General features: G+C 37.3%; 43 protein-coding genes, 1 tRNA gene and 1 rRNA gene. 26 read left to right on the plus strand and 19 right to left on the minus strand.

What is annotated here, in order from left to right:
• Positions 1-170: 170 nt before the first annotated feature.
• Positions 171-764 (minus strand): DUF1802 family protein, encoded by a 594-nt coding sequence (locus tag H6F47_RS11335; RefSeq protein ID WP_096567621.1) that lies wholly within the window; start codon positions 762-764, stop codon positions 171-173.
• 144 nt (positions 765-908) lie between these two features.
• On the opposite strand from H6F47_RS11335, the gene H6F47_RS11340 reads away from it, so the two are divergent.
• Both H6F47_RS11340 and H6F47_RS11345 read left to right on the plus strand, forming a co-directional pair.
• Positions 909-1,868 (plus strand): aldo/keto reductase, encoded by a 960-nt coding sequence (locus tag H6F47_RS11340; protein ID WP_190649246.1) that lies wholly within the window; start codon positions 909-911, stop codon positions 1,866-1,868.
• A gap of 43 nt (positions 1,869-1,911) precedes the next feature.
• On the plus strand, positions 1,912-2,049 hold the full coding sequence (locus H6F47_RS11345; protein WP_190649265.1) for a hypothetical protein: 138 nt from the start codon (positions 1,912-1,914) through the stop codon (positions 2,047-2,049).
• A 641-nt stretch (positions 2,050-2,690) separates the two neighbouring features.
• Here H6F47_RS11345 and H6F47_RS11350 read toward each other — a convergent pair.
• Both H6F47_RS11350 and H6F47_RS11355 read right to left on the minus strand, forming a co-directional pair.
• Complete coding sequence (locus tag H6F47_RS11350) at positions 2,691-3,605, minus strand: alpha/beta fold hydrolase (protein ID WP_190649248.1); 915 nt, start codon at positions 3,603-3,605, stop codon at positions 2,691-2,693.
• A 98-nt stretch (positions 3,606-3,703) separates the two neighbouring features.
• Positions 3,704-4,441: a sterol desaturase family protein gene (locus H6F47_RS11355; RefSeq protein ID WP_137668673.1), complete on the minus strand. Its 738-nt coding sequence runs from the start codon at positions 4,439-4,441 to the stop codon at positions 3,704-3,706.
• Between the two features lie 571 nt (positions 4,442-5,012).
• Between H6F47_RS11355 and H6F47_RS11360 the strand changes: the two genes are divergently transcribed.
• The gene (locus H6F47_RS11360) at positions 5,013-5,459 is read left to right on the plus strand and encodes an Hsp20/alpha crystallin family protein (RefSeq protein ID WP_190347247.1); all 447 of its coding nucleotides are present in this window, start codon (positions 5,013-5,015) and stop codon (positions 5,457-5,459) included.
• Positions 5,460-5,795: 336 nt separating this feature from the next.
• The gene (locus H6F47_RS11365; protein WP_137668675.1) at positions 5,796-6,692 is read left to right on the plus strand and encodes a shikimate dehydrogenase; all 897 of its coding nucleotides are present in this window, start codon (positions 5,796-5,798) and stop codon (positions 6,690-6,692) included.
• 176 nt (positions 6,693-6,868) lie between these two features.
• On the opposite strand, the gene H6F47_RS11370 is transcribed toward H6F47_RS11365, so the two are convergent.
• Positions 6,869-8,863 (minus strand): hypothetical protein, encoded by a 1,995-nt coding sequence (locus tag H6F47_RS11370; RefSeq protein WP_190649250.1) that lies wholly within the window; start codon positions 8,861-8,863, stop codon positions 6,869-6,871.
• Positions 8,864-9,452: 589 nt separating this feature from the next.
• On the opposite strand from H6F47_RS11370, the gene H6F47_RS11375 reads away from it, so the two are divergent.
• The 3 genes from H6F47_RS11375 (at position 9,453) to H6F47_RS11385 (ending at position 12,151) form a co-directional block, all read left to right on the plus strand.
• Positions 9,453-10,670 (plus strand): succinate--CoA ligase subunit beta, encoded by a 1,218-nt coding sequence (locus tag H6F47_RS11375; RefSeq protein ID WP_096567635.1) that lies wholly within the window; start codon positions 9,453-9,455, stop codon positions 10,668-10,670.
• A 107-nt stretch (positions 10,671-10,777) separates the two neighbouring features.
• Positions 10,778-11,662, plus strand: coding sequence for a CoA-binding protein (locus H6F47_RS11380; RefSeq protein WP_096567637.1), 885 nt, complete (start codon positions 10,778-10,780; stop codon positions 11,660-11,662).
• A gap of 33 nt (positions 11,663-11,695) precedes the next feature.
• The gene (locus tag H6F47_RS11385; RefSeq protein WP_137668678.1) at positions 11,696-12,151 is read left to right on the plus strand and encodes a DUF29 domain-containing protein; all 456 of its coding nucleotides are present in this window, start codon (positions 11,696-11,698) and stop codon (positions 12,149-12,151) included.
• A gap of 493 nt (positions 12,152-12,644) precedes the next feature.
• On the opposite strand, the gene H6F47_RS11390 is transcribed toward H6F47_RS11385, so the two are convergent.
• The gene (locus H6F47_RS11390; protein ID WP_190649252.1) at positions 12,645-14,477 is read right to left on the minus strand and encodes a tetratricopeptide repeat protein; all 1,833 of its coding nucleotides are present in this window, start codon (positions 14,475-14,477) and stop codon (positions 12,645-12,647) included.
• Between the two features lie 256 nt (positions 14,478-14,733).
• On the opposite strand from H6F47_RS11390, the gene H6F47_RS11395 reads away from it, so the two are divergent.
• The 7 genes from H6F47_RS11395 (at position 14,734) to H6F47_RS11425 (ending at position 21,929) form a co-directional block, all read left to right on the plus strand.
• Entirely contained in the window at positions 14,734-15,759 is a 1,026-nt protein-coding gene (locus H6F47_RS11395) for an ABC transporter ATP-binding protein (protein ID WP_096567643.1), read from the plus strand.
• 1 nt (position 15,760) lies between these two features.
• Positions 15,761-16,573 carry an ABC transporter permease gene (locus tag H6F47_RS11400; RefSeq protein WP_096567646.1) on the plus strand — a complete coding sequence of 271 codons (813 nt, stop codon included), beginning with the start codon at positions 15,761-15,763 and terminating at the stop codon, positions 16,571-16,573.
• A gap of 139 nt (positions 16,574-16,712) precedes the next feature.
• Entirely contained in the window at positions 16,713-18,416 is a 1,704-nt protein-coding gene (locus H6F47_RS11405) for a Gldg family protein (RefSeq protein ID WP_190649262.1), read from the plus strand.
• Positions 18,417-18,528: 112 nt separating this feature from the next.
• Complete coding sequence (locus H6F47_RS11410) at positions 18,529-19,293, plus strand: DUF4340 domain-containing protein (RefSeq protein WP_096567650.1); 765 nt, start codon at positions 18,529-18,531, stop codon at positions 19,291-19,293.
• Positions 19,294-19,459: 166 nt separating this feature from the next.
• Positions 19,460-20,311, plus strand: coding sequence for a formyltetrahydrofolate deformylase (gene purU, locus H6F47_RS11415; protein WP_190347244.1), 852 nt, complete (start codon positions 19,460-19,462; stop codon positions 20,309-20,311).
• Positions 20,312-20,433: 122 nt separating this feature from the next.
• Entirely contained in the window at positions 20,434-21,246 is an 813-nt protein-coding gene (locus tag H6F47_RS11420) for a hypothetical protein (RefSeq protein WP_096567654.1), read from the plus strand.
• Positions 21,247-21,332: 86 nt separating this feature from the next.
• The gene (locus tag H6F47_RS11425; protein ID WP_096567655.1) at positions 21,333-21,929 is read left to right on the plus strand and encodes a hypothetical protein; all 597 of its coding nucleotides are present in this window, start codon (positions 21,333-21,335) and stop codon (positions 21,927-21,929) included.
• Between the two features lie 172 nt (positions 21,930-22,101).
• Here H6F47_RS11425 and H6F47_RS11430 read toward each other — a convergent pair whose 3' ends face one another.
• Together H6F47_RS11430 and mnmG are read right to left on the minus strand one after the other, a co-directional pair.
• Complete coding sequence (locus tag H6F47_RS11430; protein ID WP_236104051.1) at positions 22,102-23,352, minus strand: hypothetical protein; 1,251 nt, start codon at positions 23,350-23,352, stop codon at positions 22,102-22,104.
• A gap of 214 nt (positions 23,353-23,566) precedes the next feature.
• Complete coding sequence (gene mnmG / locus H6F47_RS11435) at positions 23,567-25,504, minus strand: tRNA uridine-5-carboxymethylaminomethyl(34) synthesis enzyme MnmG (RefSeq protein WP_137667394.1); 1,938 nt, start codon at positions 25,502-25,504, stop codon at positions 23,567-23,569.
• 190 nt (positions 25,505-25,694) lie between these two features.
• On the opposite strand from mnmG, the gene H6F47_RS11440 reads away from it, so the two are divergent.
• The 3 genes from H6F47_RS11440 (at position 25,695) to H6F47_RS11450 (ending at position 28,442) form a co-directional block, all read left to right on the plus strand.
• A complete protein-coding gene (locus tag H6F47_RS11440; RefSeq protein WP_190347243.1) occupies positions 25,695-26,825 on the plus strand; it encodes an AAA family ATPase in 1,131 nt (376 codons plus the stop codon).
• Positions 26,825-27,514: a hypothetical protein gene (locus tag H6F47_RS11445; protein WP_190649254.1), complete on the plus strand. Its 690-nt coding sequence runs from the start codon at positions 26,825-26,827 to the stop codon at positions 27,512-27,514. The genes H6F47_RS11440 and H6F47_RS11445 overlap by 1 nt, the downstream gene beginning before the upstream one ends.
• Positions 27,515-27,731: 217 nt before the next feature.
• Positions 27,732-28,442, plus strand: a complete 711-nt coding sequence (locus tag H6F47_RS11450; protein WP_347239080.1) for a D-alanyl-D-alanine carboxypeptidase family protein — start codon at positions 27,732-27,734, stop codon at positions 28,440-28,442.
• Positions 28,443-28,518: 76 nt separating this feature from the next.
• Here H6F47_RS11450 and H6F47_RS11455 read toward each other — a convergent pair whose 3' ends face one another.
• Positions 28,519-28,713, minus strand: a complete 195-nt coding sequence (locus H6F47_RS11455) for a type II toxin-antitoxin system HicB family antitoxin (RefSeq protein ID WP_096567665.1) — start codon at positions 28,711-28,713, stop codon at positions 28,519-28,521.
• Positions 28,714-29,064: 351 nt separating this feature from the next.
• On the opposite strand from H6F47_RS11455, the gene H6F47_RS11460 reads away from it, so the two are divergent.
• Entirely contained in the window at positions 29,065-29,640 is a 576-nt protein-coding gene (locus tag H6F47_RS11460; RefSeq protein ID WP_096567667.1) for a TIGR04376 family protein, read from the plus strand.
• 351 nt (positions 29,641-29,991) lie between these two features.
• The gene (locus tag H6F47_RS11465) at positions 29,992-30,573 is read left to right on the plus strand and encodes a nitrate transporter (protein ID WP_096567669.1); all 582 of its coding nucleotides are present in this window, start codon (positions 29,992-29,994) and stop codon (positions 30,571-30,573) included.
• A 26-nt stretch (positions 30,574-30,599) separates the two neighbouring features.
• On the opposite strand, the gene H6F47_RS11470 is transcribed toward H6F47_RS11465, so the two are convergent.
• The 3 genes from H6F47_RS11470 to ftsH form a co-directional block, all read right to left on the minus strand.
• Entirely contained in the window at positions 30,600-32,039 is a 1,440-nt protein-coding gene (locus tag H6F47_RS11470) for a collagen-like protein (protein ID WP_137667397.1), read from the minus strand.
• A 146-nt stretch (positions 32,040-32,185) separates the two neighbouring features.
• Positions 32,186-33,262: a magnesium-protoporphyrin IX monomethyl ester (oxidative) cyclase gene (gene acsF / locus H6F47_RS11475; protein WP_096567673.1), complete on the minus strand. Its 1,077-nt coding sequence runs from the start codon at positions 33,260-33,262 to the stop codon at positions 32,186-32,188.
• A 595-nt stretch (positions 33,263-33,857) separates the two neighbouring features.
• Entirely contained in the window at positions 33,858-35,801 is a 1,944-nt protein-coding gene (gene ftsH, locus H6F47_RS11480) for an ATP-dependent zinc metalloprotease FtsH (RefSeq protein WP_096567677.1), read from the minus strand.
• Between the two features lie 465 nt (positions 35,802-36,266).
• Here ftsH and H6F47_RS27895 point away from each other — a divergent pair, with 465 nt between their 5' ends.
• From H6F47_RS27895 to H6F47_RS11490, 3 genes are all read left to right on the plus strand, one after another.
• Positions 36,267-36,479: a hypothetical protein gene (locus H6F47_RS27895; RefSeq protein ID WP_137667398.1), complete on the plus strand. Its 213-nt coding sequence runs from the start codon at positions 36,267-36,269 to the stop codon at positions 36,477-36,479.
• 198 nt (positions 36,480-36,677) lie between these two features.
• A complete protein-coding gene (locus H6F47_RS11485) occupies positions 36,678-37,802 on the plus strand; it encodes an AI-2E family transporter (RefSeq protein WP_137667399.1) in 1,125 nt (374 codons plus the stop codon).
• Between the two features lie 91 nt (positions 37,803-37,893).
• Complete coding sequence (locus tag H6F47_RS11490; protein WP_190347239.1) at positions 37,894-38,466, plus strand: Uma2 family endonuclease; 573 nt, start codon at positions 37,894-37,896, stop codon at positions 38,464-38,466.
• A gap of 22 nt (positions 38,467-38,488) precedes the next feature.
• Here the strand turns inward: H6F47_RS11490 and H6F47_RS11495 are convergent, their stop codons facing one another.
• Entirely contained in the window at positions 38,489-39,412 is a 924-nt protein-coding gene (locus H6F47_RS11495; protein ID WP_190649258.1) for a LysR substrate-binding domain-containing protein, read from the minus strand.
• Between the two features lie 133 nt (positions 39,413-39,545).
• Between H6F47_RS11495 and H6F47_RS11500 the strand changes: the two genes are divergently transcribed.
• Positions 39,546-40,436 carry an aspartoacylase gene (locus H6F47_RS11500; protein WP_190347237.1) on the plus strand — a complete coding sequence of 297 codons (891 nt, stop codon included), beginning with the start codon at positions 39,546-39,548 and terminating at the stop codon, positions 40,434-40,436.
• Positions 40,437-41,040: 604 nt separating this feature from the next.
• Here the strand turns inward: H6F47_RS11500 and H6F47_RS11505 are convergent.
• Entirely contained in the window at positions 41,041-42,147 is a 1,107-nt protein-coding gene (locus H6F47_RS11505) for a peptidylprolyl isomerase (RefSeq protein ID WP_190649260.1), read from the minus strand.
• A 205-nt stretch (positions 42,148-42,352) separates the two neighbouring features.
• Between H6F47_RS11505 and efp the strand changes: the two genes are divergently transcribed.
• Complete coding sequence (gene efp / locus H6F47_RS11510; protein WP_096567692.1) at positions 42,353-42,910, plus strand: elongation factor P; 558 nt, start codon at positions 42,353-42,355, stop codon at positions 42,908-42,910.
• Positions 42,911-43,081: 171 nt separating this feature from the next.
• The gene (gene accB, locus H6F47_RS11515; RefSeq protein ID WP_096567693.1) at positions 43,082-43,609 is read left to right on the plus strand and encodes an acetyl-CoA carboxylase biotin carboxyl carrier protein; all 528 of its coding nucleotides are present in this window, start codon (positions 43,082-43,084) and stop codon (positions 43,607-43,609) included.
• A gap of 496 nt (positions 43,610-44,105) precedes the next feature.
• Here the strand turns inward: accB and H6F47_RS11520 are convergent, their stop codons facing one another.
• The 6 genes from H6F47_RS11520 to glyQ form a co-directional block, all read right to left on the minus strand.
• The gene (locus tag H6F47_RS11520) at positions 44,106-44,720 is read right to left on the minus strand and encodes a GerMN domain-containing protein (RefSeq protein ID WP_096567695.1); all 615 of its coding nucleotides are present in this window, start codon (positions 44,718-44,720) and stop codon (positions 44,106-44,108) included.
• A 692-nt stretch (positions 44,721-45,412) separates the two neighbouring features.
• The gene (proS, locus tag H6F47_RS11525) at positions 45,413-47,227 is read right to left on the minus strand and encodes a proline--tRNA ligase (RefSeq protein WP_137669072.1); all 1,815 of its coding nucleotides are present in this window, start codon (positions 47,225-47,227) and stop codon (positions 45,413-45,415) included.
• A gap of 263 nt (positions 47,228-47,490) precedes the next feature.
• Positions 47,491-47,575: transfer RNA gene (locus tag H6F47_RS11530), tRNA-Ser, on the minus strand.
• 83 nt (positions 47,576-47,658) lie between these two features.
• Entirely contained in the window at positions 47,659-50,013 is a 2,355-nt protein-coding gene (locus H6F47_RS11535) for a ComEC/Rec2 family competence protein (RefSeq protein ID WP_137669071.1), read from the minus strand.
• 150 nt (positions 50,014-50,163) lie between these two features.
• Positions 50,164-50,649, minus strand: coding sequence for a DUF4079 domain-containing protein (locus H6F47_RS11540; RefSeq protein ID WP_137669070.1), 486 nt, complete (start codon positions 50,647-50,649; stop codon positions 50,164-50,166).
• Between the two features lie 275 nt (positions 50,650-50,924).
• Entirely contained in the window at positions 50,925-51,809 is an 885-nt protein-coding gene (gene glyQ, locus H6F47_RS11545; protein ID WP_137669069.1) for a glycine--tRNA ligase subunit alpha, read from the minus strand.
• A gap of 312 nt (positions 51,810-52,121) precedes the next feature.
• Here glyQ and H6F47_RS11550 point away from each other — a divergent pair.
• A 16S ribosomal RNA gene (locus H6F47_RS11550) occupies positions 52,122-52,200 on the plus strand; the annotation flags it as partial.

Raw genomic sequence — 52,200 nt, forward strand, 5'->3', positions numbered from 1 at the left:
AAATCAAAACTCCCACCAAAAAACCCACATCCTGTAAATCCTTAAATCCTGGATATCCTGATTCAGACAAAATCCAAAATCCTCAAAATCACCACATCCTGTAAATCCTTAAATCCTGAAAATCCTGATTCAGACAAAATCACCACATCCTGTAAATCATTAACTCCTACCTATAAAGATGTAGCATACAAATGATCGCCAATAATCCCACGAATAGTCTTAACTAACTTACCATAAACATCATCTGATAAAACCGCTTTTGAACCTTCTAACCGCACTTGTTGATTTAAATCAATCCAAGATTTACAACCACCATATTCAGGCAAATAAGGAATATACTGCACTTGGGGTAGTTTATAAGTTCGTAATAACAGAATATATAAAGGTTGACGTGCTTTCCATTTCAGGCGATCGCTAATAAAATACTCGTTCCAAATATGAAAAGGCAATAATTTACTCACAATAGACTCATCCGCTACAGGTAAAATATCCGTAATTTCCGCCCAACTACCAATGCGAGTTGTTTCTGGATGCCATCCTGATGTAACGGGATAAACCAAATCAGCATATTCAGCTTTGAGCATAAAAGATTGTTGATGTTCGTAAGTAGGATGCAGTAAAACCTGTGGATATGCAACAGTAAAGCGTCCTCCCCGTTCATGAATACCACCTTTACGTAGTAACATAATTGTTTGTCCACTTTCTAAAGCATTTACAGCTACAGACCATTCTTTGAGAGCGTGAAAAGTGGTAGTCAGTTCCATGAGCGTCTTTTATTAGGTGATAGGTGATAGATGACAGGTTACAGGTAATAGGTTAAAAGTTTAATGGTTTCCTCATCAATATCACCTTTTGTCAGAAATTAGAGCAAAATTACAGCAAAATTACAGCAAAATTACAGCAAAACTATGGAAAAACGCACACTGGGTACATCCACCGTTAAAATCACACCCATTTTAATGGGAACTTGGCAAGCAGGGAAAAGAATGTGGGTGGGAATAGAAGATGCAGATTCAATTAAAACCATTCGCGCTGCTTATGAAGCGGGAATAACAACTATAGATACTGCTGAAATTTATGGTGATGGACATTCTGAACAGATTGTAGCCCAAGCTTTGTCCGATGTACGCGATCGCGTGGAATATGCTACTAAAGTTTTTTCCAATCATCTCAAATATCAACAAGTGATAGAAGCTTGTGAACGTTCCCTGAAAAATCTCCAAACTGATTATATCGACCTTTATCAAATTCATTGGCCATCTGGTTCTTTTAAAAGTGAAATCGTTTCCATAGAGGAAACCATGAGTGCCTTAAATCACTTAAAAGAAAAAGGTAAAATTCGCGCCATCGGTGTTTCTAATTTTTCCCGTGAACAACTAGCAGAAGCTGCCCAATATGGCAGAATTGATAGTTTACAACCAGCTTACTCCCTTTTTTGGCGCAATGTAGAAACCGATGCCATGCCTTATTGTGTAGAAAATAATATTTCAATTTTGGCTTATTCACCCTTAGCACAAGGATTGTTAACTGGTAAATTTGCCCCAGGACATAAATTTGATCCAGAAGATAACCGATCGCAAAATAAGTTATTTCAAGGAGAGAATTTTGAACGCGCTCAACAAGCATTAGAGCAACTTAGACCAGTAGCCGAAAAACATAATTGTAGTTTAGCGCAGTTAGCATTAGCCTGGTTAATAGCCCAACCCCAAAGTAATGCGATCGCTGGTGCAAGATATCCCCAACAAGCACAAGATAACGCCAAAGCCGCAGAAGTCAAACTTTCTGCTGAAGAAATAGCCCAAATAGACAATATTGGCCGCATTGTCACCAGCCATTTCGACAATACCGGAATTATGTGGGAATGGTGATAGTTGATAGTTGATAGTTGATAGTTGATTGGGAAACATCAAATTGATTACCCAGTCACCAGTCACCAGTCACCAGTCACCAGTCACCAGTCACCAGTCACCAGTCACCAGTCACCAGTCACCAGTCACCTGTCACCTACTCCCAATATTGCTAAATGAAACAAAACATCAACTTTCGTAAACAAGTCATTGCATCAGAAAAAAAGAATGCTAGATTATATTCATAAGTTCAGAAGGACACAGAACAAGAACAACCAACCCCATCGGGCAATGACATAAGTGTCCCCCGTCAAAAGCCCAAACAAGTTTTAGGATTTACAACTTAAAGTGGCATTCCGACTATTATCTATAGTTGCGCCAAATCCCTAAGCGGAAAAACAGGAAAATGCTAAACTTGTGAGATTGTCCACCCCTAGTTATTGAATTTCAATCACTTACTTAATCCCAAAAATTTGAAACTAATCAATTCGCTAGAACCTGGTCAACCCTGATCAGGTTTTTAGGTTTTTATCAATTGACAATTGACAATGGACAATTGACAATTAACTTTCCCTAGAACGTCGATTCAGTAATGCTAGGTAATCTGTTTTTACCTTGTAGGGGCGAAGCATTCGGGTCATAACCTATCGCTGAAACCAGTTCATATTCTGTCCGAATCCTTCGCCCTTACGATTAATGAATCGGTGTTCTAGAAGGAAGAGGATTGAATGGAAAAATGGCAAGCTTTTATCTTTTTCCCCATAAAAAAGGGGAAGCTTTAAACCCTGAATGAATCAATTATCAATTATCAATTATCAATTATCAATTGTCAATTATCAATTATCAATTAGTAATAGATAAAACCCAATCGCGGAAAAGAGGGTTTATTTGATCAGGTGCTTCATCATGGGGACAATGACCAGCATTGATAAAATATTCTGTTAATTGGGGATAATATTCATGGAACTTTTGGGAACGTTCCCGCGCTTTCATCCAAGGATCAGCTTCACCCCATAACAATAATAAAGGACAAGTTAATTGCTTGAGTAAAACATCAACTTTTTCCCCTTGGGGAGTGCTAAAAACAGACACAAAAACATCTAAAGCACCTGGATCATAAGCTGGACGTTGAATTTCTGTAACTAATTGATTAGTAATTGCAGTTTTATCTAAATAAACCTTTTCTAAAGTACGACGAATTACCCAACGTTGACGCACATATTGAAATAATAAAGCCTGAAATAAACGTTGTTTAAAAGTCCATTTGACAGTGTTACCAATTAATTTCTGTAAGAGATTTTGTGCAGGTTGCATTTGCACTTGTTCCCCTTCCGTTTGCGAAAATGGACCTGCACTATTAAGTAATACTACCCCCGCAACCAAATCAGGATATTTTGCACCCACACATAAACAAGCATAACCACCAAGAGAGTTACCCGCTACAACTGTTTTTTCACCAATGACTTCACTAATAAAATCTCGCAGTTGTTCACGCCATAAATCCCCACTATACTGTAATTTCGGTTTTGCTGAACGTCCAAACCCTAAAAGATCAATAGCAAATACTTGAAAATCTGCACAAAGTCCAGTAATATTTTTACGCCAGTGATCAGTAGAAGCACCAAAGCCATGTACTAAAAGCAAAGAGGGGCGCTGGGGTTGTTTTTCTCCCGCTTGTACATAGTATACATTGTGTCCTCGCCATTGCCAGTATTTTCCGGAAATTGGATTTGTAGAGGGTGCTATATTTGTCTGCATTATCTAAATTAAAGTTAAGTGTTTTTTGATGTATTTATTTTCATTTTACTGTATAAAATAAAAATTTCTACAGCTTTTACGTATTATATTATATAATACTAATTATTCATCACATCTGTTTTCATCAACTTATCCCAAAAGCGAAAATAAAGACCATAATTGCAATTGAACTTGTGATGATGCAAAGTGTGATGGGTAGGTGTAATCCAATATTGATTCCAAAAACCGCGCATCCAGGAACTTGGGTAAACCTCATAACCTGTGTGATTAATCACGCCAAATAAAGTCATCAAGATCAATAACAAAACTAACATACTAATGTGAATGGGAATGATCAAAAGCAAAATCGGAATAATAATTGCTTGAATTATGCTCTCAAATGGATCAAAGCAAAAGGAAGTCCAGGGTGTTGGGTTAATAGATTCATGATGGACCTTATGAAACCGCCGATACATTTTAGGGTTATGTAGCCAGAAATGTGTCCAATAAAAATAAGTGTCGTGCAAAAACAAATATATAAACAGGCTTAAAGGTAAATATAACCACCCATATCCTAGAGGATCAAAATAAACTTTGGTATGTCCAGTTTCTATGATTTTCATCGTCAAAGCAACTAAGGGTGAAAAAATAAGACAGGATAAAATTGACCATTTAATTTCAGTGGAGATTTTGTTTTTGCGTCTATTGATATCTTGAAGACGACGATTTTCCCAAGACTCTGGTCTGCGAATCCACAGCAACCAATATAACAAGAAAGATACAATCAGGTATCGCAGGGAAAGAGAAAAAAATATGACTAAAGTCAAAATGCTAAATTCCGTAATTATAGGTAGCATGGTGTTAAAACGTATAAATTTATGTGTTTTAATTTTTGATTTATTTCGTAATCATTCAATAAAATTGTATGCACCTGTATAATATATCATGTATGATAATTAACAGTCAATTTATTTATTTATTTACTTACTTATTTAAACAATTAATAAACTAATTAAGCTCACAGCAATACGGTTCGGTTAACGAGACTGACGTATTGTAAATATTGGATATCCCCCATTATCCCCCTGAAAAAAGGGGAAACAAACGGATTTTTAGGCATTCTTTGAATGGGAGGTTGGGGGGATTAAAACCTTAACTGACAATTAATGGAAAAGTATTGAGGTGAATTTTTGATCAAAGCCACCCATCTGGTTAATTTTCAATTGATATTTGTCGTGTAAACCGAACCAGAAATATTCGCGTAAACCGAAAATATTTATAATCGAAAATATCGGTTCGGTAATCATCATTTAATAAGTGATAAAAACCGGATTTACATTATTTTTGAACCTCACTAAGATAATAATCAAAGAGTTGATAAAAACAACTCAAACAAACAAACAACCAACAATATAGAGGTAAAAGTATATGACAGTTATTCGTTACAACCCCTGGAAAGAAATCGACACCTTAGAACGTCGCGTTAATCTTTTAGTAGAAGGATTTATACCTAATACTTTGAAAGAGTTAACTAATGTCCCGAAAATTCCTGCTGCGGAAATAATTGAAACTGATGATGCAGTAATTCTCAAGTTAGAAGTTCCTGGTATGGAAGCTAAAGACTTAGATATTCAAGTTACAGAAGATGCAGTTTCTATTAGCGGTGAACGGAAGTTTCAACACAAAGAAGAAGATAAAGCTAAAACCAAAAGTGAATTTTATTATGGTCAATTTCAGCGTGTAATTCCTCTACCTGTACCTATTCAAAATACCAAAGTTACCGCCGATTATAAAGATGGTATTTTGCATCTGAATTTACCCAAATTGGTGGAAGAAAAGAACAAAGTTGTGAAAATAAACTTGGGTGAAAATTAAGATTTAGGTAAGGATTCAGTAGGAGTTTAGCAGTGCTAAACCCGTACAGGAGTCAACATATTTTAGGACTTGACTTACGCAAGATTGAACTCAAAACCTGATTTTTGCGTAGGGGTAATTCATGAATTACCCTTACTTTTGTATTGACTATTTCATCATCGGTGATGAAGTGGAAGTGTCAAGTGTTGTTTGGGTTGATGTATTAATTTAATCTCATTTAATCTCATTTAATATCTGGCATTTAGCCTGGTTGTTTAATGCAACCGGGTTATTTTTTTGGGGAAGTTACCAAAAATAAGTATAATTGCAATACGTTTTTTAAAAAACATGATGTTTATGAATCAGCAAGAGAATAATTATCTTCAGAAAATCACTGGAAAAACTAAACTTTTGGGAGTTATTGGCCATCCTGTAGAACATTCCCTGTCACCAATGATGCACAATGCAGCTTTGAGTAAATTAGGGTTAGATTATGTTTATTTACCTTTTCCTATTGCACCAGAAAATTTAGAAATTGCGATCGCCGGTTTTGCAGCTATTGGTGTTGTCGGTTTTAGTGTAACAATTCCCCATAAACAGGCAATAATACCTTTATTATCAGAAATTTACCCCATTGCTCAAGCTATAGGTGCAGTTAATACCGTCACTCGTCAAGGTGACATTTGGGTAGGAACAAATACCGATGTAGAAGGGTTTATCGCTCCTTTACAAACCACCTATCATCAAGATTGGAGTCAGAAAACCGCAGTAATTTTAGGAAATGGTGGCGCTGCGAGGGCGGTTGTTGCTGGTTGTATTCAACTAGGTTTCTCAGCAATTCATATAGTAGGAAGGAACATATATAAGTTAAAAGCATTTAATGAAAGTTGGCAAAATTCACCCTTTGCAGATAAATTTCAAGTTCATACTTGGGAAGAATTACCAAACTTAATTCCCCAAGCTAATTTGTTAGTAAATACTACTCCCATCGGGATGTATCCTCATGTCAATGAATCTCCTTTAAGTGCAGAGGAAATGGTTAAATTACCTTCAGGTGCAATTGCTTATGATTTAATTTACATTCCCAAACCAACAAAATTTTTACAAATAGCAGAAAAACAAGGTGCAATTCCCATTGATGGTTCAGAAATGCTAGTTCAACAAGGTGCAGCAGCATTAAAAATCTGGTTACAAAATGAAGAAATTCCTGTAACCGAAATGCGCCAAGCTTTACAAAATTATTTGGGTTTTTAGGGATGGGTAATTGGTAATTGGTAATTGGTAATTGGTAATTGGTAATTCAATTTTGGATTTTGGATTTTGGATTTTGGATTGTTTTTGTCAATTCCAATCTAAAATCTAAAATCTAAAATCTAAAATTTTCTTCCCCAGTCACCAGTCACCAGTCACCAGTCACCAATTATGAATTATTACGGATTCCTCATATACCTTTCTTGTCCTTGGGAATTGTAGAGAAATAGGGGGAGGTTGGCATTTTCACTGATGACTCCTAAAGCCTGTTGCAAAGTTTGGAAGTGATTTTGTATATCAGGAGTAGGAGTTTGCAGTCTTCGGTCATACTCCGGGGTTAAACGGACAATAATACGTCCTTTGGGTTGTTCTTCAATTGTGAAAGTGCATAAACGTATGCCACTGACGCAGGTTTTGCTTAAATCAGCCTGACTTTGTGCCAAGTTACCATAGAGTTGCTGTTTTTCCAGTGTCTGTCCTAAACTAGTAGAATAGGTTTGAATGAGCGACTGTGCTTGATTATAGATGGAACTATCTTGAGCAACCTGTTTAGCCGTCTGTATAGCTTGTTGCCAAGATGCTATTGCTTGTGTCCATTGATTTTTCGCCTCGAATACTTTAGCTTGATTTGCAAAGTTGGTAGCTTGTTGAAAAGTGGAGGCTGCTGCTATTTCTCTGGTAGCGCGGTTGCGTGCCAGTATGAGTTTTGGTTGATATTCCGCTAACAGTTTTTTGGCTTCTTCATTTGCTGTGCTGGTGGCGGGAATACTTTTCAAATCATTAATTACTTGTTGCCAAGCAAATTGTACTCTTTGCCAATCATTACCGGATTTAGCAGTAGCTTGACGCTGGTTGGCTGAATTAGCTACAGTTTTGGCTGTGGTAAGTTTTTTCTGCCATGATTCTTCATTCTGTAACTTTTGATTGATCGCTTTTAAATTGCTGTGATATTTGGGTAATTTTGCCTGCACCAAACTATATAGTTCATGACTAGGTTTAATAGCTTCCAGTGGTATAATTGCTTGTCTCCATAAAATTTGTCTGCTGCGAAGTTCATCTAAGCTAGTTGCGGGAGTTTGAATTTTTTGCTCTGCGGCGGCGGCGGCTTGTAAAGCTTTGATTACTAAGTTAATTTTTGTTAATTGGTTAGAAAAACTGGCAGCTAGTTCCTGCGCTTGCTGATAACGTGGAGACCATTGGGGAATTACTTTGAGATCAGAAATAACTTTATCCAGCTGCTGTTGTAATGCTATTAGTTCTTGTGTAGATTTAGCTGTACGGATTGATTGCTGAGAGTTGCTTTTTAACTGATCGGCTGTTTGTAATTCTTTGCATTCACCAATCACACAAGCACGATTCAGAAAAAAAGCACCGCCTCCACAAATGACAGTCACTCCCAAGACTCCTCCTAAGAGGATGGGTAAAGGTGGGAGTGGTAATGATATCGGCTGTCTTTTGCGTTTTGCTAGGCTTTCTGTCCCTGCAAATGGGTCAAATTTTTCTTCTTCGGCTAACTCATTCTCACTCTCATTGAACAATGAGCTATTTGAGCTAAATGTAGCATCCGAGTTAAATAATGCCTCTGATCTTAGTATGGTATCTGAATTTAATGAATTATCTGAGCCAAATGAAAGATCGGAACTAAAGGTAGAATCAGAAATATTTTCTTCGGTTCGAGAACTCAATGGATGATCCGCGATATGATCATCTTTCAGTAAACTAAATGGATGATCCGATATATGAACATCGGTTACAGGAGATGAGAGATCAGGAATTTCCAGTGGGGGAAAAGTTAGCTGGTTTTTAGCAGCACCGTTATTAAAGCCATTGCTTGTTTCCAGGGACGTAATTTGCTGCTCTTTCTGTATTTTCTTAGCCTTGATAGTGATTGAATGTTTAGTATAGGGTAGTTTTTCTCCTGAAACCCTGACATAAAATTGCACCCTTTGATCATGATATTGAGATTGCCACTGGAGCGATTCCTCAAGGATGGCAAAGATTTTTTGGCTATCAACTGCTATACCTGGAGGGTGCTGAGTTAAAATCATCAGTGCGTCTTTCTGGACAGCGCATCTCACCTGGAGAACTGGGACAGATGGAAGTTCTACCAGTAGTTTTTCTTGTAAAATACTGGTTAAATGCTGGATATCTTCTTTTGGGAATTTATCTTTCATAATGTCTACTGCTAATGTTGTATATAGTTTTATAGTTTTTATTATCTTGGAGTAGATGAAATAAAGTTCTGGTCTTTGTCACATTCAGAATAGATGGTTTTACTAACTGTTTGACAAAACCCAATCATATACTGGTGTTTTAATATATAAGTATTTGATTTTGCTCAAGGCTGAACCTTGGTTTCCTGTCCCAGAGAACTAGTTTTTAACACAAAGTTCCATCTTTTACCAGAAAGCGAGTGAGCAGCAATGGTTTAGGATTCTGCTTTTTTATACTACTAGATCATAAATTAGACAATACAAATGCGAGTATAAATTATCCAGGAAAAAATATACAAGAAGATCCAAGTAATTTTTTAGACTGGCAAGTTGACCAAGGAGGATCAAAAGGTCTAATCAACCAAATAGCAGCGGTTGGGGTTTGAGAATTGAGTGTACCACTATTACTTATACTTAATTCGATAAAATTGATTCTTGCCAAATCAATTTTCTAGCAAACCGAAGCGTGATTATATAAATAAAGTGCTGTGCAAACGATGAGACAGCAATAAAAATTAGATTTGAAATTGTTAATACAAGGTGTGTACCAATGGATTTATTGGAGTACCAAGTTAAAGAATGGTTTGATAAGATGGGCATTCCTGTTTTACCATCTCAACGAATTGACCATCCTACAGATTTAAAACGTTTAAAAATTAGCTATCCGATTGTACTCAAATCGCAAGTACACGCAGATGAACGGGCTAAAGCTGGTGGAGTCAGAATTGTGGAAACCACCATTGATGCGATCGCAGCTGCCCAAAATATCTTTAATTTACCAATTTGGGGAGAATTGCCAGAGGTTTTACTGGCAGAAACTAAGTATGATGCCAAGGATGAATTTTATCTGGCCGTGGTTTTAGATACCGCTATCTGTCGTCCAGTGCTTTTAGGTTGCAAAGAACCAGATATTGATTGGGAATCTCCAGGGGAGAAAATGCAATATGTGGTGGTAGAACAGGAATTTTCGCCATTTTATGCCAGAAGACTGGGTTTGAAAATGGGCTTACAGGGTGCGCTGATGCAGTCGGTAAGTGATATTGTAGAAAAAATGTATAAGTTATTTGTGCAGAAGGACTTAGATTTAGTAGAGATAAATCCTCTAGCTGTTAGTGTTTCTGGGCAAGTTATGGCACTCAATGGTAAAGTTAGAGTTAATGAAAGAGCAATTAACCGACATCCAGAAATAGCCAAAATGGCGGCAAAAATGATTGGCCGTCATAAAAATAGCAAGATCAACAGTATCTTGGGTAATTGGGATGGGTTAGAAATACACGGCAAAATAGGTATATTGGGCAATGGTACGGGTTCGGTGTTGACAACCTTGGATGCAGTTTTTAATGCGGGTGGTAAACCAGGTGTATCTTTAAATTTACGACATTCTTTCTTGACTGATACTGAACCGACGACATTTTGCGATCGCCTGGAAAGTGGTTTAAAAATGTTGGCTGCTGATAAAAGCATTCAAGTGATTCTGATTAACTTTTTGGGTTCTATTCCTCAAGTTTCTCAGATGCCAGAAGTAATTGCTAATTTTATCCAACTAGATCCAAAAGAACTCAAATCTTATACGTCTAACGGAAGTAAATATAAACCGAAAAACTTACCCAGGTTGGTTGTCCGTCTTGCTGGTTTTGATTTTGATCAAGCTAGGAAATATTTAGCTCAACTCAAAGCTGAAACTGAGAGGCTGATAGTAGTAGAAAATTTAGATGAGGCTGTTCAACAAGCAGTCCGTCTAGCTAAGTTACCAGCTTACAAGAAGTAGTAACAGGTGACAGGTAACAAAGCAATTAAAAATTAAAAATTAAAAATTTCTCTTTTCCTGTTCCCTGTTCCCTGTTCCCTGTTCCCTGTTCCCAATAACTAAATTTTATGAACTTAAAACCAGACAGTAAAGTTTTAATTCAGGGTTTTTGTGAATTTATATCAGCAACTCATATTGCTCAAATGAAGGCTTATGGCACTAATTTAGTAGCTGGTGTTGATCCTGGATGTGGTGGAAAGAAAATCTACAGTTTGCCAGTTTTTGACTTAGTAGAGGAAGCTATCTCAAAATTTGGCCAAATTGATACAACCATTATTTGTGTCCATCCTTATCAAGTTTTGGATGCAGCTTTAGAAGCGATCGCCTCTAATATTAGACAGATAATTATTATTTCTGCTGGTGTACCACCTTTAGATATGGTGAAATTACTCCGCACTACAGAAAGTCATGAAATTTTGCTAGTAGGTCCTAACAGTCCAGGAATTATTGTTCCTGGTAAAATTCTCTTAGGCACTCAACCTAGTGAATTTTACACCCCTGGATCTGTGGGAATTGTTAGCCGTAGTAGTACCCTGACTTATGAGGTAGCCTGGGAATTAACCAAAGCTGGTTTAGGTCAGTCGATTAGTGTCAGTATTGGTAGTGATGCTATTGTCGGTTCTTCCTTTTCTCAATGGTTGCAAATTCTGGATGAGGAAGAAACTACAGAAGCAATAGTTGTAGTCGGCCAACCAGGGGGAGAAAGTGAAGAAAATGCTGCAAGATACATTGCTGAAGCTATTGATAAACCAGTCATTGCTTATATTGCAGGTAGACACGCACCGCCAAACAAATATTGGCATCAAACAGGAAATATAGCAACCGTTGTGAAACGTGATCCCAATTTTGGCACGACTCAAAGTAAATTAGCGGCTTTCCAAGCTGCACAAGTTCCTGTGGCTGAATATCCTGCTCAAATTCCTCAGTTGTTGAAGAAGGTAATACATAATTGAAAGTATAAGAAGCAAATTAGGTAGAGATCAGCAATGAAAATCACAGATGATTTAGCATCTCTTTATGAGATTGAATATGATCAATGGTTAGAACAAACGATTAAATTTTTAAAACAAAACCAATGGGAAAAATTAGACAAGGATCATTTAATTGAGGAATTAGAAGAATTGAGTCGGCGAGAAAAGAAAACATTAGAAAGATTCCTTGAACAAATTATCAGACATTTACTGCTACTGCAATATTGGCATAATGAATATGATTATAATGCTAATCATTGGCAAGCAGAAATTTTGAGTTTTAGGACTCAAATCAATGAAGATTTAACCAAAAACTTCAAAAATCATTTACAGGAAAATCAATCCATAATTTATGAAAAAGCACTCAAATATGTAAGACAAAAGACAGGTTATAACATTTCATTTCCAGAAAATTGTCCTTATACTCTCGAACAATTACTTGATATTAACTGGCTTCCCAAAAATAATTAAAGGATAAGATCCCCAACTTTTTTTAGTTTCATGTTAATGAATTGTCTTTAGACCACAGTCAGGGCGAAGCATTCGGATGATAGTATTAGGTAAAAACCGATAATTAATTGTCCGAATGCTGATGCTTCCAGCAGGCTTCGCGAACGCGCCTACATTGTTGACGCGAAACCTAAATCAAAATGTGGTTTATTTACCTGAAAATAACTGTAAAAATAAAACTCTTGTGGGGTGGGCATCCTGCCCGCCCTGGTGTACCTCATCCAGATGAAATATGGTGTAACTAGGGGTTGCTGAGAAAGTCTTTCCGTGAGGGCATAGGAGTCAGGAGTCAGGAGTCAGGAGGAGATTTGAAAATTTCTTTGCCATCTCTTGAAATCCCAAAAAATGCACACTTTTTCCGGTATACCCTTCAAAACCCTTGCACTTTTTTCTGTGTTTATCAGCCTCTAACCTTTGATATATCAAGGTTTTAGGTTTATTCAGCAAACCCTAACTAATATCTTGCTAATAAATCAGGTAAATAATCATAGCCATCTACACCAATAACAGAAATGATCTTAGGGCGGTTTTGTTGCAATAAAACTTGAAATTTATCTTCTCCCAATTGTCTTTTGATTGTGGTTAATAAACCTGCGGGTTGTTGCCATTCTTGAGATGAAATTTGTTCTAATAGATACATTCCCAAACTACCTGTATAAATGGCTTTTTCAAAATTGAGCAGGTTATAATAAGCTTCTGCTAAATAAGCTAAATTTCGACCTTGAATATATAAATCCCCGGAAACTTGGGCAGTTCTAAAACCCAGTTCTAAATATTTGATGGCTTCTTGATATTGAGAAGTGACTAAATAGGCAATTCCCAAACTACTAAAACATAAAGATTGAGTTTGAATATCCCCAATTTTTTCGGCTAATTTTAAACCTTGTTCTAGATAATTAATAGCAGATTCATAAACTTCTGGTTCAGTGTTTTCTAATTGCTGTGCTTGCATTACTTCGCTGTAACCTAAGTTTACCAGGGCGTTAGTTTCTCCGGTTTTATCTCCTGTTTGTCTACTTAATATTAATGCTCTTTGACTATTATTTATTGCTTCAGCATAATTTTTTTCTTGGACATAGGTACGACTGAGGTGGTTAAGATTAGCAATTTCGCAAGTTGTATCTTGAGCATTTCTGGCAATTTCTAAAGCTTGTTGATGGAAATTTATTGAGCGCGGATAATTGCCTAAAGCTCTTTGAGAGTAACCTAATAATGTTAAAATTCTGGCTTTTTCTTGTGTTCCTGCTGCCGAACGTAGAGGTTCATCTAAATAATCAAGTGCATCCCGTAAATAACTACCAGAAAAAGAAGCAAAAATTCCACCATAAAGGGGAAAATAGGGACGTTGGGCAAAGGTTCGCAAAATTTGTAACATTATTTGTGAAGCGCCATTACTATATATTATTGATTGATTTTGCCAACCGTTTGCTAGTTGACTCCAAATGATGGCAAAGGTTAAAAATGTGGAAATTGATAATTTTAGACCTGCTTGAATATCGTAAGCTTGTTTATCAAACCAACTAACTAAACCTCGTTGTAAGAATTGTAAAACTATTGTTAATTCTACCCAATCACTGAAGCTAAGGTTTTGTTGTTTTTGGGTAAATTCTATTGGAGATTGTTCTATTGCTAAAGTCTGAAAAAATGATTGTGGTATTTCGCTTTTGACTAATTTCGCCCAACTTGCCCAAGGTCCTTTTTCACCAGGTACACCACCAAAACCGAGAGAGGTTTTTTGTTCATACATCCAACTGAGGAGGTTTTCTTGGATGCGTTGCCAAGCGGCGATCGCCTGAGTTATACCTGTGGATATCTGTGTTAAATCTGAGTTAGCTGCACCAAATTGCTGTAAGGATTTGGCTATTTGTTGTAGTTGTGATAAATTTAAGGGATATTTTTGATTGGGATCGGTGTAGCGCAGGAATACGGCTAAACGCTCTTCATTACTAGCAATGGTAATTTCCCGTACTGCTGAAGCTATGATTTCGGTTGCTTTGTTTTGTTCTTGACAGCGTTGCCATTGTGTTTGAATAGTTTTAATTGCTCTTAAACTACGGGTGGCTTTGGCTTTTTTGAGTTCGTCTGTTTCGCTGTCTACTTTTGTTTGGATGGTATTCAAGCGATCGCTCAAAGCTAACTCAAACACTTCTCCCGTACCGGAAGCAATGCTTTGAAGTAACATTTGGTACACTTGTTCTACGGAGCTAATTTTGCCTTTGAGGGTGGTTTCGACTATTTGATCAATTAAAGCCAGGTAGCGATCGCGCAAAGGTAAAGATTCAGACACTTTAGCTAATAGGGAACAGTACAACAATTCTAATTTTATCTAATTTTATAAAACGTAACGTGACTATTTTTAATGGTTTGGGTGACTAGTAAAGGTTCAAACTTAGATCGAGAATGTATATTATGTATTATATTTTTCACAGGTCCCCAATAATCTAGAGAAAATGTCAATATTATTTATGTTGGTAAATGAAATTCCTTCCTAGTATTCCGCGATCGCTAACACATATCACATATATCACACCAATAATATCCCAATGATAGAAGTTGAACATCTGAGTAAAATATATGGTTCTACCGCAGCGATAACCGATGTCACCTTTAACGTAGAACCTGGAGAAATTTTAGGTTTCTTAGGTCCCAACGGTGCGGGTAAAACCACAACCATGCGGATTTTAGCCGGTTATCTGCCAGCGACCAAAGGAACAGCCAAAATAGCCGGGTATGATGTCCATGAAAATTCTTTAGCAGTGCGGCAAAAAATCGGCTATTTACCGGAAACACCGCCTTTATACCCCGAAATGACAGTAGAGGGATTTTTGCACTTTGTAGCTCGAATTAAAGGGGTATCCGCTGGCGATCGCCCCCAAAAAGTGCAAGCTGCTATGAAACGCTGCAACCTCACAGAAAAGCGTAAAGTCATTATTCGCAAGCTTTCCAAAGGTTTTCGCCAAAGAGTGGGAATAGCACAAGCAATAGTCCATGATCCTCCGGCCATTATCCTTGATGAACCCACCGTAGGACTAGACCCCCGGCAAATTATCGACGTGCGAAACTTGATCAAAAGTCTAGCCGGTACACACACCATCATCCTCTCTACCCATATTCTCCCAGAAGTGAGCATGACCTGTAGCCGCGTAGCCATCATCAACCGTGGTAAAGTCGTAGCTACCAACACCCCAGAAAATTTAATGACACAGTTAACCGGAGGTTCGGGTTATGAGTTAGAAATTTCTGGAGAAGTTACCCTAGCAAAACAGGTATTACAAAATGTAAAGGACGTGATTTTGGTAGAATCAATGCCGATAAGTCATGATCATCGTCCCCTACTGCGTGTTATATCTCAACCAGGCACAGAACCAGGAAAGGATATTGCAGCCGCATTAATTCGGGGAGGATTTAATTTATATGAAATGCGGCGGGTTAGTGCTAGTTTAGAAGATGTATTTTTACAACTAACAACCGAAGAGAAAAATTTACTTCCCCCAGCAAAAGAAACACCAGAAACTATACCAGAAACTATACTAAAAAACTCACCAGAAACAGAAGGAGAAAACGCATAACATGGGTATCATCATCGCTAATATAATTGCCATTTATCGCCGAGAATTACAAAGTTATTTTGTATCACCCTTAGCTTATGGTATAGCTGGCATCTTTTGGTTTATTTCTGGCTTATTTTTGGTGATGATTTTAATAGGTCCAGGGGGAATTTTGCCCACAGTTGCAGATTTAGATATCCAAGGACAACAATTAGGAGTACCCGTTCCGCCCATAGATGTACCCTATGAATTTATCCGGGCATTTTTAGATAGAATCAGTTGGTTATTATTGTTTATTTTACCCATACTTTCAATGGGACTTTATGCGGAAGAACGCAAACGGGGAACATTAGAATTATTAGCCACATCACCAGTTACTAACTGGGCTGTAGCCGTAGGTAAATTATTAGGAGTTTTAACATTTTTTATGACAATGGTATTACCGTTACTCGGATTTGAAACCCTAGCCATTAGCGGTTCTAATCCTGCCATGTCTCCAGTTATTCCTATTCTTGGTCATGTAGGATTAATATTATTAGCAGCAGCAATTTTATCATTAGGAATGTTCATTTCCTCCTTAACAGACAGCACACTGTTATCAGCTGTCCTTACCTTTTTTGTGGTTATATTACTATTATTAATAGATTCCATATCCAAAGCTATACCCGGTCCGGTGGGAGACAGTTTAGCTCATCTATCCCTACTCAAACATTACAACACATTAATTCAAGGAATTTTTGATAGTAGCGCCTTAATTTTATTTGTTAGTTACATTATTTTAGGAATTTTCCTCACCGCCCAATCAATAGATGCACTGCGTTTTCAACGTCAATAGTTAGGAGGTGACAGGTGACAGGTGACAGGTGACAGTAAAGAAGTTTGTACCAATTACCCATTACCAATCACCAATCACCAATCACCAGTCACCAATCACCAATCACCAATCACCAATCACCAATCACCAATCACCAATAATGAAAAAAATACCTAAAAAAAATTTCGCTAACCTACTATTTTTGTTGGGTCCATTCTTATTAACTCTGGGTTTAACAGTCGGGTTAATTTCAGATACATGGGGTATATTACCTCTAGTATTTATCATAGCAGGTCTTTTGATTTGCATTGTTTGGGTATTTTTCCAAGCCCAAAAAAATCAATTTTGGAAACAACGTTCTACCGTATCTACAACTAACGCCTTAGTGGCAACTTTGGCAGTATTAACAATATTAGGATTAATCAATTTTTTAGGTACACGGTATCAGTTAAGATTAGATTTAACAGAAACTCAATTATTTACCCTCGCACCCCAATCTAAAGAATTACTGCGTACCTTACCCAAACCTGCAAAAGTCTGGTTATTTACCAGAGAACAAAATTTGCAAGATGAACAATTACTAGAAAATTATCGTCGTCAAACTCCTAAGTTTAACTTTGAATATATCGACCCTCAAACCAGACCAGGACTAGCAGAAAAATTTGGTGTGAAAGCTTTTGGCGAAGTTTATTTAGAATTTGATAATAAGCGCCAATTAGTACAAACTGTCAATGAATATGAACGTCTATCAGAAGTAAGATTAACTAGCCGTTTACAACAAATAACTAGTAACAATACAGCTAAAGTTTACTTTCTGCAAGGTCACGGTGAACTAGAATTTACAGATGCTAAAAATGCTATTTCTCAAGCTATTCAAGGATTAGTAGACAAAAATTTTACAGCTTTACCTCTGAGTTTAACAGAACAAACTACAGTCCCTGAAGATGCTGCTGTTGTTGTCGTCGCTGGTCCAAAACGAGAGTTATTAGCAGGTGAAGTTACAGCTTTACAAGATTATCTCAATCGTGGCGGTAATTTAATGTTAATGGTTGACCCTAATACTGACCCAAAAATTGATGACTTATTGCAAGATTGGGGTGTAAAATTAGATAATCGTTTAGCTGTTGATGTTTCTGGAACAACTTTAGGACTAGGACCTGCTGCACCTGCTGTTACAGAGTATGGACAACATCCCATCACTAAAGATTTTGGTAATGGTATTTCTTTCTATCCCCTCGCACGTCCTATTCTCATTGAACCAATTCCTGAGATTCAATCTACTCCTTTACTCAGAACTAAATCATATCCTAATAGTTGGGCAGAAAGTGACCAACAAAACGAAAATTTAGAGTTTAATGAAGGTCAAGATTTAAAAGGTCCTTTAACTTTAGGTGTAGCATTAACTAGAAAGCTATCATCCCCATCTCCCACATCTACCCCATCTCCCACCGCTTCCCCATCTCCCACACCTACCCCCACACCTACCGCTTCCCCATCTCCCACATCTACCCCCACACCTACCGCTTCCCCATCTCCCACACCTACCCCCACACCTACCGCTTCCCCAACTGAGGAAAATTCTCAAAATCACAGCAAAGAATCTCGCTTAGTAGTGTTTGGAAACTCAGATTTTGCTAGAGATGGTTTATTTCAGCAACAATTAAATGGAGATGTATTTCTCAACTCAGTAACTTGGTTAAGTCAAGAAGATCAACAACCGCTTTCAATTCGTCCCAAAGAACAAACAAATCGCCGCATCACCATGTCAACTGCAAAAGCAAATTTATTAAGTATTTCTTCTTTGTTGCTTTTACCTTTCATTGGTTTAGCTACTGGCGCTATTATTTGGTGGAAAAGAAGATAATTGATAATTGATAATTGATAATTGATAATTGATAATTGATAATTATGAATTTATCTACCTGTTTCACCTGCTTCCTCTTCTCTGTCACCTGTCACCTGTCACCTATTTCCAAATGAAACGCACAACTTTAACTTTAGTAATTTTAGCCTTGGGTTTAAGTGGTTTTGTCTATTTTGATGAAATTAGACGGAAAAATCAACCACAACAATTTGCACAAAATCACCTCAATAAAATAAATCAGGTAAATCAGCAAAATCAACAAACTCAGACCACTAAACAACAGATTTTCTCATTTAATGTTGAGGATGTTCAATCTATAGATATTAAAACGAAGGACTACACTTTAAATTTAGAACGGAGTCAGAAACTAGAAGCGCCAAAATGGTCAATTAAATTACCAAAATCTCCTAACCCAGAACCAGCAAAAGAGGCTATAGTTTCTTATTTAACGGATTTATTGGTTAAAGGTAAAAGTGAAAGTAGTGTATCAATTTCACCTAATCAATTGAGTGAATTTGGTTTAGATAAACCTCAAGCGACTATTGATATTAAACTGAAAAATCAAAAAACGCATCAAGTAATTTTAGGGAAACCTAATTTTAACAATACTTTCTTATACGCCCAAGCTGATCCTGTGATCGACAATAATGGAAATACTCAGGTTTTATTAGTTTCTAAAGATTTCGCTAATGCTGTCAATCGGGAATTATCAGAATGGCAAGAAATATCTCAAGCATCTGCTAACAAACCTAATGAACAAAACACTGAAAAATCTGGTAAACAACCCAGTGAGGAAGGTGCTAAACAAGCTGAACAAGATACTAAATTAGACCTTGTACCAATACCCATAGATCCTAATCCTGCCCATACTAAATAATTAATATAGGAATCCGGTTTGGTTTCTGTTCGCGGTAACGTGGCGAAGCCATATCTATTTGTTTAGGGAGGGAATAGGGAAGAGGGAGTAGGAAATAAGTAATAATTCATAATTATCAATTATCAATTATCAACTATCAATTACCAACTATCAACTATCAACTAAAATGAACCCAACAGCAACTTTACTGATTTCTTGCCCTGATCAAAAAGGATTAGTCGCAAAATTTGCTAATTTTATTTATGCCAATGGTGGTAATATTATTGATGCTGATCAACATACAGATTTTGAAGCTGGTTTATTTCTCACTCGTATAGAATGGCTGTTGGATGGTTTTAATTTACCAAGGGATTTAATTGGTGCTGCTTTTAATGCGATCGCCCAACCTTTAGGCGCTAAATGGGAATTACATTTTTCTGATACTGTTCCCAGAATTGCAATTTGGGTAAGTCGTCAAGACCATTGTTTATTAGATTTAATTTGGCGGCAAAAGGCACAGGAATTTAATGCAGACATACCTTTAATTATTAGTAATCATCCCCATTTACAGGAAGTTGCAGCACAATTTGGTATTGATTATCATCACATTCCCATTACTAAAGATAATAAACAAGAACAGGAAATAAAGCAATTAGAATTACTGCGTCACTACAATATTGATTTGGTAGTTTTGGCTAAATATATGCAGATAATAACTGATAATTTTATTCAGCAATTCCCGCAAATAATTAATATTCATCACTCATTTTTACCTGCATTTATTGGTGCGAATCCCTATTATCGAGCTTTTGAAAGAGGTGTAAAGATTATTGGCGCAACTGCCCATTATGCAACTGTTGATTTAGATTGTGGTCCAATTATTGAACAGGATGTAGTTAGGGTAAGTCACCGGGATAATGTAGATGATTTGATTAGAAAAGGTAAAGATTTAGAGAGAATTGTTTTAGCTAGGGGAGTGCGATCGCATTTACAAAATCGCGTTTTAGTCTATGGTAATAAAACCGTAGTTTTTGAATAAATAACAGAGTTTTACTCCTGACTCCTGACTCCTGACTGCCCCTACGACTCCTGCAATATCGTTAACAGTCAAAATGCAGACTTTCATGAAATACTAGTTTCAAGTCTTATTGTTAACGACAAATGAAACAGCTAAAGTCACGTTCTCAAGATTTACGCAGCTTATTTGAGAACAGTATTACCATAGAATATGTAGCCGAACCTCTCAAAGCCGTCAAAGCTGATGCAGATATGAGAGAAATTATAAATTGGATGGAGTTGCAGGATTTTGATGTCGTCGGAGTGGAAACAGAAGATAGTATTACAGGTTATGTAGAACGTTCTACTTTAAGAGAAAATTTACGAGAAAACCAATCGGGAAAATGCAGCGACTATCAACAAGTGTTTCATCCTCAAGAACTCATTGCTATGTCTACACCCTTGATGAAGTTGTTGCCAATTCTGCAACAAAAATCCAGATTATTTGTATTAGACTGTAATAATGTTAGTGGCATTATTACTTGTGGTGATTTGCAGAAAGCACCAGTCAGAATGTTGCTGTTTGGGTTGGTAACGCTGCTAGAAATGAATTTGTTACGACTGGTGCGGCTGTATTATCCCCAAGATTCATGGCAAAAAGTTCTTAAACCTGACCGCTTAGAAGCTGCTCAAAAATTATGGCGTGAAAGTCAAGAAAGAAATGAAGCCACAGATTTATTAGATTATCTGCAATTTTGCGACAAGCGGGAATTGGTATTAAATCAACCTGAACTGTTTGATAAATTGGGGTTAAAGTCAAAACGATCTGGTGAACGCTTTCTCAAATCTGCTGAAAATTTGCGGAACCGTTTAGCACACGCTCAAAATCTAGTCAATGGTTCCTCTTGGCAAGATTTGATTTCTTTGGCTGAAGGTTTGGAACGTTTATTAATCCATTGTGAAGAAATTGAATCTTAACGTATCCAGGAAATAGCAAATACTTTCTGATGTCAGTATAGTTAAAGGAAAGCACTAATGAAAAATTAAGAATTTATACAGTTAATATGTCTAAACAATTGCCTCCATCAAGTGATTTAACAAAATTGCCTACAGAAGCCGAAAGAGAAGAACAACTGATACAAGATGTCCTGCTTTTGTTGGAAAATATGGTTTACAGAGAGGAAGCAACAGTTAAGCTGATCTTGAATTGTCTCTATGATGCTGGGTCAACTAATTTGATTAACCAAAAGTTCCAGTCTCGCACTCTCAATAGAACCCTGAAATGGATTTCCAAAATGTCTAAACCTGCATTCAGAATGATTGCTTGGCAATGGTTTAAGAAGAATTGCCCTAAATTGATCACAGATTGGTTGCGAAGCCAAATTCAGTTTAAAAAAGTTGAAACCCCAAAAGTAGAGATAGTAGTAGAAGACCAACGGACTAAATTAAATTCTCTTGATCAAGCTCAAAATCAGATGTATGAAGTCAAACAGCTTCGCTCTCAAGTTAAGTTGTTAACTGGTGTTTTAGTGGTAGTAGTGACAGTGTTAACTGGCAGCTTTGTTTGGGCTGGTTATTTATTAGAGCGATCGCATTTACAAGTAGTAGAAGAATTACAAACTCAGGTAAAAACTCTTGAGGCTAGTGTGAATAAGCATTAACTTGATACTTACTGTTGACATTTGTCAATTAATGTCAATGCTTACTCCAGTCAAATGTGTTTTGGTTTGAAGCAATAGTTCTGCGCCAGGCTGTTCTTCCTCTTGCAAGATTCAGCATTTTTTGTTCAACTATATCAGGTAACTGCTCCCAGGACAGGTCTCCTGTTATCTGTCACAACTTTTGACCTGTATAAATTGAGCGCACCTCACCATTACGGCGGATAATCGCCTCACCGTTACTTACGTCTACTAGCGTCCAACCAGTAGCACCAATATTTTCTCCCAGGTTAATCCGGCGAGTCACACCATCAATTTTGAACAAAGCCGCAGATTTGCTACCTAACTCTAACAATCCTTCCAACTCGGCTGAATAGGCGGGTAAATACACCTGTTGGGTAGTTGTGGGTGTAGTTGGTAATGTTTCTGGTTTCGGTAATGATGCAGTTGCGATCGCCGCAGGTAGTTTTGGTGGTGCTGTAGCTGGTAGCTTAGAAGCATCTGCCCGCTTCACAGTTGTCGGTGAATTTTTTGCTGTTAGGGGCTTGGTTGCTTGTTGCACATTACTAGGGGAATCTTTGACAAACCCAGGTGGTGATACCTGCGCTGACATTGGGGAAACTTCTGGTAATGGGCGTATAGCTGGAGGTGCTTGATAAACAGGAACATGAACATATATTCTCTCTACCACATTTGTCACTCGACTGGGAGCAGGTGGGGCATTGTTAGCAGCCACTGGTAGGGGTAAAGTGCCAATAGGTTGGTTACTGGGCAAAGGCAAAGCGTTTGTTTGCTGGGGATTAACATCACGTAACCCAGATTTAGCAGGTGTTTGATCATTGCTAGAGCCTTGCTGGTCTATCACTGCCAAAGCCTGCAACATATAATTAACTAATTCACCATGAGGATCTGGTTGTACAGGTACTGGTGATTTTACCTGATCTGTTGGTGGTATGTGTGGAGTAAATTGGGCAGTGATATTGGTGAATAATGTCGGCTGTGCTAGGTAGACTGAACCAACCATTGCCACACTTAAGGTTAAGCCTAACACGAGCAGGTTGCCTAATCCACCGCTGTGCTTTTGATTTCTTTTCCTAATTGCAGTGACAGAGGGAGGATTTAAAACCAGTGTACTTGGTTGCGGCTTTTGGATGGGCGCGATCGCTTTGGTTGCTCGGTGTACTGTCTGTGTCAAAACAACTTCTTGCATCTTCACCGCCACTGTTTGCTTATGTGGCACATATTCTGTTCTGATGGTTTTAGCAGGGCGCTTTCTACCACAATCTAGTATGTTGTCGATATCGGTGAAGAGTTCATCTATCAAGCCTTCAGCGTAAGTCTCTATCGACAGGGCTTCACTGGGGAGTAAGTCCTCTAGTGCTTCAGAAATCATTAGATGGGTGCTGGCTTCTGTTATCATAGACATTTTCTTTGTGGCTGCTAGAAAGGGAAAGGAAACCCAATGATGTCCGGGAAATCACTTTCTTTAAATTACACCACTAACCTTAATTTGGCAGTAATTTGGCAGTAATTTGGCAGTGGTATTAAATTTTACTGTGATTTATAAATGATTCAGAATTTTACTTCAAAAATCTCTGTAGTCCATCATACTGATCCCCCACCCTATACTATACCCATCCTTAATGAATTTTTGTATCTGCTAATAAGGAAAACTCATTCTGCTCCTTGTTTTTACGGATTTCTAAATAAATTAACAGAGCATTGATATCCGCAGGATTAACACCACCAATTCTTGCTGCTTGCCCAATTGTCAAGGGTCTTACTTTCGCCAGCTTTTCTCTGGCTTCTTTGGAAAGAGTATCAATTGCTGCATAATCTAAATCTGCTGGCAATGTTCGATTGGCTTGACGAGCTATTTGCTCAATTTGGTTTTGCTGTCTGGCTAAATATCCAGAATACTTGATATCTATTTCCGCCCCTTCTTTTTCCGCTTGGTTGAGACTGGCGTTACCTAGTGCGTATCTTTCTAAATCTACATAGTGTATTCCCGGACGACGTAGCAGGTCAGCGAGGGTGATTGAACCTTTGATTGCTTGTTGAGTTTCTTGGGCGATCGCTCTCCCTATGTCTTCATGCTCTTTAATTCTAGTCGAATGCAGTCTTTCTTTTTCGGCTATAATTTGCTCTTGTTTTCTCGTAAATAAATCCCACCGTCTGTCATCAATTAAACCAATTTCCCGCCCTAATGGTGTCATCCGTTGATCGGCATTATCTGAACGCAGCAATAAACGATACTCTGAACGACTCGTAAGCATACGGTAAGGTTCACGCAAATCCTTGGTACACAGGTCATCAACTAAAGTCCCGATGTAACTTTGTTCACGTGGGAAAATAATCATTTCCTGCCCCCGCACAAACCGCACCGCATTTACACCCGCTACTAAACCCTGGGCAGCAGCTTCTTCATAACCGGTTGTACCGTTAATTTGTCCTGCACAAAACAACCCTTCTACTTTCTTGGTCATCAATGAGGGATAACACTGGGTTGCAGGTAAATAATCGTACTCTACAGCATAGGCAGGACGCAACATAAAGCAGTTTTCCAAACCGGGAAGACTCCGCAGCATCAGGATTTGCAAATTTTCCGGTAAACCAGTGGAAAAACCTTGAATGTATAATTCTGGTATATCTCGTCCTTCTGGTTCAATGAAGATTTGATGACTTTCTTTATCTGCAAAGCGGACTATCTTATCTTCAATACTCGGACAATAACGGGGACCCTTGGCATCAACCCATCCACCATAAACCGGGGATAGATGCAAGTTTTCTTCAATTAAGCGATGGGTTTCTTTAGTAGTTCTTGTCATGTGACAGGGAATTTGTTCCCGTTCTACCCACGCTTGGGGGTCAAAACTAAACCAGCGAACTTCCTCATCTCCTGGTTGCAGTTCCATTTTACTGTAATCTACAGACCGCTTATCTACCCTTGCAGGTGTACCGGTTTTTAATCTTCCGGTTTCAAAACCCAAGCGGTTAAGGGTGTCTGTTAAACCTACGGCCGCAAATTCACCTGCGCGGCCAGCTTCCATTGACTTATTACCTACCCAAATTCTCCCACCTAAAAATGTACCAGTGGTTAAAATAACGGCTTTACATTCAAAAGCGACACCAAAATAAGTTTCTACACCTATTATTTCATCATTTTTTCCTAAGATTAAATCTGTCACCATGCCTTCACGAATTGTCAAATTTTCTTGATTTTCGACAATTCCTTTCATGACTGCTGCATATTCGCGCTTATCGGTTTGCGCCCGTAATGCCCAAACTGCTGGACCTCTAGAAGAGTTGAGAATGCGTTTTTGTAAATAGGTGCGATCGGCCATTTTCCCAATTTCCCCACCCAAAGCATCTACTTCGTGGGTAAGTTGGGACTTAGCCGGTCCACCGACTGCGGGGTTACAAGGTTGCCAAGCGATTTTATCCAGGTTAAGGGTTAACAGCAGAGTGCGACAACCGAGGCGAGCAGTAGCTAAAGCTGCTTCACAACCGGCGTGGCCTGCACCCACTACAATCACATCATAAGCGTCTTGGAATTGAACAGCATTTTGCATGGTCATAAGTAGTTAGGAATTAAAAGTTAAATGTTTAAAAAGTTAGTTACTGTGGGTATTTTAGCGTATATTTGGGTTAGTTGTCAGAATCAGGATGTCCAGGATTTAAGGATTTACAGGATGTAGTTCTGGAATGTTCATATAAAATCCGATAATATTTAGATGATATCTTTTGTATGTACAATCAACTGAAATCATGAAAATTAATCAATTAAGCTACTATGACCGTGAACTAGAGTGGCAATTAGAACCAATTACTTTTTCTGATTTAACGCTTTTAGTTGGTATTTCAGGTGTAGGAAAAACTCAAATATTACAATCTATCATTGCTTTACAAAATATAGCTAATGGCAAATCATTGAATGGTGTCAAGTGGAAGATTTATTTTACAGCCAATAACGGTATAGAATATTATTGGAGTGGAGAATTTGAAACACAACAGATTTCATTAACTCTTTTAGATGATGAAGAGAATAAAGAAAATAAATTTAGAATCATCAGTGAGGTTCTATTAGCAAATGATAAGAAGATTATTCAAAGAGATCATCAAGAAATTAAATTCCATGATTTAACTCTACCAAAATTATCCCCCTTTCAAAGTGCAGTAGCAATATTAAGTGAAGAGGAAGATATTTCGCCTGTACAAGACAGCTTTAATAGTATAATATATAGTGATCAATCAATTTCTATAAATACATTTCATTTTATCAAGTATGCTCCATTAACCAAAAAATATTCATCTTTGAATTTAGATGATCTTCAAGAAAGTAATTTACCAACTCAAATTAAACTAGCGTTAGCATACAATCACTTTCCAGAAGTATTCAATCAAATCAAAGACAACTTTAGAGATATTTTTGTCCAAGTTGAAGATATAAAATTAGAGCCAGATCAAGACGAAGATTTACCTAAAGTTATAGCAGAATATCCTTTGGTTAATATACAAGAAAAAGGTGTGAATAGATGGATTAATCAGCACCAAATTTCTTCAGGAATGATGAGAACACTAATGCACATCAGTGAACTGTATTTATCTGCGGAAGGAACAGTAATTTTAATAGATGAATTTGAAAATAGCTTAGGTGTTAATTGTATTGATATTCTCACTGAATTAATTTTAGAAAATAGAAACTTGCAATTTATCATTACCAGTCACCATCCCTACATTATCAATAATATTGGGATGGAACATTGGAAAATCATCACCCGCAAAGGTGGGGTAGTAACTGCTAGAGATGCGAAAGATTTAAACTTAGGAAAATCTAGACATCAAGCATTTATGCAATTAATGAATCTTGAGGAATACAAGGAAGGAATTACAGCATAATGAACCTTTATTTTCTTGTAGAAGGTAAAAGAACAGAAAACAAAGTTTATCCAGCTTGGTTAAAACATCTTTTACCAGAATTACAACAGGTTAAAAATTTTGATGAAGTAGATAAAAATAACTTTTATTTGTTCAGTGCTAATGGATATCCTTCCATAATTTATGATCATCTTCCTAATGCTATTTTAGATATTCAAGAAAATGGAAAATATAACTATCTTGTGCTTTGTTTAGATGCGGAAGAAAATACAGTTAGTGAAATTAAACAAGAAATTTACGATTTTCTGAAAAGAGAAAAACCAGACATGGATAATATTGAAATGGTAATAATTATCCAAAATCGTTGTTTAGAAACTTGGTTTTTAGGAAATCGTAAAATATACACTAGAAACCCGCAGGATAAACCATTATTAGAATATACTCGTTATTATGATGTTTCGATAGATTGTCCTGAACTAATGGGACAATATCAAAATTTTAACACTCATGCTAAATTTCATGAAGCATATTTAAAAGAACTCTTTCGAGTAAAAAATATTTACTATTCTAAAAGAAATCCTGGTGATGTAGTCAAACAATTCTACCTACAGCAACTAATAGATAGGATAAAATCTGAAAATACCCATCTTCCTACATTTCAGACTTTTATAGAATTTTGTAGTTTAATCAGGTTAAAGTTATTACAATAGTAAAAATTCCAACAATAAATCCTGATTTCCTGATTTAGTTAATGTTGAACTAACATATTTTTGATATAGGATAAAATCATCAATATCAAAAATATCTTCAACCATGAGACTCCAACCTAAAACCAAAAAATATTTAATACAAATTTCATTAACTACCCTGATTATCTTCCTATTTTCTAGTACCTTTACTATCCTCTATCTTAGATATAACCAACCGGTGCCGAACTTTATCACTATCCGCCAAAATAATCCTGAGTCATCAGTATCAAGATTTATTCCCAATCAGCAATTAGACGCACAAAAAAAGTTTTTAGATACTATAAATTACCAATTACAAAATCTTCCCCAAACTAACACCTATGAATATATCTTACTTCGTGCCTATGGTGCAATATTTATTAATCAAAATCCAGAAATTAAACTGCCACCAAAAGTCATTGTAGATAATGAACAGGATACTAAACAAATTCAGGATAATCTACAATTAACCCTAGTTGAAGGTACACAAGAATGTTACCTGCAAAAAGCCGCCGCAGATGCGTTTAATCAAGCCAGAAATATCATAGATATACCTTTAAAATCTGGTTATTCTGGTGATTGTACACGTAGTTTTGCTACCAATTTACGATTTTGGCAGAAATATACAAATAACCAAACTTTAGAACAAGTAAAACAAGGAAAAGAAACTAATATTCTCAGTGTAGTTGCACCTCCAGGAACTTCACAACATCTCTGGGGTTTAGCACTTGATTTAAGAGTATCTAACCAAGAACAAAGAGAAGCATTAAACCAAAATGGTTGGTTTCAAACTGTTGCAAAAGATGTACCTCACTGGACTTATCTGGGTTGGGATGAAGAGAGTTTACCAAAATTTGGTTTACAGGAAAAAATAATAAGCGGTATTACTTATTGGTTGACACCAATTTAAGTAATTAAAACATAATTAAAACATAACTCAAACATAACTCAAACATAACTCAAACATCAAAATACCAATGAGATTTTCACGGTACATCTATATAATAAAAATCGGCATTTTTAGCAATTTCATCAAATCCTTGTAAGTAGTCTTTAATCACATATTTTATTTTTTCTAATGCTTCCTGTTCTGTATCACCTACAGTCCAGCATCCGGGTAATGCAGGACACCAAATAGCATAGACTTGATCTATTTTGTTCAACTTAACTTGATAGCGCATATCCTACATTTTCTGGTAACTGCTATACTCCTAATTCTATAATCTTTATTAAGTTTAAAAGGAATCCCTTGATACTGTACTAGCGAAAACTGTGATCAAAATAGGATAAAAGTGTAAAACTAATCGTCAGCATTCAGCTATCAGCAAGACCCTGAAACCATCAATAATAGGTTGTAAATTGCTATTATTAACACTGGTGTAATTTGACAAACCGAGAGCATCCTTGTTATTAACTCAATCTCTATCTAGAGAATAGCTGATTACTGATTACTGATAGCTTTTGTAAATGCCATTGTAGATAATAATTATTACAATAAAATAATCACACCACTTTAATTTGGAGTTCTCACAGTGGGTTTATTTGATGATTTAAGTCGGTTTTTAGAAGCACGTTTAGAAGAATTTTTGCGAAATAACCCCCATCTGGAGTTAGAAATGCTGTCAGAACAGCTACGAGAGCAAGAAGATGATACACTAAAATTGATTGCAGATTTAAAATTACAGGAAAAGCGATCGCAAGATGAAATACTAGAAACAGCACAGGAAATACAACGCTGGCATATCCGTGTCCAAAAAGCCAAGTCCGCAGGTAGAGAAGATTTAGCCATACCAGCGCAAGCAAGAGAAGACGCACTTTTGCGGGAGGGAAATCAAAAATGGGGACAAATGCAAGGTTTAAAAGAACGCATTACCCAATCTCAAGAATTACTACGCAAAATTCAACAGCGTCGTCAAGAAGTCCAAGCAAAAGCAGCAGAAGCGCAAAAAGCACGCGCACAAGCCCAAACTCAGCAACGTTTAGAAACTAATACTTGGCAAGCTCCAGCTAGTAGTTATTCTAGCCAGTTTGATGATTTAGAAGAAAAGTTTCGTCGTTGGGAAACGCAAGATGAGTTGGAACAAATGAAACGCAACATGGGTAAATGATTTAGCATAAAGGATGGAATTTAAATGTTATAATTTCATCCTTAATATGTTATTAACTCTTGATAATTTACAGCATAAAATTTAATTCTTGAAAAAATATTTAATTTAGAAATTACAACTTGATTTTTTGAAAGATTTTCACTAGATTTAAATTAGATTTAACAGCAGATCGCAGATCAATTAGGTACATAATTTAAATTGAAACCTGTACACAAAGCTGGTTTTAATGCTGACCCCTGACTCCTACTGTAATTAGTTAGATGTTTTTATCAGATTTTTCTGTTTCCTTTCCACAGGTATTGAGCATTACTACTTATTCATCTTCACGACGTTTCAAATCATAACTGAGGAATGGAAAATAGTATCTTAGTAGACATTGTAGCCACTTTACAACGGTTATTTGTAGGTTACATACCCGCCGTTATTTTAGGTATCTTTGTTGGTTTTATTATTGGTATTAATGGCATAGTTTATCAGCTATTTAGTCGGTTATTCCAAATCCCAAATAGCATTCCTTCTATCGCCTTTTTACCTATTGCGCTGATTTTATTTAAGGAAAATGAAACCGCAGCTATTTTTGTGGTTTTTGTTGGTGTTCTTTGGGCAATAATTGTGGAAACTGCCACAGGTATTCATAAATTTCGTCAACAAGATAATAACTCTCGCGTAGCTATTTATTACATATTTAAAGCTTTAAGACTAGGTATGTGGATAGCTTGGTTTACAGTCATTGCTACAGAAATGCTTGCAGGTTCAAAAGGGTTGGGCTTTTTAGTTTGGAATGGTTATAAAGCCAACAACCCAAGATACATTATTGATGCTTTACTCTACATCGCTGTTATTGGTGTTTTTCTCGATCAACTGCTAGACTTAACTGGTAGTGTTCTTTACAAAATTGTTGGCGAAAAAAGTAAATCTTCTAAGAGTGAATAACTAATTATAACTGATTTATTTACTCATTATCTATTTCTCCGAATTGAACCTTGCCACCTTAATTTTTGTTGGGCAGAACGTTCACCTAAAGAACGTATTACAGTTAATTCAATCTCTACATTTGTACCAGAACTAAGAGCATCATTAGGTATTTTTAATTTCCCTAAATCCACAATAAATCGGTTATAATCACGAGTGACTAAGTTAGCAGGAATTTCCCCTTCATAAAAAGTTTGGAAATCAAAAGCACCGGAAAAGCTATCTTTTGCCCGATATTTTACTTTAAATTGAGTGTTGATTAAATCAGACCTTCCTGCTAAATCAACTATTTTCAAATTCAGATTTTTACCTGAACCAGAAAACTCGGACACTGATAAATTTGTGACTTCTTGTTGAGGAATGGCATAATTAACAGTGTACTCAGTTAATTGATCCTGAATTTTGGCATTACCATCAACCCACATATCTTCAGGAAAGTCAATTTCTATTTGTTGATTATCATTTAAAGTTAGTGTAACGTTTTGATTAGCAAAGTTAGCTATCGGTTTTTTCTCTTGCCAAATTAATTTAAACGTTCCTTCTAAACGCCGATCAAATTCTCGATATTCATCAGCAATTATAGAACCAGGCGCAAGTAAAGCTGTAGCACCTTGACGCAAATTCCATTTATTTTTAGAAAGGTTGAATTGTTGGGTTGCTAATTGAGAAATTGTGACTTTACGAGTTGGTGTATCATCTCTTAATGGTTCTTTGCTATTAATAATACTTAAAGTTCCTAAACTGCCACGTCTACCATCCCGGCCATCACTGCCATCAATTCCATTTCTGCCGTCGTAACAACGATAAACTTTAGTAGTACATTTATAGTCAGAAGTTCCTGATGTTCCTGTACATTTTTTTACTTCCCAACTCCTGCGACGACAGTTACAACCTGCTGTTCCTTGACCACCACGTCCACCGCGTCCACTTTCTCCCCCATTAGCACGGACAAAAATCTGTTTTAGGTCTGCTAAATTACTGTAATAAACGGTGAGAGAACCGCCATTTCCCCCGTCTCCACCTCTACCACCAACACCACCGTTAGCACCATCAGGGGCGTTAATATCTCTGTCTTCGTCTTCTTTATAGCCTCTACCACATCTGGGGCGAGAAGCGTCTTCCCCATATTCCCCATCTTCGCCATTTGTGCCTGAGAGATCAAGATTTATCGGTGAACCATTAGCTGTAATAGTTTGGTTTTGTCCGTTGCGGCCATCTCTACCGGCACGGCCGTCACTCCCTCTATATCCATTCTGATCATAGGATCTTCTGTCTCTGTCTCGATCATAGCGATCGCTAATTTTAAATTCTCCTTTAGTTAGGTTTTCTGCACAAACATCTACAGCGATCGCAGGTAAAAAGTTATAGCTATTTACTAAGCAAAAAGATACTAATATTGGTAGTTTTTTAGTCAAACTCTGAAGCATGGGAATTATATCTAAATTTCTTAGTTAATATACAACTGCTGACGTTCAATTTTGCGAATTTTCTCCCTAAAATTACATACAAAATGCTAAAAAAAGTGGCTCTGTTAACAACAGAACCACTGGTGTTTTTACACATTTAAGTAAAGTTATCTAGCTTGACCATGAGTAGAAACCGCATCAATGGGTCTCATTAGGTACAAGTTTAACAATTGCCAACCATGAGAAATGTAAATTGGCAGTTTTTGGAAGAATTGCAGGAATTTGGGTGTATTGGAGTTGGAAATTGCGCTCAATTTTTCGTTATTCTTGACACAAACATCCAAACGCTCGTAAAACTCTGGATTATCCACATCTAACATGACGGGGAAGACTCTTCCAGCAGTTTCATTAGTCTTCTTAATCACATAAATGTCGTATTCTCGTGCATCCAAACCTATAGCAGCATAGAAATCTTTACGCTGAATATCATTGAGATACATGGTAGCAAATACTGACAACAGGAAGAAGCGACTCCAAAGTTTAGCTTTCCAGTCATTGAGCATTTGGGGTTGCGCTCTCATGATGGCATCAAAGAAGTCACCATGACGGTTTTCATCCTGACACCAATTTTCAAAGAAGCGGAAAATTGGGTAAATTCTATCTTCAGGATGTTGTTCTAAATGACGATATATGGTGATATAACGCCAATAACCAATCTTCTCAGAAAGATAGGTAGCGTAGAAGATGAATTTGGGCTTAAAGAAGGTATAATTGCGGCTCTTGGTCAAAAACCCTAAATCTAAGGATAGATTAAAGTCTGACATTGCCTTGTTTAAAAACCCAGCGTGACGTGCTTCATCCCGTGACATCAAGTTAAAGCATTCAGCCAATACAGGGCTTTTATCTTTTAAGCGGCGGCCGAGTTCTTTGTAAAGTAAAAAGCCGGAAAACTCCGCAGTACAGGAACGTTCCAGAAATTCAATGAACAACTGGCGAGTTTCCCCATCAATATGATCCCAGGATTGTTCAAATTCGGCATCCCGGACAAAGTGATGGCGGTTATAGTCAACCCGGAATTCTTCAAGGATGGCTTTTAACTCGTCTTCGTTGACGGAGATATCCATCCGCGCCATTTCATCAAAATCGGTTGTGTAAAACCGGGGTGTTAAAAGGGTTTCTTTAGAGGGTACTTTCACCCCAGGACGCATTTCTTCAAAGCCTGGTTTTTTTAGGGAATCTACCATGTTTGCTTGCAGTGAGTGTCTTTCTTAATTTTGAACCAAGGACAATAATGACATTTGTATGAAATACAGTGTACCAAGGTCTAGGCGTGAAAAGGGAAATAAATCATTAAGAGTTGCAACAAATCTTTAGCTATTGCGGAATCAGAAGTTGAAAATTGGTAGTTAGTTGGGATCACTGATGCCAGTCTGGACTTTACTTGTTAAGTTATCATGAGTATTAATCAGCTTAAATAAATAAAGCAGTAGATAATACGAAGGCATTGGTGAAAAGTTAAGGAAAAGGAGAAATTGTTAAGGGTGGTATTTGCAGTGAGCAAAAATAGTGGGAAACTCAATTTAGACAAGTAATTTAGCGATTGAGATCAGCCATGAATGCCAGCAAAAAAAACCAATAATCGAGAGCAAAGTTGACTTTATTACGAGAATAAAGAAAGGAGCAGCAATTAAGGTAGAACAAGTATTTACAGATAGTTATGGATTGCGAGACTCTAATATACGTCTTGGTTCTGGCACTAAAAAGACTCCGTTAAAAATCAAAAATGTAGGGGTTTAGCGTTGCTAAACCCCTACCGTAAATCCCTACATTTATCGCACACTAAACCAAGAGCGTTTGCAACAAAGGTTTATCAGCATCTAACTGACCATTTCTCAACCATTCATCCATTTCATCAGGTGCTTGAGCTTGAGAAAGCTTTTCTCGTAAATAACCACCTTCGAGAATTTCCTTCTCTAATAATTCCTGAGAAATTTCCTCTAATAAATCGCGGTTATTTTGCAGAATACTCAAAGCAATGTGGTGAGCATTATCAACAATTTCCTTCACTTCGCGGTCAATTTCTTGCGTCATTTGCGGACTAATTGAACGTCGAGGATTGCCATAACCTTCAATAAACTGCTGTTGGACTTTTTCAAATGCAACGGGTCCGAGTTTATTACTCATCCCATAAATTGTAATCGCTCTTTCCGCTAAATCTGTAGCTTTTTGAATATCGTCAGCAGCACCAGTGGAAACTTTACCAAATACAATTTCTTCCGAAGAACGTCCACCTAATAAAGTGGCAATACGTCCACGAATTTCATCTTCTACCATCAAAAATCTGTCTTCTTCTGGCATTTGAATTGTATAACCCAAAGCACCTACACCACGAGGAACAACAGAGATTTTTTCTACTTTACCTGCTCCTGGCATTAATGCACCAACTATAGCATGACCGACTTCATGATAAGCAACGGTTTTTTTCTCAATTTCATTTAAGACACGAGAACGTTTTTCTAAACCGGCAATTAGTCTTTCGATAGCTTCATTAAAGTCAGCCATTAATACTGCTTGACGGTTATTTCTTGCGGCTAATAATGCAGCTTCATTTACTAAATTTGCTAAATCTGCACCGGCAAAACCAGGGGTACGAGTAGCAATAATTCCTAAATCAACATCTTCTGCTAATTTGACATTTCTGGCATGGACTTTAAGGATAGCTTCTCTACCAATTTTATCAGGTCTATCTACCACAATTTGACGGTCAAAACGACCAGGACGACGTAAAGCAGGATCGAGAACTTCAGGACGGTTAGTAGCAGCGATGATAATAACACCAGTGTTAGCATCAAAACCATCCATTTCTGTTAATAATTGGTTTAATGTTTGTTCTCTTTCATCATTACCACCAACGAAACCACCAGCACCACCACGAGATTTACCTAAAGCGTCTAACTCATCAATGAAAACAATACAGGGTGCTTGTTGTTTTGCTTGTTCAAATAAATCTCTAACTCTTGCAGCACCAACCCCTACAAATAATTCAATAAATTCAGAACCAGAAATACTAAAGAAAGGAACACCCGCTTCACCAGCAATAGCTTTTGCTAATAATGTTTTACCAGTTCCTGGAGGTCCAACTAATAAGACACCTTTGGGAATTTTTGCTCCTAAATTTGTGTATTTAGCAGCGTTTTTCAAGAAATCAACTATTTCTTCTAATTCTGCTTTTGCTTCATCCACACCTGCAACATCTGGGAATTTTACCCCAGTGCTACCTTCAGAATAAATCCGCGCTTTGCTTTTACCAACTGTTAATGCTGCTGGTCCTCCACCTTGACGACTCATTAAAAACGCCCAAATTCCAAAGAAAATTAATGGAGGAGCAACCCAACTTAATATAGTACCAATCCAGGCGTTTTCATTTGGTGGAGGTGCGGCAAATTCTACATTATTTTCCCGCAGAATTTTGGGTAAATCTAAATCAATAGCAACAGGTGTGGTTCTAAATACCTGTTCCACGGTTTTACCTTCAGGATTTTCGGTTTTGATTGCGTATTCAATGCGATCGCTCCCCACAACTGCTTTTTCCACTTTACCCGCTTTTACCTGATCAATAAAATCACTATAAGGAACTTGCTGCAATCGTGGTCCTAAAATACTGGGAACTATCAAATTCAGCAGCAATAACAAAGTTAGTAAAATTAGGAAGCTACCACCAAACTGTCGAATTTTTGGCGTTTTCATTTTGTTCTTATTATTATTATTTGTTTCTACAGGCATGATAATTTACCTCTATAAAATTTGCTCATTGCTAATGGCTCAATAATTGTCAATTATCAATTGTCAATTATCAATTAACAATTACCTCTCCTTTAAATTCAGAGTCTTGAAAAAGCGGAATCTTGGACTTTTTCCCCTTGAAAGAGGAGGTTTTAAACCTTGAATGAAACAATTATCAATTGTCAATTGTCAATTATCAATTTTGATGCTAATCTTGCTGCAAACTAACTGACCAATCTAAAAATAGCCGTAACTAGCAGAATTACTAGAGCATTTCCCAAAGAAAATTGGTATAATGCTATAGCTATAGGTATTAATCTACCAATTACATTCAGAGCTACTACGGTAGGAAGATGCACAAGTAAAGTTTTGTGTCTGATTCCTATTGTAGAGAATGTTCAGAATCAATCTTCAAGTCTAAATTCGTGTATACCCTACCAAAAAAATGTGTATTCCCGCACTTTTATGAAAAATCAACTATTCTTCTTGCTGAAACTACTTCTTTTGTCAACTGTCATCTCGTTTTTGATTAAGTATGCAGGACCAATGGTGTTAATCCCAGGTACATCATTAAACGCGCTGATTTTAGTTTTGTTGCCTACTGTAATTCTGATAACTCTCTTACTTTGGCGAATGCTAACACAAAACCAAAGTAGGGGCGAAGCATTCGGAAAATAGCCTGGGACAAAAATTTATAATTGCTCGCCCGAATACTTCGCCCGTAGGCTTTTTAAAGCACACCTGCAAACGTAATATTTGATCATCTACCAATTAATCAAATATTCTGACTACTGTACGGGTTTAGCAGTGCTAACCCCTACTGACTGTTAAATGACTACTAAAATTTCATCTCACCAAGGTTTGGGAGTTTAGTCTGTGAAACTTGGTCAATGGATAGGTTTAATCACCTTAGTTCTCTCTTTATATATATTGTGGCAACTGCGGGAAGTGCTGTTACTGATTTTTGCTGCTGTTGTGTTAGCAACTACCTTAAATCGGTTAGCACGAACTTTCCAAAATTTAGGCATAAAAAGTGGGTTTGCGGTTTTTTTGTCAGTGATGATTTTTTTAGCGGGTGTAATAGGTTTTTTCTGGTTAATTGTGCCACCTTTCGCCCAACAATTTCAAGAATTAACCTATCGAGTTCCCCAAGGTTTTGAACGTATTAATACTTGGATTGATGAACAGAGAACTCACATTCCTGAACAATTGGAAGTTCTTATTCCTGATATAAACAGTTTAGTTGCCGAAGCACAACCTTTAATTAATCGAGTATTAGGAAATTCTTTTGCTTTTGTTTCTGGTTCTTTGGTAATTGTCCTTAATATTTTATTAGTTCTAGTTTTAACTGGGATGTTTTTAGTTAATCCTAATGCTTATCGGAAAGTATTTGTGAGGCTATTTCCTTCATTTTATCGCCGACGGGTAGAGGGAATTTTAGATCAATGTGAGCTTTCCTTAGAAAGATGGGTATCAGGGGCTTTTCTTGCTATTTGTGTAGTTGGATTGATGAGCATGATCGGCTTATCGCTGTTGGGTGTTAAAGCTGCTTTAGCCTTGGGAGTTTTAGCAGGTTTTATGAACTTAATTCCCAACTTAGGACCAACTATGAGTGTAGTTCCAGCAATGGCGATCGCTCTTTTAGATAATCCTTGGAAACCTGTTTTTGTCTTGATTCTCTACTTTGTTATTCAACAAGTTGAGAGTAATTTTATCACACCGATAGTTATGGCGCATCAGGTATCTTTGTTGCCAGCAGTAACTTTAATTTCTCAGTTGTTTTTTGTGACCTTTTTTGGCTTTTTAGGATTATTTTTGGCATTACCTTTAACAGTTGTTGCTAAAATTTGGGTACAAGAAGTCTTAGTTAAAGATGTCTTGGATGAGTGGAAACATAATCATCATGATCATCATGTAGAAAATCAATTAGTGATGGTTTCTGAATCTTCTGATATTAATGAAACTGAGGAAATGGAACTTACAGCAGATGATGAAGATTAATTACAACATTCCAGCAAATAGATCCCCAAGTTCTGACAATTTTCATTTCACTTATAGGTTAATATACAACTAACATCTAGGGGTAATCAAGATGGTTAACACAGCAGTAAGAAGTCTCACTTTTGAAGAATACTTAAATTATGAAGATGAATCTGGGTTTAAATCTGAACTGGTTGATGGACAATTAGAAATTATGAATCCACCTACGATTGAACATTTTTTGATTTGCAAATTTTTGGAAAAAAATATAGATGTAGAAATTCAAACTTTAAGTTTACCTTGGTTGTGTTTTCGGGAAACTGGGGTGAGAACGAGTAAAAATAAATCGCGGTTGAGTGACTTGTGTGTGGTGACGGAAGAAGATGCGAAAGAACTGATAAATGCTTCTGCTGTGTTTGAGTCAGCACCATTATTAATTGTAGAAGTTGTCAGTCCAGAATCGGTAAAAAGAGATTATCGTTATCAAAGATCGGAATATGCTGCTTTAGGAGTTCCTGAATATTGGATAGTAGATCCTTTAGACAATAAGATTTCTGTTTTATTGCTAGAAGAGGGATTATATGAAGATACAGTATTTACTGCTAATGAAAAAATTATATCGCGGACTTTTACTGAATTGAATCTTACAGTTGAGCAGGTTTTGAATGCAGGTAAGTTGGTGTAGTCGGATATTGCATTGTCAGCATTTAAGCTAAATTAGAAATAACTTCCAGGAAATTTTTCAAAATTATAGATACATTATCACTTCGCCACACAGCAACAAGTTCTAATAATGGTGATTTTCCTTGTATAGAACGATAGATTACACCATGTCGTTGCAAATTTTGTACATTAGCTGGAAGTAGTGAAATGCCCATTCCACCCGCTACTAAACTCAGAACAGTTGATATCCATGCAGCTTCTTGTTTAACTTTTGGCTGAAAACCTGCATCTAGACAAAGACTATTAATTTGCTCACGCAAATTGTATAACAGGTTATTTGGTGGAAGAATAAACTGCTCATTTGCCAGTGCTGCAAGTGAAATACTAGTTCGTCTTGCGAAACGATGGTTTTCAGGTAAAACAATGACCAGTGATTCTTGAATAACGGGGATAAAACTGAAAAAATTATCATTATTGTGATTAATATTATCTAAATTATGCCTGTGAAAGAAACCTAAATCAATTTTTTTGTTTCGCAATTTGTCAATTTGCTCATAAGAAGCTAGTTCTTGTAAAATCAATTCTACTTCTGGAAATTTATCATGAAATGCTCTGAGAATTTCGGGTAGTTTACTATTGGCAATTGAGGTATTGATTCCTATATTTAATCTTCCTTTCTCACCCCGACTTAATCGTTGCCCTAATTCAATTGATTGTTCAACCTCATGGAGAATTTGACGGGCTGCTTGCAAAAACTCATTGCCAGCATCTGTTAATTTTAACGGGCGTTGGTGACGATCAAATATTTGAAATCCAATTTTTTTTTCCAGCCATTTTATTTGCTTACTCAGAAATCCCTGATCAATTTCCAGATATGCAGCAGCGTTTGTAAATCCCTGCTTATCATTTACAGCGATCGCATATTTCAGATGACACAGTTCGAGTTGATCCCAATTGGGCTTAGTCATAGAGCTAAATATACTTGTTTTATCGGCATTATGACTTTTTAGTCATGGAATGTTGCATAAATAAGATGATTGTATCATAGGTTTCTCGGATATCTTCAGAACAACACAACAACTTGTCACTGGAGAACCAAAAATGAAGCCTGAAAATAAACTGAGTCGGATGTTGATTGTCGGTGGAACTCACGGGAATGAGTTTACGGGAGTATACTTGATCAAAAAGTTTGAACAATTTCCTCAATTAATTAACAGATCCAGTTTTGAAACACTGACGTTATTGGCTAATCCTCAAGCGTTTACAGCAGTAAGACGATACATCAACAAAGATTTGAATCGCTGTTTTCTGCGCCAAAATTTAGAAGATTTAACACTATCTAGTTATGAGGATTTACGAGCTAGAGAGATTAACTATCTGTTTGGAAAAAATGGTCAAACTCCTGTTGATTTGATCGTAGATTTACATAGTACCACTACTAATATGGGCATAACCATAATTGTAGATAATGATGAACCATTCAATTTGCAATTAGCTGCCTATCTCAATTATATTAATCCTGCAATCAAGGTTTGTGGTTTGGGAAACTCTGGGCGAAGTTATAATTCACTGCGATCAATTGCTAGATTTGGAATTTGTATTGAGGTGGGATCTGTTCCTCAAGGTGTTTTGAATGCAAATTTTGTTCTGAAAACTGAAGCCATAATATACACAATTTTAGATTATTTGGAACTGTACAACCAGGGAAAAGTTCCATCTTTTTCAAATAACCTAATCTGCTACGAATATATAGAAAAAATTGATTATCCGAGAAACGAAAACGGAGAAATTCAAGCTATGATTCATCCTCATCTTCAGTTTAAAGATTATGAAGTTTTGCATCCCGGTGATCCTATGTTTTTAACATTTGATGGTCAGACAATTAGCTATGAAGGAAACTCTACTGTTTATCCAATCTTTATTAACGAAGCTGCTTATTACGAAAAAGGTACTGCTATGTGTTTTACCGAAAAGCATCAAATCACAATTTAGAAAAAGTTGGAAATGATTAATTCAAGGGTTAACACTTATGTCTAAATTTCCAGGTTGTTCTGAATGGGTAACACCTTTATTATTTATTTTTTACATAATAATATGGAGGTCGCCAATTAGTATTTCTGATACTATCACTTGTCACCGACTAAAGCAGGGATATGTGAATTGTCGCCTAGAACATAGTAATTTGCCTGCATTTTGGTCTAATTCAATTACTGAGTTTCAACTTTTAGGTACTAAGGTTGAAACACCATATAATTCGGAAGGATGTCAGATATCAACGCTATACTTAAAAACTAACCAAGAACACATCAAATTTTCTAATTATTCTTGTAACACTAGTCAGGCAAACATTGATGCTACGGAGCTAAATAATTTCTTGTATAATAATAGAAACTTATACTTACAAATTAACCGAGATCAGAAACCATTTTTGGATGTAATGATTTGGTTAGTTTTTTATATTCTTTTATGGTTTCTATATGTGTTATTTTGGTTCTCTATTTTTGGGGTTATCCTCCGTTTCTGGGATTGGCTGAAAATTAATAGATTTTAGATTTCAGAATAAATCCAAAATCCAAAATCTAAAATCCAAAATTAATTAAGCTGCTTGTGGCTGAACTAAATTTTCAATTCCTTGAACAACAGTAGCAGATTCAATTTTGTCACCAGCTTTAAGCTTATCTAAAATGTCCTTACCTTCAGTCAAATAACCAAAAACAGAATAACGACCATCTAAAAGATTACGTCCAGCAGGAGTTAATTCTGGTTCAAATAAAAAGAAGAAAACCTGAGAAGAACCACCATCTACATTACCTTCAGGACGTGCCATTGCTAAAGCACCAAAAGAAGAAAAAGGTAATACTGGCATATCCAGATAACGTCCAGCATCTTCCAAAGTAATACCATAAGTTGGTTCTTTGTCGCCTTCTACCAAAATTTCTAAAGGAACAGCCCGATATTTACCAGTTGCAGGATCAATAAAACCGACTTCTTTACCTTCAGGATCTCCTGTTTGTAATACATAAGATTCTTCAGAACGGGTAAATTCTAAACCGTTATAAAAACCCCGTTGCACCAAGTCGACAAAATTACCAGCAGTCACCGGGGCGCTATAACCATCTACCACTACAGTCAGATCCCCTTTATTGGTTTTAATGGCAATAGTAGCGCGGCCTTTAAGTTGAGGTAAATTACTAAACTTAGCAGGAACTTCAAAAGGAAATTCTGTCACCATTGACTCTTCTAACAAAGTCACAAGATTGAGTAATTTCGCTCTGCCTTCCAGAATAGGGTCCTTTTGTTTGTTTTTAACTACTTCTTGCAATTCTGCAATGCCAGATTTTAAATCAGCAATCCAAGTTTCGGCTTGGGGTTGGCGTTCTGCGGGAACGCTTGTTAAGATTTGGGAAGGTTTATCGAGAATCCGGGAAGCTTGGCTGAGGTCTCTGGAAACCGCCGCCCATCGCTTGTTGGCACGTAGTTGATTAGAAATATCTTCTAAACTAGCTTGCAGTTTGCGTACTGGTTGATTATCAATGGGCAGTGCATACCTTAACAAAGCTTTACCGTCAGTGATAGCGTTACCAGATGGCAGGGCTGCATAACTAAAGGAAGTCCACCCAGCAGTGCTTATGCCTACAAGTATTGTTACCAGCAGCATGGTCTTGAGGCTGTATTTCAGCCAGGATTTTATGAAGTTAAACATGGAATTTCTCAAATGCAGCATCAAATTGTTAACTGTATGAACTGGGAAGTAACCCATCATTCATCTTCCCATATTGCGGATTGGTAATGGGTAATGGGTAATGGGTAATGGGTAATTGGGTTATTTACCTTCCCTATTCCCTATTCCCTATTCCCTAATAACAGGTACAATAAATGCCGACTGTCTTCCAAAATTTGCAAGTTTCATGATCTCTAGTAATGACTTTCGACCCGGTGTTTCTATCGTCCTAGACGGGTCTGTATGGCGGGTGATTGATTTCCTTCACGTTAAGCCAGGTAAAGGTTCTGCCTTTGTACGGACAACTATTAAAAATGTCCAAACCGGCAAGGTTTTAGAACGGACTTTCCGGGCTGGTGAAACTGTGCCACAGGCTACTCTTGAAAAACTGACAATGCAACATACCTATAAAGAAGGTGAAGAATTCATCTTTATGGATATGGAAACTTATGAAGAAGGTAGATTAAGTGCTGCACAAATTGGCGATCGCGTTAAGTACCTCAAAGAAGGTATGGAAGTCAACGTTATTCGTTGGGGCGAACAAGTTCTAGAAGTTGAATTACCTAATTCTGTGGTTCTCGAAGTAGTTGAAACTGATCCTGGTGTGAAAGGTGATACCGCTACAGGTGGTACTAAACCAGCGAAGGTAGAAACCGGCGCAACTGTCATGGTTCCCCTGTTTATTTCTCAAGGTGAACGGATCAAGATAGATACCAGAGAAGATAAATATTTAGGCAGGGAATAAGCCGCTTTTTTGTGGATATCCCAGATCGATTTCCAGCCCTTGTCATCCAGCGAGGTTGGGGAAATGAACAATCTCCCGTAATACCCGGAAATCACACCAAATTTCTGGGTATTACCTCCTGAATTGGAGAATAAGATTCTGATTTACGGTTAGGTCGAGGTAAAAAATACTGTGCCATTAGATTTTAATGAAATCCGCCAACTATTAGCTACTATTGCACAAACTGATATTACCGAAGTATCACTGAAAAGCGATGACTTTGAGCTAACAGTGCGTAAAGGTGGAAATAATTCTGTACTGTCGGTGGGTCAAGCTCAGTTAGGTGGTATGGTTAGTCCAGGATTGACACCTGCACCAGCAACCCATACAGCACCCATACAATTACCAGAAATAGCTACAAGTCGTGATAATTCGGCTACAGCACAATCACCTTTAGCTGTTAACGCCGCCGCCTCTCGATTTATAGAAGTCCAGTCTCCGATGGTGGGAACTTTTTATCGCGCACCCGCACCAGGTGAAGCGCCATTTGTGGAAGTGGGCGATCGCGTTAAAGTAGGTCAATCAGTCTGCATCATCGAAGCTATGAAACTGATGAACGAAATTGAAGCCGAAGTCTCTGGACAAGTGATGGAAATTCTCGTTCAAAATGGCGAACCTGTAGAATATGGTCAACCTTTAATGCGAATTAATCCAGATTAATTATAGCAGCAGTCAGCAGTCAGCAGTCAGCAGTCAGCAGTCAGCAGTCAGCAGTTAGCAGTTCCAGAAGTCAAAAGTTCCAGAAGTCAACTGTTCTCAGAGTCAGCAGGAAAACCCTGTTGTAGTCGGAGTTTGATTATCAATTGATGTCCTCAGCACCCTGTTCATTGTTATGTTAACGACTATTTGCGATCGCTGCGCTACAACTTGAAAAGAAGTTGATCAAAATTAGTCAGTTGTCCTTTGTCAGTTCTTTTTGTTCTGGAAAAATCATCAACTACTGACTACTGTACGGGCGAAGCATTCGGGCGAACAATAATCAATTTTTGTCCAAGGCTATTTTCCTATAAGGGCGAAGCATTCGGGCGATAAATTATCAATTTTTGTCCAAGGCTATTTTCCTATAAGGGCGAAGCATTCGGGCGATAAATTATCAATTTTTATCACAGGTTATTTTCCGAATGCTTCGCCCCTACTTCGCCCCTACGACTACTGACTAAAGAGGATAATTTTCGTTAAAGCTTTTACGAGTTAGTGGTTGTTCTATTTCCACACCTTCACCACCTAAAACTTCTAATGGCTTACCATTGACTTCAATGTAAACTTTGGCGTTAGGATTTAAACTAGTAGCAGTGTAGACAACCTGCCCTACACGGCCAACCATTGAGGCACTACCCCCACCACTGGTAAAATCTTCTGATAAATTAACGTGAACTTCGTTATTGTCAGCTTTCAAACCTAGCAGTTTAGTACCTTGAGGAATAGTTGTTGAGTCTGTTCCTTCTGTTGGACCTGCTAACAAAGTTTCAAAAGCAGCTTCTAAAGCTTGGCTAGGTTGTGCAGCAGCAATTTTTATCGGCTGAGGAACTAATTCAAAGCTTGTTTCCGTTGGTTTGAGCCAATATATATTAGCAGTTTCTTCTTTCCCCGGCTGGGTAGTTAATGGCTGTTGTGGTTGTTTAATGCTTTGAGAGGGGTTTCCTGGTATGGGAGTTTGAGGAGTTTGGGAAGTCAACCAAGCTACCCCACCACTTACCGCCACCACCGCGGCTGAGACGGCTGCTATGACACCTGAAGAAATATTACGATTAGTTCTTTGTTGTTCATTCATATATAAAACCTGCTTGACAAAGGGCTGAAGTAGTGTTCAAGAGAGGAGTAGCCTGGCTAAATAAGATACGGATGCGTGGGTAGTTTCTTAAAATCTAGAGATGCCTTAATGTGTGAAAATTCTGCTGACTTTGTATTTTGCCTGTTTCAGCAATTTATCATCCTGCACCCAACTTTATCTTATCTTTAATTTTAGGTTCACATTTATAGACCGTCACATCAACTTTAATGTCAATCTCAACAATTCTTGAAATACGCACCCTCACAGGATAGATAGGTAAAATTATATTTCCATAAGTCAGTGTACAGTAACTATAAGTAAGTAGGTTTAATTAATTGTTAGATAGTGGAACAGGCTAGAAGCCTGTTGACGGGCAAGACTTGTACTGAGTTTATCGAAGTATGCCCATCCCACATTTTATATTTAATTGCAACCGACTACTTACTTGTCTGTCTTTTTGCTTGCTCCTTGAATCTATTCTTTAATATCTTTAATATATTAATCAATTTCTCAATGGCAGTTTCCTGAAATTTGTGGGTACATATTTACACAACTTCAATTTTCGTGAAAATATTTAAATTTCCCAGTCTTTTCGCCAGTCTTTTCGTTTTAACTTTCTTGTGAATCCTCAAATCAAATACATATTATTGGCAGGCAATATGCCTGCCTCACAAGAGTTTAATTTTATCCCTCTACTGCTTCTTCTCTACTGCTTCTTTAATCCATTGTTGTAATATATTTACAACTTCGTCAATGGCAATTTCTTGAGATTCACGGTTTGCCCGTTTTACTACTTCTACTTTACTATTAGCAATGGCGCGACCTGTAACAATTCTAAAGGGAATGCCAATTAAGTCAGCATCTTTGAATTTTACACCTGCTCGCTCATTACGATCATCAAGTAAGGTTTCGACACCTGCTTTATTCAGTTCTGTGTAGATTTTTTCGGCAATTTCTACCTGTTGGGTGTCGTTAACATTGGGAATGGAAATAATAGCGTGATAAGGTGCGATCGCTACTGGCCAGATTATCCCATCTTTATCATAGGACTGCTCAACCGCTGACTGTGCTAACCGGGAAACTCCTACACCATAACAACCCATCACTAAAGGTTTTTCTTCCCCTTGTTCACTGGTATAAGTTGCATTCATAGCTTGGGAATATTTTGTACCGAGTTGGAAAATGTGACCAACTTCTATTCCTCTAGCTGTTTGTAGGGTTTGGTTGGGGTCGTGTAGTGAGCGATCTCCCGCTTTTGCTTTCCGAATATCTACTACAATATCAGGTAATTTAAACTGCTCACCCCAATTTGCACCAACCACATGAAAATTGCTTTCATTTGCACCAGTGACAAAATTCTTTAACTCCACAGCGGTTTTATCAACCAACTGCACAAATTTAGAATTTACCTGTTTACTTCCCGCAATATAATCATCACCTAAATCGGGTGCAATATAACCTAAAGGTAAAGATTTTGCTGCCCAAGTTGCAATTATTTCATTAGTGGGTACACTCAAAGAAAGAATAGTTTTAGCACCAAATTTTTCAGCTAATTTAGTCAACTCATTTTGTAATTTGACATCATTAACTTCCTGATCACCGCGAATATTCACCAACACCAAAACAGTCAAACCGTTATCATAAACAGTTTGATATAAAACATTTTTGACAATTTGGGTAGGAGAACATTGTAAGAAAGCACAAACTTTTTCTATTGTGTCAGTTCCTGGAGTTTCCCGTTTTTCAAAAGTAGTAAAAGGTGAAGTTTCCGCATCCGCAGGTAAAGAAATTGCCTTTTCTACATTCGCTGCATATTTCCCATCTTCAGTATAGAGAACTTCATCTTCTCCCGCATCAGCTAACACCATAAATTCTGTCGAACCAGAACCACCAATAGCACCAGAGTCAGCTTCCACAGCCCGAAAAGCTAAACCAGAACGGCGCAGCATATTACTGTATGCTTGGTACATATCCTGGTAGGTTTTCTTTAAACTTTCCTCATCCACATGGAAAGAATAACCATCTTTCATGATAAATTCTCTACCCCGCATTAAACCAAAACGAGGGCGAATTTCATCACGAAATTTAGTTTGAATTTGATATAAATGCAGCGGTAATTGACGATATGAGCGAATCATATCACGGGCAACTGTGGTAATTACTTCCTCATGAGTAGGACCTAAACCTAGTTGTTGTTCCCTTCTATCAATAAGGGAAAACATGATACCTTCAGCTTTAGTATAAGTATCCCATCTTCCCGACTCCTTCCATAATTCAGAAGGTTGTAATTGAGGTAACAAACATTCTTGTGCGCCGGTGGCGTTCATTTCTTCCCGCACTATTTGGGAAACTTTTTGTAAAACCCGCCACATAAAAGGCAGATAAGCATAAATACCGCTACCGATGCGACGGATATAACCAGCCCGAAGTAAAAGTTTATGACTGGGAATTTCCGCATCTGCTGGATCATCCCGAAGTGTAACAAATAACATTTGTGATAGTCGCATCGTTTTTTCCTTTGCAAATTAATTATTCATAAAGTACCTGACGCTAAATTAGCGGTAACTTTATCAACATTTATAATTACCTAAAAACTGTAAATTTGTCCTGCTTTTGCAGCTTTGCAGAAACCTAACAACAGTTTTCATCTATTTGTATCACATTCTAGCTTTTCTATTGTTTGCCATCTTTTTATCTTTGCTTCTTTGCGCCTTTGCGTGAAACATAAAAATTTGAAACGTAACTTCCAGACTGACAAAATATCTAGTAACGGAGAGGGGGGGATTCGAACCCCCGTTGAGTTGCCCCAAAACACATTTCGAGTGTGCCGCATTCAACCACTCTGCCACCTCTCCAAATCTTGATTCACTTCATTCCGTGAATAGGGGTGATATTAATTTATATTATTCCCTATTATACCATATTTTTCACTAACCTGTTACAGATTTGAAGATTTGTTTTCTGTGACTTGGATAAAAGCTTCAAAGTCAGCATCAGGAGTCCATTGAATAGCACCATCTCTACCTGTGAAGAAGAGTTTGGTTTTACCTTTGATAGCATCTAATGTTTTACTGTTAAGGTTATTATCAGATGCGATCGCCACCTGTGGTTGCAGTGCTGTTACCAAATCCTGTAAAGATTCTGATGGACACCAAAGCACCTGGGGAGAAGACAAATCACCGGTTTTAACCAATTGTGCTATTTGTTGAGACTTGATACTACCTACCAATAACCAATTTCTTCCAAAAATCTGCAATTTTAAAATTGGTAATTTTTCATTAGTGAATTGGGCAATAATAGCACCAGTGCTAATAGTTTGACCTAATGCTAAAGGCTGATAAATACCTTGCTGCTGTTGTAATTTTTTTTGAATAGCTTGAGTTTCCAGATTATTTTCTTGTTGAGAAAAATAAGCATAAAAATTTTTAATAGGCATTCTATCCATAATTTCTAACCAAGCATCATTTTCATTTGCCAAAAATTTGCTAGAAATCGCCCAATCAATTTGATTAATCCCTTGTTGTTGTAAAAATGGTAAAATAGTGAAACGTCCTGTACCTTCATCACCGCTATTAATTAAAGTTACCTTTCCTTGATCTTGAATTACTAAAACTGGTTCATTATTAGTTGCTAATAATGTGATTCGTAATAAATTACTGGTAGAATGCCAAGCAGGAATTATCAATAAAACAACAACCATTAAACCAGCAAACCACCATCTTTTTTGCCACCAACGGATTAAACAAGTAGATATAATTAATCCATAAACTACAAACATTTGCCAAGTAGATATACTACCTACAGCAACCGAGCTTCCAGGCAGATTAGCAAAAAATTCTGCTAATTGAATTAACCAATAAGTTGGATAATATAAAAAACTGGCTAACGTGCTACCTAAATCTGGTACAATTAAACTTACCAAACCACTAATCATACCTCCAATACTAATCACAGAAATCAATGGGGTAGTGATAATATTTAATGGCACACTGTAAACAGCAACTACACTAAAAATATGTAAAAGTAAAGGCAAAGTCCAAATTGTGGCAGCGATAGGAACAGAAATTAACGAAGCGATAGCAGAAGGCAGCCAATCAAAACGTTTAGTTATCGGTGTAGCTGTGACAATTAACCCCAAAGTTGCTAGAAAACTGAGTTGAAAACCTAAATCTCCAATCCAAACAGGATTAAATAAAAGTAATAAAGTAGCAGCTAATAATAAAGATCCTAATTGTTGAACTTTCCTTTCTAAAACCAAACCAATTAATGCAGCAAAACCCATAATTACTGCTCTAATAATTGATGCTTGAAACCCAGCTAAACATAAAAAAGTAAGTAATCCCAAACTACCGCAAAAAAACTGAATACCCTTGTTAGCTTTGCTAGTTAATTGTAAAATTATTCCCAAAATTAAAGAAGTTTGAAAACCAGAAGCAGCCAAAGCATGAGCTAAACCCACATTCACAAATAAATCACGAATATCATAAGGTAAATCTACCGCCTTACTACCTAAAACCATCGCACTAACTAAAGGACCTTCAGGAACACCTAACCAACGAACTTGCGATCGCACAATTTTTTCCCGAATTTTCCACCATCCCCATTTTCGCTCTTCATCAATAATATTAATCTGTTTACCAATCAAACCTGCAAAAGTACCTTCTTGTTTAAGATACTTCTGAAAATCAAAAGCACCAGGATTTTGAGCCGCTTTAGGTTTATATAACATCCCAGTGATCGCAATTTGTTGACCAGGATATAAACCAGTAGCTTGAAGAATAGGCACAGTCACATATAATTTACCCGTTACCCCTTTTGGCACACTTGCCGGACCCTGGTCATTTTTTACCTCATCAAGTTGCGTCGCATTCAGCCAAAATTGTCCCCTTTGACTGCGAGTTAAACGAGGAGTACCTATCACATCCCCACGGACAATTACTAACTGTTCTTGATTACTATTATTTTCATTAGAAACAAACTGACTAATATCTTTTGCTCCTGGTTGCGGTGTCCGCACTTGAAAATAAAAAGTTGCCAACAAACCCACCAAACCAGCTATTAACCATACTCTAGGATGAGGAGTAGTCAGCGGAGTATTAACCCCTGTCTTAGCTTTATTGAGATAATTTTCCTGTTTATAGTTAATTTTCCGTAAATTAATAAAAATTGCCCGAAAAAAAACTGCTGCCAATATCCCCAGTGCTAAAATCCATACACCACCCCAAGGAACTGCTGTAAACAACAACCCTAAAATATAGGCAAGACAAATAATAACGCCATTACTCTGTATCATAAAAATTTAATTGCCAAAAGCACTTAGTTAGTAAAATTAATATAAAGAAGTAATTATATAAATAAATCAACTGAGTTAAAAATAATTATTGTCGGTTGGGTTAAGCGACAGCACAACCCAACAAAATAGAGAACTGGGAAAAGACCTATTTTAGAGTGATAGACCCAAATTCAACCCCAAGACAGCATGAACAAACAAAATTAACAGTGCTGTACTTCCTAAATAAGCATGAACAGCACGTAAACCTGCTTTATCACCAAAAAACCCACTCAGAGAAATTGCACCATTTACCAACAACAGCAACAGTACAAGAGAACCAGTCCAAAAATGCGGACTTTCAAACAGTGGTTGATGCTGCATCACCAAAGACAACACACCACCTGTATAACCACCTGCCAAAAAGATAAATAACCAAGGTGCTAACTGACGATGGGCGCTGCGACTTTTAACAGCAGCATCCTTATCTGTATCTTGCAGCAATTTACCCCGCCAACCAGACACACCCACAAAACTACCCACCACAAAAATCACAATCCCCATCATCACCGGATGTCCCCAATGTGTAACAGGTTCAGGAATACCCAAAGAACGAAACCAAGCTGCAATAGGTTCTAACACTTCACTAATATTCATCATCTGACACACACCATTGTTTTTGCCACGAACAGCAACTCCCCCAAAAACGGAGGAGTTACAAAAATTAACACTTTGCTTATTCTATCTCGTTGCCTGGTAACGAACATCTAGAACGTCGACTCAGTAATGCTAGGTAATCTGTTTTTACCTTGTAGGGGCGAAGCATTCGGGTGATAACCTATCGCTGAAACCAGTTTATATTCTGTCCGAATGCTATGCGCCCTTACGATTAATGAATCGGTGTTCTAGATGCTCTGCATCTTCTGAAACAGTAATCAAGCAGCAGCTTGTGAATTTTTCAACAACGGGAAACCCAACTGTTCCCTTTGCTCAACATATAAATGAGCCACCTTTCTAGCCAAATGTCGAATCCTGGCAATATAGCGAGTTCGTTCCGTCACCGAAATTACACCTCTTGCATCCAGCAAATTAAATGTATGGGAACACTTAATCACAAAATCTAAGCTAGGTAATACCAATCCCCTTTCTGTGAGTTGGGATGCTTCCTGCTCATATATATTGAACAGATTTAACAACATCTCAGGATTAGAAGCTTCAAAGTTATAGGTACACTGCTCAATCTCACCCTGAAGATGAACATCACCATAGGTAATATGGTCTGTCCATTGAATCTTAGTAATAGCCTCCACTTGCTGGAGATACATCGCCAATCTTTCTAAACCATAAGTAATCTCAATGGACACCGGACGGCAATCAATACCCCCGCACTGTTGAAAATAAGTAAACTGGGTAATTTCCATCCCATCTAACCACACTTCCCAACCAGTACCCCAAGCCCCCACCGTTGCATCTTCCCAATTATCCTCCACAAACCGCACATCATGATCCTCTGGACGAATACCCAAAGCCCTTAAAGAATCAAGGTAAATCTCCTGGATATTATCTGGTGAAGGTTTAATCAGAACTTGATATTGATAATAATGTTGAAACCGATTTGGGTTTTCGCCATAGCGCCCATCGGTTGGACGACGGCAAGGTTCAACATAAGCCACTGCCCAAGGTTCTGGACCCAAAGCCCTTAAAAAAGTATGAGGGTTCTTAGTTCCTGCTCCCTTCTCCATATCGTAAGGTTGAGCAATCAAGCAACCACGCTCACCCCAAAACTGATGTAAAACCGCTATTACTGACTGAAAATTCACTATCTACTCTTCCTATGAGTCAACAACGCCTACACCATTGTTGCCTAAACCCAGTATTCTGAGCAGCTTCCAGCCATTAAAAAATTTTTTTCCAAAAACTTGGAAAAAGTAGTTGACATTCCAAGATAGGTTCGCTATATTGAATAAGTGCCTGAGAGAGAGCCGCGAGAGAGCGGGACTCGGAGGGACACCGAACCTTGAAAATATTATAGTTTGAAAGACAGTATACAACAAGTCCTGCGTCAAGTAAAGAAAATGATACCGGACTGAGGTATTAAAAGAACAGTCAAAAAAGAGCTAAACAAACTTAACAAAACGGAGAGTTTGATCCTGGCTCAGGATGAACGCTGGCGGTATGCTTAACACATGCAAGTCGAACGGACTCTTAGGA

Origin of the sequence: Sphaerospermopsis sp. FACHB-1094 (assembly GCF_014696195.1) — a bacterium.
Lineage (GTDB): Bacteria > Cyanobacteriota > Cyanobacteriia > Cyanobacteriales > Nostocaceae > Sphaerospermopsis > Sphaerospermopsis kisseleviana.

Excerpts from the sequence above, each read along its gene's own strand:
- H6F47_RS11335 (WP_096567621.1), bottom strand. The coding sequence starts at position 764 with ATGGAACTGACTACCACTTTTCACGCTCTCAAAGAATGGTCTGTAGCT.
- H6F47_RS11340 (WP_190649246.1), top strand. The coding sequence starts at position 909 with ATGGAAAAACGCACACTGGGTACATCCACCGTTAAAATCACACCCATT.
- H6F47_RS11350 (WP_190649248.1), bottom strand. The coding sequence starts at position 3,605 with ATGCAGACAAATATAGCACCCTCTACAAATCCAATTTCCGGAAAATAC.
- H6F47_RS11355 (WP_137668673.1), bottom strand. The coding sequence starts at position 4,441 with ATGCTACCTATAATTACGGAATTTAGCATTTTGACTTTAGTCATATTT.
- H6F47_RS11360 (WP_190347247.1), top strand. The coding sequence starts at position 5,013 with ATGACAGTTATTCGTTACAACCCCTGGAAAGAAATCGACACCTTAGAA.
- H6F47_RS11365 (WP_137668675.1), top strand. The coding sequence starts at position 5,796 with ATGAATCAGCAAGAGAATAATTATCTTCAGAAAATCACTGGAAAAACT.
- H6F47_RS11370 (WP_190649250.1), bottom strand. The coding sequence starts at position 8,863 with ATGAAAGATAAATTCCCAAAAGAAGATATCCAGCATTTAACCAGTATT.
- H6F47_RS11375 (WP_096567635.1), top strand. The coding sequence starts at position 9,453 with ATGGATTTATTGGAGTACCAAGTTAAAGAATGGTTTGATAAGATGGGC.
- H6F47_RS11380 (WP_096567637.1), top strand. The coding sequence starts at position 10,778 with ATGAACTTAAAACCAGACAGTAAAGTTTTAATTCAGGGTTTTTGTGAA.
- H6F47_RS11385 (WP_137668678.1), top strand. The coding sequence starts at position 11,696 with ATGAAAATCACAGATGATTTAGCATCTCTTTATGAGATTGAATATGAT.
- H6F47_RS11395 (WP_096567643.1), top strand. The coding sequence starts at position 14,734 with ATGATAGAAGTTGAACATCTGAGTAAAATATATGGTTCTACCGCAGCG.
- H6F47_RS11400 (WP_096567646.1), top strand. The coding sequence starts at position 15,761 with ATGGGTATCATCATCGCTAATATAATTGCCATTTATCGCCGAGAATTA.
- H6F47_RS11405 (WP_190649262.1), top strand. The coding sequence starts at position 16,713 with ATGAAAAAAATACCTAAAAAAAATTTCGCTAACCTACTATTTTTGTTG.
- H6F47_RS11410 (WP_096567650.1), top strand. The coding sequence starts at position 18,529 with ATGAAACGCACAACTTTAACTTTAGTAATTTTAGCCTTGGGTTTAAGT.
- purU (WP_190347244.1), top strand. The coding sequence starts at position 19,460 with ATGAACCCAACAGCAACTTTACTGATTTCTTGCCCTGATCAAAAAGGA.
- H6F47_RS11420 (WP_096567654.1), top strand. The coding sequence starts at position 20,434 with ATGAAACAGCTAAAGTCACGTTCTCAAGATTTACGCAGCTTATTTGAG.
- H6F47_RS11425 (WP_096567655.1), top strand. The coding sequence starts at position 21,333 with ATGTCTAAACAATTGCCTCCATCAAGTGATTTAACAAAATTGCCTACA.
- H6F47_RS11430 (WP_236104051.1), bottom strand. The coding sequence starts at position 23,352 with ATGTCTATGATAACAGAAGCCAGCACCCATCTAATGATTTCTGAAGCA.
- mnmG (WP_137667394.1), bottom strand. The coding sequence starts at position 25,504 with ATGACCATGCAAAATGCTGTTCAATTCCAAGACGCTTATGATGTGATT.
- H6F47_RS11440 (WP_190347243.1), top strand. The coding sequence starts at position 25,695 with ATGAAAATTAATCAATTAAGCTACTATGACCGTGAACTAGAGTGGCAA.
- H6F47_RS11445 (WP_190649254.1), top strand. The coding sequence starts at position 26,825 with ATGAACCTTTATTTTCTTGTAGAAGGTAAAAGAACAGAAAACAAAGTT.
- H6F47_RS11455 (WP_096567665.1), bottom strand. The coding sequence starts at position 28,713 with ATGCGCTATCAAGTTAAGTTGAACAAAATAGATCAAGTCTATGCTATT.
- H6F47_RS11465 (WP_096567669.1), top strand. The coding sequence starts at position 29,992 with ATGGAAAATAGTATCTTAGTAGACATTGTAGCCACTTTACAACGGTTA.
- H6F47_RS11470 (WP_137667397.1), bottom strand. The coding sequence starts at position 32,039 with ATGCTTCAGAGTTTGACTAAAAAACTACCAATATTAGTATCTTTTTGC.
- acsF (WP_096567673.1), bottom strand. The coding sequence starts at position 33,262 with ATGGTAGATTCCCTAAAAAAACCAGGCTTTGAAGAAATGCGTCCTGGG.
- ftsH (WP_096567677.1), bottom strand. The coding sequence starts at position 35,801 with ATGCCTGTAGAAACAAATAATAATAATAAGAACAAAATGAAAACGCCA.
- H6F47_RS27895 (WP_137667398.1), top strand. The coding sequence starts at position 36,267 with ATGAAAAATCAACTATTCTTCTTGCTGAAACTACTTCTTTTGTCAACT.
- H6F47_RS11490 (WP_190347239.1), top strand. The coding sequence starts at position 37,894 with ATGGTTAACACAGCAGTAAGAAGTCTCACTTTTGAAGAATACTTAAAT.
- H6F47_RS11495 (WP_190649258.1), bottom strand. The coding sequence starts at position 39,412 with ATGACTAAGCCCAATTGGGATCAACTCGAACTGTGTCATCTGAAATAT.
- H6F47_RS11500 (WP_190347237.1), top strand. The coding sequence starts at position 39,546 with ATGAAGCCTGAAAATAAACTGAGTCGGATGTTGATTGTCGGTGGAACT.
- H6F47_RS11505 (WP_190649260.1), bottom strand. The coding sequence starts at position 42,147 with ATGTTTAACTTCATAAAATCCTGGCTGAAATACAGCCTCAAGACCATG.
- efp (WP_096567692.1), top strand. The coding sequence starts at position 42,353 with ATGATCTCTAGTAATGACTTTCGACCCGGTGTTTCTATCGTCCTAGAC.
- H6F47_RS11520 (WP_096567695.1), bottom strand. The coding sequence starts at position 44,720 with ATGAATGAACAACAAAGAACTAATCGTAATATTTCTTCAGGTGTCATA.
- proS (WP_137669072.1), bottom strand. The coding sequence starts at position 47,227 with ATGCGACTATCACAAATGTTATTTGTTACACTTCGGGATGATCCAGCA.
- H6F47_RS11535 (WP_137669071.1), bottom strand. The coding sequence starts at position 50,013 with ATGATACAGAGTAATGGCGTTATTATTTGTCTTGCCTATATTTTAGGG.
- H6F47_RS11540 (WP_137669070.1), bottom strand. The coding sequence starts at position 50,649 with ATGATGAATATTAGTGAAGTGTTAGAACCTATTGCAGCTTGGTTTCGT.